Here is a 57,671-nt window from a genome sequence, read left to right as displayed (position 1 = left end):
GCTGAAGAGTTTGGTGTCAGTCGTCAGGCAGTTTATGATAATATCAAGCGTACGGAAAAGATTCTTGAAGATTATGAGATGAAGCTACACATGTACTCTGATTACATTGTGCGAAGCCAGATATTTGATGAAATCACCGCAAATTATCCTGAGGATACTTTCCTTCAGGATAAAATTACTGTTCTATCTAGTATTGATAACAGAGATTAGAAAAGAAATTGACTAAAGATATTGAATACAGAATGATAAGCTGTATTCAACTTTTATAACAACGAAAAGAAAATGTCCAGCCCTAATGGGTTTAGCCTTTTCTACACTACAGAGAGGAATTGAATACGGGCCACAAGCTCAATAGATTCCGTAATAACACTTGAAAGGAAATGAACAAGTTCGTGAGGTTTGAACACGAACTAAATGCTCGAAATTTAGATTGATTGTCTTAGATGCGCAACATCTTACGCCAATCTCCTGAAATTTATTCGCATTTTACGTTCTTTGTATCATACATTATGGCATTTGAAAGTTTAACGGAGCGTCTACAGGGCGTTTTTAAAAATCTACGTCGAAAAGGAAAGTTTTCTGAGAAGGAAGTTCAGGAAGTAACCAAGGAAATCCGCATGGCTCTTCTTGAAGCCGATGTGGCACTTCCTGTTGTCAAAACATTTATTAAACGCGTGCATGAGCGTGCAGTTGGGCATGAAATCATTGATACGCTAGATGCATCACAACAAATTATCAAGATTGTGAATGAAGAATTAACAGAAATTCTTGGTTCAGAAACTGCAAAGATTGAAACATCACCAAAAATTCCAACTATTATCATGATGGTTGGTCTGCAAGGTGCTGGTAAAACAACTTTTGCTGGGAAATTGGCCAATAAGCTGATCAAGGAAGAGCAGGCTCGCCCGATGACAATGTGCCTGTCTTTGATTTGGGGACAGAAGTAGCGGCAGTTGAGATTGTGCGTCAAGGTTTAGAAAAAGCTCGCGCGGATCATCATGATTATGTGCTGATTGATACGGCTGGACGTTTACAAATTGACGAAAAACTCATGCAAGAATTGCGTGATGTTAAAGCGTTAGCACAACCAAACGAAATCCTACTCGTCGTGGATTCTATGATTGGTCAAGAGGCTGCCAATGTTGCTCGTGAATTTAATGAACAATTGGACATTACAGGGGTTGTCCTAACCAAGATTGACGGTGACACCCGTGGTGGTGCGGCTCTTTCCATACGCGAAATTACTGGCAAACCCATTAAATTTACAGGTACAGGCGAGAAAATTACCGACATTGAAACCTTCCATCCAGACCGTATGTCTTCACGCATCTTGGGTATGGGTGACTTGCTGACACTGATTGAGAAGGCTTCACACGAATATGATGAGAAAAAATCATTGGAACTCGCGGAAAAAATGCGGGAAAATACGTTTGATTTCAATGACTTCATCGACCAGTTAGACCAAGTCCAAAGTATGGGACCAATGGAAGACTTATTGAAAATGCTTCCTGGTATGGCTGGAAATCCCGCTCTGGCAAATCTTAAGGTAGATGAGAAAGAAATCGCTCGTAAACGTGCTATTGTGTCTTCCATGACACCAGCTGAACGTGAGAATCCAGATTTGTTGTCGCCGAGTCGTCGCCGCCGTATTGCGACTGGCTCTGGAAATAGCTTTGTAGATGTCAATAAATTCATCAAGGACTTTAATCAAGCTAAAACTATGATGCAAGGCGTTATGTCTGGCGATATGAACAAAATGATGAAACAAATGGGCATTAACCCAAACAATCTCCCCAAGAATATGCCAAATATGCCCGATATGGGAATGGGGGGGGTGCCTGATCTGTCAGCACTTGAAGGAATGATGGGCGGAGCTGGTATGCCAGATATGAGTCAGATGTTTGGTGGTGGACTCAAAGGTAAAATCGGAGAGTTTGCTATGAAATCAGCTATGAAACGCCAAGCCAACAAAATCAAAAAAGCCAAAAAGAAACGCAAATAAAGAATAAATATTCGTTCTGAAAACACTAATTTACTTATATTTTATAAAAAGTTTGCGTAATCATATTTACGCAAACTTTTTATATCTTTATGGAACCATTGATGTCACCAATACAATACCATTCTTTGCAACATCTTTCCGAAAAACTATAATTTTCTTGAAAAATAGGTAAGGGTGTGTTATACTTCTACTATAAAGAACGATGAGGAAAATGTGATGAGACGTGAATTATTACTAGAAAAAATTGAGGAATTAAAAGTCCTCATGCCTTGGTATGTCCTGGATTATTACCAATCTAAATTGTCTGTACCGTACAGTTTTACAACGCTCTATGAATACTTGAAAGAATATCGTCGATTTTTTGAATGGCTTTTGGACGCAGATATTGTTCAGGTGACAAAAATTGCTGATATTGGGCTGGATACCTTAGAAAATTTGACCAAGAAAGATATGGAATCCTTTATTCTCTATCTACGTGAACGACCTCTTTTGAATGCCAATACGACACAAAATGGTGTCTCACAGACCACTATTAACCGCACTTTGTCGGCATTATCCAGTCTCTACAAGTATTTAACCGAGGAGGTTGAAAACGAGCAAGGCGAGCCTTATTTTTATCGAAATGTCATGAAAAAAGTCTAGGTGATGAGACCATGGAGTTTTTAGAATATGTAGATTGTGAATATGAAAACAAATTGTCTAACCGTGCTAAGTCATCTTTCCGAAAAAATAAAGAACGTGATTTAGCAATTTTGGCTCTTCTGTTAGCCTCCGGTGTTCGTTTATCAGAAGCTGTCAATCTAGACTTGCGAGATGTCAATCTGAAGATGATGATCATCGATGTCACACGAAAAGGTGGCAAACGGGATTCTGTCAATGTAGCCAGCTTTGCTAAGCCTTACCTAGAAGCCTATACTGCTATCCGTCAAGTTCGCTATAAGACAGAAAAGACCGATACAGCTTTCTTTTTATCGGAATACCGTGGCATTCCTAATCGAATGGATGCTTCTAGCATTGAAAAGATGGTGGCTAAGTATTCTGCCGACTTCAAAATTCGTGTGACGCCCCATAAACTACGTCACACACTTGCTACCAGACTCTACGATGCCACAAAATCCCAAGTTCTGGTCAGTCACCAGCTTGGACATGCCAATACTCAAGTTACGGATCTATATACTCATATTGTTAATGATGAGCAAAAAAATGCTTTGGACAACCTATAGTTTACATAATATAAATTACGCAACAAAAAGACTCATGTGAGTCTTTTTGTTGCGTAGTGAAGATTTTAAATCAATCCAATCCATTTTTGCAAGAAAATAGTTACGATGGTAATGGCGAGCCAACAGAACATACCCATCAAAATGGGACGACCACCTTTTTTAATCAAACGAATCAGATTAGTATTAAGACCAATAGCAGCCATAGCCATGATGATGAAAAATTTGGATAAATCTTTGAGCGGTACAAATGCTGCTTCATCTACTCCTGCTCCTGTAGCTATAGTTGTTATTAGGCTAGCTAGAATGAAGAAAAGGATGAAAGTTGGGAAAGCGTGCTTAATAGAAACTTTTGTGCCTGTTTCCTTGCGACTTTTCAGAAAAGCAAGTCCAAGTGTAATAGGAATGATGGCCAATGTACGAGTCAACTTAACGATGACTGCCTTGTCCAGAGTCTGTGTTCCCAAGTGGTAGAGGCTATCCCAGGTTGCAGCCGTCGCTGTAACAGATGAGGTATCGTTGACTGCTGTGGGAAAAGCAGAGCAGCAAGCACATTGAAGAAGAAAATAACAGAAATGGCTTGTGCTACTTCTTCGTCCTTAGCATCAATAACAGGTGCTGTTGCAGCAATCGCAGATCCTCCACAGATAGAAGAACCAACACCAATCAAGGTCGAAATAGTAGCAGGTATTTTCCACCACTTATGGAGTGCATAAGCTGTCAATAAGGCGACGGTTATGGTTGAAGTAAAATCACAGCATATTGCAATATTTTTTTGGATGTGTACTTAATGCCGGGTTGAAACTTCTCTCGCGTGCTAAAGTATGGTCCAACTATCATTCCTAGCAAAATAGCAAAAACAGCGCCACCGATGATGGGGAAGGACTTCCCTAAAAGGTGACTAAGAATGCCAATGAGGAAGCAAAGTACCAGTCCCCAGGAACGTTCTTTCCAATAATTCATAAAAACCTCCATGATTCAGTTGTTATTGTATTATAAGCTATTTTTGTGATAAAATAAAATGACAATTTTTGATAGCTCCATAAATATAGGTAATGATAAAGAGGAATATATGTTGGATTTTCGAATTGAGACCTTTTTAAAAGTCTGTGACCATATGAATTTCACAACGGCAGCCGACTGTGTCTCATCATATCAAATTCTTAGAGGATAAATATGGTGTTCCTTTATTCATCCGACAAGCTAGAAATCTGCAACTAACTAGAGCTGGTAACCGCTTATTTGCAGCCTTTCAGACCATTCATAACGATGAAAATCGGATTGCGCAGGAGTTAAAAGAGCTAGCGAAAGAGCAACAACAATTGACATTCGGTCTCACTATGACTATTGGAGAGTTTACATTGGCGTCTACCATGGTTCGCTACATTCAGGCACATCCAGAGACAAATATTGTCATTCATTATAAAAATAACCAGACTCTTGACTCTTCTAGAATAATTTGATGAGCGGGATTACGATGTTCGGCTTTTAAAGACAGAGGATTTTATTGCTGTTGCAGCAATGAATCATAATTTTCAAGTCCAGCCGCCGAGGTTATCTGATTTGGTCGGGGAGCGCCTGATTATGCGAGAAAGTGGCTCTGGGAACATTGGAATTTTTTGTTCAGCTTTTGGCACTGCAAAATCTATCGTTGGATCACTTCCATCGAATAACATTTCACTTAAAAGCTTGCAACCAACACCTTGGCCTTGGTACTTTTCAAAGACATTAAAGTCTACAATTTCAGGAAAATATTTTAAAGCACAAGGTCCATGCTGTGGATGAAACACTAGGGTAATATAACCACGATATTGTCCCTCTTCCACATCAATAAGCACTAGGCGTTCTTTGTTTTGAATTTCTATTAGGTATTGCTGTAAAATGCTTAGAAGCGATTCCCATCCTTGCTCAACAAAGGCTTGGTCGAGATGCTCAACATCTTCTTTTTGCAAGCCTCTAATCATAAGGGACTCTCCTTCATTTTGCTATGATCAAATAGTGAGATAGTCTTCTAAGTCTGCTAATGAGCGTTCAGCAATGGCTTCATAGCGTGCTTTCTTATCACGGATGCGTGGACCTTCTAATTCTTTAATAATACCGAAGTTAACATTCATTGGTTGGAAATGCTTGCTCTCTGCGTGCGTCACGTAGTAAGGGAGGCTTCCGATAGCGGTCGTATGTGGGAAAACGACCGCTTCTTTTTCTTTGAAGAGACGAGCGGCATTGATACCAGCTACAAGGCCTGAAGCGGCAGATTCCACATAACCTTCAACACCTGTCATTTGTCCAGCAAAGAAAAGATTTGGATTGGATTTAGAGCGGAAGGTCTGCGTCAAAAGATTTGGAGAATCCATGTAGGAATTGCGGTGCATGACACCATAACGAACAAAGTCGGCATTTTCAAGACCGGGAATCATTTGGAAGACACGTTTTTGCTCACCCCATTTGAGATGGGTTTGGAACCCAACGATATTATAGAGACTGCCAGCCGCATTGTCTTGGCGAAGCTGAACAACAGCGTAGGGTGTCTTAAACTCGCCATCACGCGGTCCTTGGTAGTCATCCGGGTATTCTAAACCAACCGGTTTCATCGGTCCATAAAGCATGGTTTTAATACCACGTTTTGCCATCACTTCAATAGGCATACAGCCTTCAAAATACTTTTCTTTTTCAAAAGAATTAAGTGGAGCTTCTTCGGCTGTTGTCAAAGCCTCATGGAAATTCATAAACTCTTCTTTTGTCATTGGACAGTTGAGATAGGCAGCTTCGCCTTTATCGTAGCGTGATTTGAGATAAACTTTACTCATATCAATCGTTGACTTGTCAATGATAGGAGCTGCTGCATCATAGAAATAAAATCCATCGCCACCATTCAAGGCATGAATTTTTTCAGCCAGAGCATCTGATGTCAATGGTCCAGTTGCAATAACAGTGATGGCATCAGATGGGATTTCTGTTATCTCTCCGCGAATGACCTCGATTAGAGGATGATTTTCTAGCTCTGCTGTTACAGCTTCCGCGTAACCTTCGCGGTCTACTGCCATAGCGCCACCAGCAGGCACTCGATGAGCTTCGCCGTTACGCAAAATAATGGAATCCAAACGACGCATTTCTTCTTTTAAAAGACCTACTGCATTGGTTAAACTATCCCCACGGAAGGAATTCGAACACACCAATTCCCCAAAATTAGCCGTTTTATGCTGAGGAGTTGGCTTAACACCACGCATTTCATACAATTTGACAGGAATACCACGCTTTGCAATCTGATAAGCTGCTTCGGAACCGGCTAGACCAGCACCAATGACGTTAATATAATTTGCTTTTTCTTGAGACAATCACTAATACCTCTTCGGGAGAAACTCCCACAAATCTTTCTAATAGAATAAAACTAGTATAGCACCAGGCGGCTATTAAGACACTTAAGATACTAAAGAGTGAGCCGATGAGATAATATTCAGCGAAGGCTGGATTTTCAGAAATTTTATTATAGCGGGCGATGGATTTTGCGGTAAATACAAGCCCAATGGACGTAAACTGACCAAAAACAATACAGATTCCAATGATAATTCGCTCCAGAAAACCAATAGCCGCTCCTGCACCTGGAATGGTATCCATTTTGTTGTCTTCTTCAGGCTGATATTTCTGGAAAAATATCCGAAAGGCGATATTAGTCGGCTTGGTAATGAGCACTAGAAAGAGAATGAGATTGAGCCATTTAACTTCTAACCAGATGGGAAGGCCCCATTCTGCAGTAAATTGACTTAGAAAGAGGATCATAGCAAGATGTAGAATCTGATCCAATGCAAAACTTTTCTGGCGGTTGAGGCAGAAAAGTTTTGCTATTTTTCCTTTAAATAAATCTAAGAGCGTGTGACTAAGAAAAATGAGGATAGCTATCCACCAAAGTTGGAATTGTAAGAAAACAAGAAAAATCAATGGCAGAACCACACCTATCAAATGAATCATGAGGAAATGGCGGTCGTGACCTTTTCGGTCTGCCACCTGCTGACTCTGAAGATGGAAATCAGAGAGAAAGTGGGAAATCAACAATAGGACCCAAATAGGGTTTTCTCTTAAACTGCTTGCAAATCCAATCATGCTTGCTCCTCCTTCATACTGTCTAGAATGAGGTCTAAAGTAGCTTGACGAAGCCGCAAATAGACTTTAATACTACTACTTTTGAGGCGTTTTGACAGAGCGCTTGCATTTAATTGCAAGGCATGTCCTAAGGCCTGTTGGTCAAAGCTTTCATCGTAAATGTTCATAGATAACATGGTCGAAAAAACCTCCTGCTGACTCGCGCGCCAGTCTGCTTTAATGGCGTCACCTGCAGCGATGAGAGCATTCAATTGAGATGTTTTTGTGGCATCACCAACCTTGATAGCTATGGATGTATTCCCATAATCATTTTTCTGATGTACAAATTGAATCGCTTCCCGCGCGTGCCAATAAGCTGGCCCGTCTGCACCAATACTCAGTTCTGGATTGATGTCGGTCACAATATCTCCTAAACCAATCCCGAAACGGACTGTATAAGGCGAAAGAATCTGGATAACATCATCGATGATGTGAAATAGCGGAGCGCCAATTTCGAACAACCCTTGGAATTCATCTCCTAAAGTAATGGAAAACTTAGAAACAAGGGCATCTTTGTATTTGTGATTGATATCTTCTAAGCACTTTTCCAGTAGCTTTTGGACATGGTATCGTTCTTTAATGGACTTTGAATCAACAAAATCACCAATAATAGCAAAATAAGCCATACTCTTCTCCTTTTTGAGTCTATTATAACAGACTAATGACACGAAGTCCATTATAATAGACAAAATGGGAAAAGTCCTTTATAACGGAAATAATAGTCAATTTCCATTCTAAAGGACTTTATATTTACGTAATATAATTTATGTCATTTGATAGCTGGATTATTAAAAAATTCTTCTACTTCTACTACTTGTTGTAGGTCATCGATACTTATGGTAATTTAGATTTTATCACCTTTTTTATAAGAAAAAGTCTAATCCTTTAGGATTAGACTTATAAAATTAGTTGACACGTGTGCTAGCTGTCCCAGTTTCTACCACTTCGCGAACAGCATTTAGTCCACCTTCAACTTGGTCCGAGATTTCTTTACCTTCAAAGTTTTTAGGTACATAAGGACGTTCTTCTTCGTAGGTATCAATACCAGCCAATTGACCAGCATCTAAAGCTTCTAACAAATCTTTTGTTTCAACCAAAGAAAGCACCACGCGCCATGTTCATCAAGATAGCATCGTCTTTCATGATGGCAAACATGTCTTTGTTGAATAGATGATGGCTATCAGCAGTTGGTGGCATATGAAGTGAAATCACATCCGTTTGTTTCACTGCCTCTTCTACTGAATCAACATATTCAAAGATTTCTTTAGCAGCATCTGAGCGATAGATATCATAACCGATCACACGACAACCAAATCCTTTGAAGATGCGAGCTGTTGCAAGTCCAATACGACCTGTACCGATAATCGCTACTGTCATATCCCCAAGTACACGTCCACGGATTGGTAAAGTCCATGAGAAATTATGGTTGGCAACATTTGAGCGAATCAATTCAACTTTACGAATCAAGTTTAAGGCAATGGTTACTGTAAATTCAGCGATTGATTCTGGTGAATAACTTGGTACATTTGTAATGATAATATCATTTGCACTAGCCACTTCCATATTGTACATATCTGTACCAGCACTGCGTTGAGCGATTTGCTTGATGCCCATTTCTTTTAATACAGGATAGATAGCATCATCAAGCGGACCAACTTGAGCATTGGCAATTCCATCAAATCCTTCTGCTTCTTTTATTGTGTCAAGCGTCAAGGGTTGATCTGTAAGAGAAACTTCAATACCATTTTTTTGTCCCCAAGCTTCAGCAAGACTAGCTTCTTCACCGCGAACGTTAAATAATTTAATTTTCATTTCTGCTTCCTCCTATAGATTAAATATCCAATTTGTAGTCCATTGGATCAATGATTTTCACTACTTTTGTAAAAAGATAAACAAATGCAAAGTTCAAAGCAATTGGTGCCACAACAAAGACAAGGATGATCAAAATGATATTTCCAACTGACCAGCCACCGTTGGCAAGGTTAAGAGCATTGATAGGGCCAATCAAACCACTGATACCAAAACCAGCACTTGCAGGTGTTCCTTGAATGTTGAAGAGTGCTGCAAGAATACCAAGTACGGCTGCAGAACAAATCATTGGTAACATGATGATCGGTTTTGCAAGGACATTTGCCATAACTCCTTAGATTTTATAAACACCATTATATACCTATCGGGGTATATTGTCAAGGATATTTATTTTTAAAAGTCAGAACTAACTGTAAAAATAGATTGCTAGAGTTGAATAAAAGATTTATTAAACTCTAGAAAGTAAACCGATTTTGATTCTACTTAATAGTACCTTTGTAAAATATCTAACATTCCATATCAGATTTTATTTTCTGGTAGACTGAAACAAAAAATCCTTAGAATTAATTTTCTAAGGATTTTGGGTTCTAAACGAATTTTTATTTCACTTTTTCTTCTTCGTAGTCGCCATTTGGACAGACAACTTGTTTGCCACCGCCACGAACTTTCTTTTCAACTAAATAATGGTCACGTTTTGGACAGTTACGTCCCACTGGTTTGTCCCAAGAGGTAAAATCACATTCTGGGTAGCGATCACAACCATAGAAAATTCGATTGCGTTTGCTCTTACGCTCAATGACTTGTCCTTTGTGACAAACGGGACAGGTTACGCCGATTTCTTTGGTAATCTGTTTGGTATTACGGCAATCTGGGAAATTACTACATGCGTAAAATTTTCCAAAACGTCCCAATTTTATGACCATAGGATGACCACAGACATCACAATCAAATCCAGCTGGTTCATCCTTGATTTGGATTTTTTCCATCTCTTCTTCTGCTTTGGTTAATTCTGTCGTAAATGGTTTGTAGAAGCCATCAATGACCTTTTGCCATTCTTCTTTACCAATTTCAACGTCATCCAGCTTTTGTTCCATTTCTGCCGTAAACTTCACATTTACGATATCGGGGAAGAATTCAACAATTAATTTGTTGACAATTTCACCCAGTTCAGTTGGTTCAAATCGCTTCGCGACTAGTTTAACATAGTAACGTTTTTGAATGGTTTCAATAGTTGGTGCGTAAGTTGACGGACGCCCTACGCCATTTTCTTCCAAGGTTCTAATCAATGTCGCCTCAGAATAACGCGCAGGCGGCTGAGTGAAATGCTGTTCTGGATTGCTAGAGGTACGTACAACCGTATCGCCCTTTTCCATGTCTGGCAGCATTTTATTTTTGTCAGAGTCATTGTAGACTGCCATATAGCCGTCAAATTTCAACTGACTACCGTTAGCTGCAAAGAGGACTCCATTTTGTCCCAAACGCACATTCATAGTATCAAATATTGCAGCTGTCATCTGGCTAGCTACAAAACGATTCCAAATCAGCGTATAGAGGCGTAGTTGATCCTTATCCAAATGCTTAGCAATAGACTCGGGTGTTAAGAAAACATTGGACGGACGAATCGCTTCATGGGCATCTTGTGCACCAGAGTTATTCTTAACGCGGCTACCATGTTTAGAATATTTTTCTCCGAAACGCTCCGTGATAAAATCCGCAGCCTGTCCTTGAGCTACGGGACTGATACGTGTCGAATCCGTACGCATATAGGTAATGAGACCTTGCGTACCACCAGTACCAAGATTAACACCTTCATAAAGCTGTTGTGCTACCATCATGGTTTTACGTGTACGGAAATTGATTTTATTAGCTGCATCCATTTGCATCGTAGATGTTGTATAAGGAAGCGGAGCATTGCGCTTGCGTTCCTTTCTTTCTACCTGCTCAACTAGGAAATTAACACCATCCAAGCGTGCCAAAATGTCTTTTACTTGGCTGTTATTTTCAAGTTTGACCTTCTTGCCATCCAGTCCATAAAATGCAGCTTGGAATTTTTTAGTTCCCTTTTTGAAAATCGCATCAATAGTCCAGTATTCTTCTGGTTTGAAGTGATTGATTTCATTCTCACGATCAATGATGAGTTTTAGAGCGACGGATTGCACTCGGCCAGCGGACAAACCTTTTTTTACTTTTTTCCATAGAATAGGTGAAATAGAATACCCCACAATTCGGTCCAAAACACGACGTGCTTGCTGGGCATCCACCAAATCACGGTCAATAGAACGTGGTTCTTTAAAAGCATTTTTTACTGCGTCCTTAGTGATTTCGTTAAAGACCACACGGTTATCATCTTTTTCATCTAAGTCTAAGATATGTGCTAGATGCCATGCGATAGCTTCCCCTTCACGGTCCGGGTCACTTGCCAGATAAACTTTTTTCGCATTTTTCGCTTCTTTTTTGAGTGAGTTAATGAGCGGTCCCTTACCACGTATATTGATATACTGGGGCTCATAATTATTTTCAAAATCAATGGACATGGTCGATTTTTTTAAATCGCGAATATGACCAACTGAGGCTACAACCTTGTAATTGCGTCCTAGATATTTTTCAATCGTTTTTGCCTTAGCAGGCGACTCGACGATGACGAGATTCTTTTTGGTTGTAGTTTTTTTCTTGCTTGCTGTTTTTGTAGCCATCTTTTTACCTTCAAATAAAATTAACTCCAAAAAGAATAAACTATTTTTTTAGCACTGTCAAGAATTTTCTTTTTCCTATAGGAGAACTTTGTTTAAAGTTGATACTCTGAAAGCACATCCATTCCTGATGTAATACACTTTGCACCTTCTTGAATTAAATGATGACAGCCATCAGATTTTCCATCTAAAATGGAACCTGGCATGACAAAAATCTCTCTTCCCTCTTCTAAGGACTAAGGCACGTTCACAGGTGATGAGACTGCCCGATCGCATTTTCGCTTCTGCCACGACAATTCCTTGAGAGAGACCAGCAATAATCCGGTTGCGCTCAGGAAAATGGAATTTGAGCGGTGCTTGGCCTGCCTCATACTCAGACAATATCAAGTGATGTTTGGCAATATAATGTTGCAATTCTCGATTTTCCTTTGGATAATAAATATCTAAACCACAACCAATTACAGCAATTGTTTGACCACCATTTTTTAGACTAGCAATGTGAGCCGCCGTGTCAATCCCACGTGCCAATCCGCTGACAATCACAAAACGATTTTGAAGCTCCTTGATTACTTTTTTGACTACTTCGGTACCATCCTTACTGGCTTTCCGTGCTCCTACTATTCCCAATTTTGTCTCCGTCAGTAACTCCAAGTTTCCTTAATAAAAGAGGAGAACAGGCAGATTATACATTTGTTTCAGCTCTATAGGGTAAATATTATCTAAAATCGAAAAGGATGGAAATTTGTTAAAGATCTCTCGGCAGTTTTGGAGGTCTAGTTTTTTATAATTTTCTAAGAAGAGAACAGGATTTTTGCATTCAGAAACGACAGCCATATCTCTGATAGACAATTTTCCTTGGACGGTTTCCTGATACTTTAAAATTTTATGGATATTAAGATTATTTAAGCCAGCTTGCCTAAATTTGAAAAGTTCGAAATTGTTCATATTAGATCCTCCATCTATTTTATCCGTAAATGAAAATAAAAAATGAGGAAATTACTTCCTCATCATTGATTTTATGGGCTCAAAACTTTTACGATGAATGGGTATCACACCAAATTTTTCTAATCCTTCCAGATGTGCTTTGGTCCCATAGCCTGCATTTTTTGCAAAATCATAGCCTGGAAATTGCTGATCGTAGTCCACCATAATCTTGTCACGGGTAACTTTAGCCACGATAGAGGCAGCTGCGATGGACAGACTATTGGCATCACCTTTGATAATGGATTCTTGTGGAATAGCCACATCTAACTTCATGGCATCAATCAAGAGCATATCAGGTTTTGGTCTCAACTGACTGAGAGCTTCTAACATGGCTAACTTGGTCGCTTCGTAAATATTGACTTGATCAATAACGTCTTGATTTTTAATCCCAACTCCTACTGCCACAGCTTTTTCCATGACTTGTTGGTAAATTTCCTGATGTTTTTTCTTGGGAATCTTCTTAGAGTCATTGAGGAAAGGAATTTTACAATTGATTGGTAAAATGACCGCTGCAGCGACTACAGGGCCTGCTAAAGGCCCACGTCCTACTTCGTCAATGCCTGCAACCAACTGGCACCCTTTATCATAGGCAATCTTTTCATAGCGCAGCATTTGCTCCAAACGTACGTCTTCATCTAAGAGTGCCTGAATATCTTTCCGTTTCTTTTTGAGAGCTGATTGGACTCCAGTGCGGGAATCTTCCTCAATCTCCGTCAAACGTGGATCTGCTAGATCTAAAATAGCTGCCAATTCCTCTTTGATTTCCTTGATGGTCTTAGTCATTGGCACCGTCCTGATCAGGTCTATCTAGTGTGTAGAGTCCTAGTTTACCATCTCGCATTTCTTTGACAAAAAGATTATAGAAACGGTCATAATCATCACGGAAACCCAATTCGCGGGTCATATCCATAATGATGTCTGGTGACTCAGCTTCCAAATCCATTTGCTTGAAACGCTCCTGAAGACGTTTTGGATAATAGGTCTTGAAATAATTGAGCCCGAAAATGGTGACCTCATCCATTGGTAATAACTGGTCTTTAATAGCACCCGTCAAGGCTAATTTCAGTGCTACTTCTTCATCTTCAAACTTGGGCCAAAGAATACCTGGTGTATCTAAAATTTCCAAATCTTTATTCGATTTGAGCCACTGTTGGCCCTTGGTTACACCTGGTTTGTTACCAACAACAGCAATTTTTTTACCTGCCAAACGGTTCATGAGCGTTGATTTTCCAGCATTAGGAATACCGATAATCATGGTACGCAATGTTTCGATTTGAATGCCTCGCTCTTTCTGACGAGCAATTTTATCTTTCATGAGGGACTTAGCAGCCTCGGTCACTTTTTTGACGGTTGATTGCTCTTTGGAATTGATGCAAAGCGTTCGAATACCTTGTGCTCCATAAAAATTCTGCCATTCCTTTGTTAAAATCGGATCTGCTAAGTCAGCCTTGTTCAAAATCAATAATTTAGGTTTATCCCCCACAATTTTGGTTAACATAGGATTTTGACTGGATAATGGCAAGCGTGCATCCACCAAAATGGTCACAAAATCAACAAATTTAATATTTTCTTGAACCTGACGACGCGCCTTTGACATGTGGCCCGGAAACCATTGAATAGTAGCCATATTTTTCCTTTCACTTTATAAATTGTTTTCTGAAATAACGTATCCTATTATACCATAATTTACATTATAAATCGGCTACACCAATTCATACAAAAAACCCAGAAGCAAAAACTTCTAGGATTTTTCATTTACCCTTGTTTAAAGGCGACAAATTCTTCTGGTGTTAAAAATACTTGGTCATAGCCCAAAGCATGGCAGAGCTGAGTCGTCGTTGGTTGTGATAGATAAGCGTTTTCGAGCGCTTCTTTCTGACCAAACACTTCTTTGACAGTGCCATCTAAAAGCACATGACTTTGGGAAAATACAATAGCGCGTTCAAAAGTCTCTGCTACAAAATCCATATCATGTAAGATAGAAATGACAATTTTTCCTTCTTCTGTCAAAGATTTCATAACTTTACGAATCAATTCTTTACCAGCATCATCTTGAGCGATAGTCGGTTCATCAAAAATCACTACTTGTGTATCCATGGCTACGATGGCTGCAATGGATACCATTTTGCGGTCTGATAAGCCCAAGTCGTAAGGATTGACTTTGTCAAGACCTGTTAGGTTCAACATATCCATGGCTTTATGGGCAGCTTTTTCGGCTTCCGCCTTAGACATCCCCATCTGGAGAGGCCCAAAAATAATTTCATCTAAGACCGTATGCTTAAAAATTTGGTCATCAGGATTTTGAAAATTCAAGCCAATAGACTTAGCAATCTGTGCAACTGTTTGATCTTTTAAATCTTGCTCATTGAAGAAAATTTGACCTTGACTTGGTCGTAAGAGACCTTTCAATAGCTTAACAAAAGTTGTTTTTCCAGCACCATTTTGCCCAATAATGGCCGTTGAACGCTGATCCAAAACCAAATTTATCCCTTTCAAGACTTGCGCTTCCTCAGAATAAGAGAAATGTAAATCCTTTATATCAATGCGGTTCATAGCTTCCTCCTTCCATTGCTAAAAGCTGGCGCGCTTCTTCAAGTGTCACAGGGTAAGTTTGCCCATCTGAAAGCGTCAGACCTAAGGCGCGACAAATTTGCGTAAAGGTAGGGGGCATCACTCCATACTGATCCAAGTCATCACGAGAGAAAATAGTTTGTGGCGTATCAAAGTCAATCAATTTTCCATCATGCATTAGCATGACGCGGTCGCTGTAAGCAGCAATTTTTTCAATTTTGTGCTCAACCATGATAACAGTAATGCCTTGTTGGCTCAATTTCTCAATCGCTTGGAAAACTGCTTCGCTTCCTTGAGGATCCAACTGAGAGGTTGGTTCATCCAGAATGATGACTTCTGGTCGCATAGCGATAATGCTAGCAATCGCTAGCCGTTGCATTTGACCTCCTGACAAATCGAAGGGAGCACGGTCACGGTATTGAGCAATATCCAAAAGCTCTAAGCTCTCTTCAATGCGTTCCTTCATCTCTGTTTCTGATAAACCAAAATTCTCTAAACCAAAGGCAACTTCTTCGTAAACAGTTGCTTTTGAGCCAGTAATCTGGTTAAAAGGCTTTTGAAAAATACTTCCGACTTTCTGGCAAAGTTCATCCACTTCCACGGTACGAACTTCTGTCTCATCAATCCAGACTTTCCCACCATAAGTTCCACGGTAAAAATTTGGAACTAGACCGGTTAGAGCTTGAGAGAGCGTGCTCTTGCCAGCACCGTTTGAACCGACGACTCCGATAAATTCACCTGGCTTAATCTGACAAGTGATACCGTTCAGGGCTAATCTGTCCGTATAAGGATATTTATATTTTAAATTTTCAATGCGAATTTCTGCCATTAGAATACCCTCTCTATAATCGCCAAAACGATACCAATCAAACAGAGCACTTGAATCCAGCTGTCGTATTTAGAACGAACGGGTGGATTGATAAAGGTTTTCTTGTTTTTTGAATTGAAGCCGCGCACTTCAAGTGCGATGGCACGCTCTTTGGTATCGATAAAAGAACTCATAATAACAGGTGACACCAGTGGCAAGAATGCTTTGACACGCGTCATTAGAGATCCTTCAGTTTCCATTCCACGGCTCTTTTGCGCATCCGTAATGGTCGCCATCCGGCTAGTCATCTGCGGAATTAATTGAAAAAGAGAAATAAAAACATAACCAAAGCGTGGTGAAAATCCCTTACGAACCAGATCTTCAATCATATCAGAGGATTTAGTTGTCAAAATCAAGACACAAAATGCCAAAATGATATTGATGACATTGAGTGCGATCTCCAGGGCAAATAGCAATCCCTCTTTATAAAATACAACTGGTCCCAAGGTCAAAACAGGTGTTACATTTCCTTGACGGAATAGCCCTTGAATGAGAACAACCGTAATCAAAACAATGGCAGAAAGACCAAGAATAGGGAAAGTTTTTTTCCAAACTTTAGAATGCGATAAAAGTGTTTGGCTTAACAAGATAGTTCCAACAAATACCCAGAGATTTCCAGTGATAATGGGAATTATAATAATAGAGAGAACGTAAAGCATTTTTGTAATAGGAGACAAGCTATTGAGAAAGGACTGCTTGTCTTCGTATAAACTCATATTTTTCATGCAAACCTCCTTCTAATCTAGACTTTCGATAGCACTGTTGCTTTGGTAGAGCGACAAGAGACTCTTTGGCAGGCTCTTATAGAGACTAAGCACTAAGAGCAAGACCACCAATTTATCTGGAATATCCACGACCACTTCGTCCATGAAGGAAGCTAGCCAAACTGGTGAATCATGTGCTACCATCCAAGCGTAAAGCAAATCGCCCCAGAGATTTCCGGTTGTCCCACCCCAGAAAATTATATTAAGAGGTGTAGAGACAACTACTGCCGCAAATCCTGCAACAAGACCAGTCACAATGGCACCGCTGAGCTTTCTCATCATGCCATAATAGGCCATAATTCCGACAGTGATTCCTAGCGCAGCATTGGTCAAAGCATACACGGTCGCAATAGGATCTACCGTCAACCCATAAATCACATTATTCATGACACCGACGATGGCACCGACAACAGGACCTGCTAAGCAGGCAGCTAGGCAAGTACCGATGGAATCCAGCCAAAGAGGGAGTTTAAGTACACCGGCAAAGAGCTTACCAATGTAGTTAATCCCAACTCCTGCAGGAATTAAGACTAGAGCTGCCGTGTTGAATTTTAAACTCCACGGATTATTATTCTTCCATTTCATGTTTTATCTCCTTTTGACTCTTTTCTAAGAATACAATGGCTTCAAGTGCTGTCAAGACTTCATTTTCCTCGCCTTGGGCAGTAGCTGATGCACGGTCTACATATTGATTGATTTCTTGGTCCAATCTCCCTTCAAAAAGGCCAACTGTATTTAAGATAGAGCCTGTTTTAATACCACGCAATGTCCCAATGGTAAACAGAGCAGCACTTTCCATATCAGAACCTAATACTCCTTTATTGAGAAGAATTAGATCGCCTAGTCCAATATGAGGCTGAAGGGCAGGCACCACAAGACCCTATACGAATCATATACTCGACACCAATACGATGTAATTCTTCCACCGCAATTCCTGTTGAAGGCCCGCCCGTGCCAGTTGATGTGATCATAACTCGAACTCCTTTATAGGTACCCGACACGGATTTATGTTCACGATTAAAGGCAATTAATTTGGGATTTTCTAGAAACTCAGCGACTCGATCGACTCGTCCTGGATCTCCCGGTAAAATAGCAAAGCGTGCAGCATGTTCCTTGCTGCAACGAATGTGAGGTTGTAACATTTCTGACTCCTCTCTCCCAAAACATACTCCTATTGTAAACCATTTCACAGAGAAAAGCTAGAGACAACCAAGGCCCAAACTAGGCATTAAAAATCCGATGTGCTGTTTCCGCAACAGGTAAGCCAATAATGGTATGTATATCGCCACGAATTTCCTTGATGAAACGCGGATCTAGCTCCTGAATACCATAGGCACCTGCCTTGTCTAGTGGCTGTTTTTTCAGTAGATATTCTTCTACTACTGGTTCTAATTCTGGGTAAAAATCTACAAAATCAATTTCGGCCAAACAGTAAAAAACTTCCAACCAATCTTTTGTCCGCAGGCACACTGATGTCGCTACCACATGACTCTTACTAAAATAAGATAAGAACATCTGACGAGCTTCCTCTAAATCCTCAGGCTTGTTATAAATCTTGCCTTCATGAATCACAATGGTATCTGCTGAGATGGCAAGGACACCGTCATCAAGTGGCAAATCAGATTTTGCCTTGGAAATCTCGCAGCAAGTCTTAGCAGCCCGTGTCACAAAATCGTCTGACTGATAAAATTTCATAAAATGTTCTTCAATTGCCCGTTCATCCACGTCTCTTGTTTCAATCACAGGATTTAAAAAAGTCAGTAAATTCCGTCTTCGAGGAGACTGAGACAGGAGCAAGACTTGCTCAATTTTGCCTTTTTTTCCAACATTTTCATAATCAAAAACACGCTTCTCCATAGGAAATCCACTCTTTCTTTTTTTATATTATAACATAGAGCATCCTCTTAAAAAATCAAGGAAATGAGGAAGTTAGAAGTCAACTCAATCTGGATTATTTTACCCTCTCCAAGAAAATAACCATAGCTACTACCAATGATACAATACCTGCAATAAGCAAGTTCATTGTTTCAGTTGAATTGGTTTTTGGAAGGACTTTTTTCTGAGTTGAAGTTGGTTGAGTAGGAACCGTATCCTTAGGAGAATCCTCTGGCTGTTCTTTTGGTTCGTCCTTAGGTTCAGGTATGACAGGTTCTTTGTGGTCTGTCACTACCAAAGTATTATTAACAACCTTTGGCTTCATCAGATTTCGCGGAAAGGATAGCGACTTGCCCTTTTTCGTCAACGGTAAACTCGATATCTGTTACTGCTTTATAACCATCTGGTACTGTCGCTTCATGGAAAGTATATTGACCTGGTTTCAAGTTAACAAATTGAGTGACACCAGTAGATGTCCATTCGTGAACGATTGTTTCACCTTGCTTGAGTTGAATATATGCGCACCTGCTAATTCGGCGCCTCCCAAGTCAACTTTACTGATAGCAATATCAAATTTCACTTCTGGAACAAGAGTTTTTGTATTGGCTACGACCAAAGTATTGTTTGTAACATCTGCCTGACCGTTTTTAATGACAACTGTACGAGGAGTAGCATCCAAATCGTAACCTACTCGTGCTTGGACTTCAGCAATCACATATTCACCATCTGGCAATTCTGATAAGCTAGCTTGACCATTTGCACCTGTTGTCACAGTTCCAAAATCTTTGGTAACCACAGTTGAAGTCAATGTTGGTTTGAGATTTGCTTTTTCGACGAGAAGAGACTAGCTACTTTGTTATTGACAAGGTCTAATTCAGCTTGAACTTCATTTATTAGTGCCTCATCAACTTTTTCAGCTTTCTGTAAGGTTTCTAATTCCGCTTGTAGGGTTGCAGTTTCTTCATTAAAACGAGTCAATTCGCGATCAATTGTACTTGAATCAACTGTAGAATTTGTTTCTGTCACTTTTCCTGTTACAGAGAAGATGGCACCTTCTAGAACAGCATTTGTCACTGCATCCACTTTTTGAATGGTGAACGAACCAGTTGGGGTTTCTACTTGTTTAGCCACCGCTTCATCCACAACCGTCAAGGTATTTTGATCAGATGCAACTTTATTGCCATCACCGTTCAAGATATACACTTGACCGTCCTTACTAATAGCAAAGGTAATCGCTGTAACTTTCACATAACCTGTTGGAGTAGCAATTTCGTGGAATGTATAGACGCCTGGAAGGAGGGAAATGGTTTGAACGGCGCCATTTGAAGTCCATTTATTGACAACTTGGTTGGCAGTATCACGAATTTCAATTTGAGCGCCTGCAATATCTTCACCACCAAGACCTACTTTTGAAATCTCGATATCATGTTTCTTAGCTTGGTCGATGACCGTGAGAATAGAGCCATTGGTCTTCGCTTCTGTGCTGGTAGTAGTCACTTGACCAGTTCCATCTACTGTAAAGGTAAAGGTGGTAACTACATCGTAGCCTGCTGGAGTCGTATTTTCTTCAAAGGTGTACTCACCAGCTGCCAATTGAACTTTGAGGTTCTCTTTTGTCGTTACATAATTTTCAAGTTTGACCCCATTGACATCCGAAACCACTTGACCTGTTTGCTTATCACGAACAGTAACGGTCGCATTGTCTAAGTTATCCCCAGCAATATTTTGCTTGCTGATTTCGATTGGGAACTGGGCAGAGGTATATGTGTTGGTCCAAGTAACTGTGTCATTACCTGTTCCGTAGATTGTTGTATTGTCTAAGACAGAAGTTTGTTTTGAGGAATATCCTTCAGTTTCATATTTCCATTTTAACTTTTAAATCGATTTTAGGAATGTTGTAAACATTGGTAAAAATATAAGATTTTTCAGTAGTTGTCTCAGTTTCTTGAACATCTACACTATAAACTTTTTTAGAAAGTTCTACTTGATCACCAATAGTAGCTGTCTGATTGTTATCGCTAACTTCCACAACTAAATATTGGGTTAATTCATCTTTAGGAACACCCCAAGTAGCTGTTTCTTTATCGGTAATCACCTTATCTTGGGCTGTATCTTGATTATTTTTTAATAGACGTAATGTAACTGTTGATTCAGGACCGTTTGGTGTTGCGCCGATCCATTATTTTTGAGCTGTAATTTTTGCTAGTTCAGCATTTATTTCTTTATTCGTTAAGGTAACTTCTTTAACCTCTTGATTCGGAGTTTCTCTATCAACTGTTACAATTGGATTATCTTTCAGAGAATATCGAGGGTCTCCATCTTCCACGAAAGTATAATTAATTTTACCTCCGTCCTTATCTGTTGTAGGTAAATTGGTAAATTCACCAGACCATTGATTTCCAGATAAATCTTTCGCATCTGCTCCATTTGCTTTCAACTGTAATCGAGCAACTAAGAACGATTTCTCTGCATCAGGAACCGGTTGGTCATTCTTATCAACCCAGTTTTTATTAATTTTTATGGAAATATATGGAGCAGATTTGTCCTTCATTTCAACAACTGAGTTTGGAACTACCACTCCTTGAATGGTTACTTGACCATCTGCAGAAAAATGAAATTCAATCGGATCAGCTTTCAAGCATCCAACCGGAGCTGCATCTTCTTGAAAAATATAATCTCCTTCAGGCAAATGGAACTTTACATTGTTAGTTCCTTCCCAAACACTAGTTTCCCAATAATAAAGTACAGTTCCTGATTTTGTTGTGATTCGAACATTAGCCTCCAGCTAATTCGCTGTTTGTATCCGTTGCAATTTTTTAATGGTTACAGTTGAACTTTTATATTCGTTTGAAACAGGTTTTACAAAATTCGTTGAAAGAAGGTTTGGATACTCACTACCTGTTGTACTTACTCGAGTTGGTCTATACAAGTCAAGTATCATATTTTCATCATAATTATTTAAAGTTAAGCCATTTAAAGGACTTCCTGCAACATTCGTATCTCCTAGTAAGAAACGATAGACATACCATGCTTTTTCATCCATAGTTGCTTCTTTTTCAATAGCATCTACTGCTAAATCCTTTGGATTTGTTGCTTGCTTTTCAGTATTATCCGTATAATACCAAATGGCTTTTTGTGTTGCGGCATATAATTCTGCATCACTGATGGTTTTTAAGTCATCTCTAGTAGATTTTGCAAATGCATCGCGAATTTCTTGGATACGCGTATTGTCACCATTTCGATAACCATTATAAACTACTTGTAAAACAGATTTCATTACATTTGCATCCAGTTTAGCTTTGCTGGCCAAATTAGCAAACAACTGTTCTGTAGCGGCTATCTTTGTGTAGGTAGGGAAAAAGCCGTTCTCTCCAACATTTTCTAATGGAATAGTATCATCAATTCCTATAGAAGGATCAATATCTGGTACGGACAAAGATGCATTAAAACAGTAGGCAATTATTGAGTTTTCTATAATTTCCGGCAGAACGGTTGCCTTGAATATAAATCATTTCATTACCTGTAAGAAGTTTCGGTCCTCTTTCGTACAGATCTTTCTTAACTGAGTACGCTTCGTAACCACCGGCTACGCCATAGTTATTTGTTTCAGCTGCTCTTAGGACACTTGTTGCCCCTAAATAAAAACAGCTAAAGCACCCAGTATCTTGGCGAAAAATGGAATGTTTCATTTTTAGAACTATTTTCAACGCATTTGAGAGGTTTTTTCTGAAAATTGCAACTTTATCATTTGCTACAAAAATATTGCAATAATATTTGACAATGTAGTCAAATTATGAAAAAATGTCTAATAAATAAGTGGGGGTCAACATGCTAGATAGTTATTTAGAAGAAAAAATTCAGTCTCAAGTGATTGTACTAAATGCCCTACTAGAATTTAAAGAACTTTCAATTACAGAATTATTGGAAGTTACCAAGCTAACTGAGAAGACTGCTATAAAAATCCTTTTAACTCTTCAGGACTTATCCATTTACAACCCAATCAAGTTCATATTGACGACACACAGACTGTCAATAAACTTAATTTTTATCATAAAATCTACCAGCAATCGACATTCTTACAGCTACTCGCCTACTTTGCTCGTCCAGAAAAAGAAAGTTTTTCCACTTTTACCTTACAGATGTATATGTCTCGCGCCACCCACTGCTTATCGTTTGAAAGCAAAATGCGAAGCATTTTTACAAGATGTTGGGCTATCTTTACGAAAAAATAGACTAATAGGACCAGAATATCGTATTCGTTGTTTGATTGCTCTGTTAGACTACCGTTACGGTTATCATCTCTATGATTTTAATGACGGTAGCTATGATTTAGTGTTGAATTTGATGGTGGCTTCAAATGACAATCTCTCTCGTGAAATACTAGAGAAAACCCCTGATGAGTATCTATTTTTTGCGACTTTGCTTTCTTTAGGATGGAAATGTGCTGTTGCAAAAGGTTTGATTGCAAAATGTCAGTATTTACTGGGCGAAGATATTGTTAATTCGCGCATTTTTCGTGCAGCTATTGTCTTGATCAGTAAGAACTTCTTATATGATTTACAAGGTCTCCTTCCTGACTACTACTTCTTCACTCTTCAAGATGATTTGGTCAACCCTATGCCCCAAACTATTTTGCTAGAATGGATGGAGGATAATGGCTTTACCAATCCCCTAAATCCCAAACCGCTTTCTCTTTTGACCTTGCAGCTACAAGAAATTATTAAGACAGACCTAAAATCTGTACCTGTCTATATTTGTCATAATGATTTGGCTGATCTCTTATCTATTACTTTCCTGACAAAGTACTGAATATCCGCATTATCAATCCCCATACTGACAGCATCCCTGATTCCATTGATGAAGATAATGCGCTTATTTTATGTGATCAGCAATAAAGTGTCTATCTCCATCATTATCTAAAAAATCCACAACATATCATCATCCATCTTTCAATAAATCTCAAAGATTTCCATAAAAATTTAATTGAGGAAGCCCTACAAACCTTGATTGATCAACGATATGCTGAAAGATTACAAGAAATCCAAACCACATTTAAAACACGATACAAAAACACCTCTGAAAACTAATTTCAAAGGTGTTTCTTTTATTTCTTCACTTTTTTTCAGTGCAAAAGTATTTTGATGCTTTGGGCAATTACTTGGCTTTCTGTCCAGTGCAGATAATGGCTATCGCCAATGAGAACTAGTCGACTCAATGGATGCGAATTGGCACATTCTGATTGGGCATATTCCTGTTCACGAAAAGATTGGCTAAAAACAATCTAGGTACATTTTCCGAAGTTCGTGGTAGAGGTGCTAGTTCTGTTTACTCTAGAGTTGGGTAAAAAACAAAAGCTTCGTCTGAAACAGCTTCCCATTTTGCTACTGACTGATAAAACCCATCCCATAATGCTTGATGTTGAGCCTTGTTCATTCCACGCTTAGAAATTGCTTGAAGATAAGTTTCAAATCCAACTGTTGAAATCATTTCCTCTACTTTTGTGAATTCAGGATAATGAATTTGCTCACTCATAATAGCACGAGTTGATGGCTCGATACCGATAAAACCGTGACAATTTCCTACTGTTTGAATCAGCTCTAATGCCAATAAACCTGAAATGTTATGGACAATCAAAATATAATCTGTAACTTTGTAGAGCTCCAAAATGGAAACAAATGCCTGTCCCCACTCGTCCAAAGTATACTCAGCTTGGTTTGTTAGGCTACTATCGCCAACATTAGGAAAATCAATGGTCAAAACTCCAACTTGAGCGGGCAATTTCTCGATGACCGTCGCAAAATTTTCCTTAGTTGGAAAATTTCCGATACCACTCAAAAAGACAAAGGTAGGATTCCCTGAACGATGAAAAGTGGATAACTGGCCAATTTTGGTTTGAATGAGAGCATTTTTGAACATCAGTATTTTCCTTTTTGATTAATTTAATATGGTTGCTATCAGAAAAGACCAAGAAAATTCTTGGTCTTCATTGCGCAAGAGCTCCTACTTCTTCTCATCTTCATCCATGGATAGGACACTTAAGAAGGCTTCTTGTGGCACTTCAACTGATCCGATGGCTTTCATGCGTTTCTTACCAGCTTTTTGTTTTTCAAGGAGTTTTCGCTTACGAGAGACGTCACCACCATAACATTTAGCAAGGACGTTTTTACGGAGCGCCTTGATATCACTACGAGCCACGATTTTTTGACCGATGGCTGCTTGGATTGGCACTTCAAATTGCTGACGAGGAATGATTTTTTTCAATTTTTCAACAATCAGTTTTCCACGTTCGTAGGCAAAATCTTTATGGACAATAAAGCTGAGCGCATCAACCTTGTCGCCATTTAGGAGAATATCCATTTTAACCAATTTGGATTTGCGGTATTCGGAAATTTCATAATCGAATGATGCATAGCCGCGTGTTGATGATTTGAGTTTATCAAAGAAATCAAACACAATCTCAGCCAGTGGAATTTGGTAGATGACATTGACACGATTTTCGTCAATGTAGTCCATGGTCATAAAATCCCCACGCTTGCGTTGCGCCAATTCCATAACAGCTCCTACGTATTCTTGTGGTACCATGATTTGCGCTTTGACATAAGGTTCTTCGATACTGTCCACACGCGTTGGGTCTGGGAACTCAGACGGGTTAGCCACTTGCAAGACTTCACCATCAGTCGTATTGACATTATAGACTACGGACGGCGCCGTCATGATGAGATCAATATTGAATTCACGCTCCAGACGCTCTTGAATAACATCCATGTGCAAAAGACCCAAGAATCCACAACGGAAGCCGAAACCTAAGACTTGAGACGTTTCTGGTTCAAATTGCAAACTAGCATCGTTAAGCTGAAGTTTTTCCAATGCCTCACGAAGGTCATTGTATTTGTTAGACTCAATAGGGTAAATACCTGCAAAGACCATTGGGTTCATTTGCTTATAACCATGGAGGGGCTCACTAGCAGGATTAGTAGCCAAGGTCACTGTATCACCGACACGAGTATCTGCAACAGTCTTAATAGATGCAGCAATATAACCAACGTCACCTGTGGCAAGGAATTCACGCCCAACGGCCTTTGGTGTAAAAATTCCTACTTCCGTCACATCGAATGTTTTGCCATTGGACATCATTTGAATCTTGTCTCCAGGACGTACAATACCATTAACAATACGAACTTGGAGGATAACCCCACGGTAAGCATCATAAACGGAGTCAAAAATCAGAGCTTGAAGCGGTGCTTCGACGTCCCCTGAAGGTGCTGGAACTTTTTCAACGGTTTGCTCAAGAATTTCTTCAATTCCAATACCTGCTTTAGCAGAAGTCAAAACAGCTTCTGAAGCATCCAATCCAATAACATCTTCGATTTCCTGACGGACACGCTCTGGGTCTGCAGCTGGCAAATCAATCTTGTTGATGATAGGGAGAATTTCCAAATCATTATCCAAAGCCAAGTAAACATTGGCCAGCGTCTGCGCTTCAATCCCTTGAGCTGCGTCGACCACCAAAATAGCTCCCTCACAGGCTGCCAAAGAACGAGAAACTTCATAAGTAAAGTCCACGTGTCCAGGGGTGTCAATCAGATGAAAAGTGTAGGTTTCGCCATCCTGCGCTTTATAATTCAACTGTACAGCATTGAGCTTAATGGTAATGCCGCGCTCACGTTCCAAATCCATGGAATCCAAGAGCTGAGCCTGCATTTCACGGGAAGAAACCGTCTCAGTTTTTTCCAAAATACGGTCTGCCAAAGTTGATTTACCATGGTCAATATGGGCAATAATGGAGAAATTACGAATTTTCTCCTGACGTTTTTTCAAATCTTCTACGTTCATAATTCTTCCTTTTAGGGTATTACCACTCATTATAGCATATTTTCTAGAATGTCGCTATCTGCATTGTAGTAGATTTTCTTACTATAGCCTTGTATATCTGGATAATCATTTCTCATGAAATCATCTTGTAAAAATAGGGATAACTGTCTCATTTTGCTGGTGATTTAACTATAAAAATGCTATACTATATTTATATCACTACATAGTTATTTTTAGCGATGCGAAATTTTTAGAAAGTTGGTGGTCACTATGACTCATACACACGCAATTGACACACACGCCCATCTATGGACAGAAGAATATTTAAAAGCCCTTGGAGGCTTGGGGGCAACTGGTACTGCTATCGCTGCTGGCATCGGTGTTGGGACAACACAGGAAGAATTAGACAAACGCTTGGCCATGATGGACAAGGCGGGAGTTGATTTCCAAGTCCTTTCAGCCACTCCACAAGTCCCTCAATTCGGTACCGCTGAAGAGGTCCTTGCTTTGGCTCAAGATATCAACAATACTTACAAAGATATTATTAAACGCTATCCTGATCGCTTTCGTGCATACGGTGTTGTGCCACTTCCACATATTGAAGAAGCTATTCAAGAAGGTAAACGCATTATAGAAGAACTTGGTTTTTAGGTATCGCTCTCAATACAACCTTGGAGAACGGTATGTCCATTGGTCATCCAGATTTCGAACCTTTTTTTCAAGATTGACTAAAATTCGTGCTACTGTCACGCTAGACATGCGAAAATATTGCTCAATATCCTTTTGAATAACCAACCTCCCTTCAACAGTATAAAGATATTTAATCATTTTAAATTGTGCATGGGTTAGATCATAAGGTTTCAATAGATCATTGGATACTTTTTCAAAGGTCAAATCTGCTTGTTTTAATAAATAATCTGTTAGCAGGTGATCAATTTTCTCTGAAACATCTTGAACTTTTGCCATTTTCGCTACCATTTCCAACTGGTCTTTCATCGTCAAATGTGGCAATAATTGATGATTTTGGAATATAAAGCCAATGGATTCTTTGCGAATCTTGGTCCATTCTTTTTGTTTTTTGTCGCTGATATCTTGCCCATTCAGCTTGATAGTCCCCTCGTCTGCTGACAAAAGACAACCGATAATAGACAAGAGTGTACTTTTCCCTGATCCAGAAGGTCCAAGAATAGCAATAATTTCACCCGGTTGCAAACTGAGGTTAACACCATCTAAAATGACACGCTTCTCTTGACCATCCTGGTAGGCTTTGCGAATATTTTCTAAACGTAACGTTTCAGTCATTAAGCTTCACCTCCATTGATAATTTCGATTGGATCGATTTTGGCAAAACGTCGGATAGATAACAGACTTGCCAAGACCGTAATCACGATAAAGGCTACTGAGATTAAGAGCATGTCCTTCATATCCAAATGGAATGGCATCGCAGCTGGCAATAGACTCGCCATACCGATTGTTAATGCATCTCCAATCAGAACACCAAAAGTTGCTAGGAGCAAGACTTGAGCGATTTGTATGTAAGAATGAGTATCGTTTGTATGTAACATAGAGAGTTTTATAGTATTAGTTAAAAAACCGCCATTGGCGGTGTACTTTTTTCTTAACGAATTTGTTCAAAGCTCAAATGAACGATAATTTTATCCGCGTAGCCATTGCGTTCCAAATCGCGTTGCAAACGGTAAGAGATATAATGTTGAGCGATAGAAATATAGCCAGCATCTAAGAGACGATGTTCCACTTGCGATTGAACCATACTGATGGTTGGACGCTCCGTGTGGGCCTCTTCCAAATCCAAGACAACTTTCTTGGTGACATTGACCAAGTTTTGACGCCAGGTATCGTCAATTACGTAGACTGTCTGGGCTGCTTTTACGATAGCTTGGTAGATTTTCTCTGGATCAAAGTCAACGACTTCACCACTGCGTTTGATAACTTGCATACGTACTCCATTTCTAGGGGTCAGCAACCTCCGACCTCCACTACACTCTCAAAAACAAGAAGAAACTTGGCCGGTAAAGCCTTTTCAAGATACTTCTATTATCTAAGTATTTTGAAAATTTGTCAAGTTTTTTCAATGATTGTGATATAATATTTCTAAGTAACAATCAAGGTTTTCACAGTATTCTGTTATTTCCATTTTCAGAGACTGGGAAATATTTTTAAAAGGAGAAATTAATGACATCAGCCATGCCAAAACGTCAAGATATTGATGTACAAGAAACCTGGGATACGTCCCTCATCTACCCATCTGACCAAGCTTTTCAAACAGCACTTTCAGACTATAAAACACGTGTCAAAGCATTTGAAGCTAACTATAAGGGTAAACTTTCAACCGTTGACTTAATTATCGCCGCTTTAAAGGAGTACGAGGCAATTTTAGCAGTACAGAGCAATCTCTCCCACTATGCCTTCCTCAACTTGGATGTGGACAAGATGAACACAAAATTAGCTACTATTGCTAATCAATTTGAGAATGTACATGCAGAAGTTTACCCATCACTTGCGTTCTTGTCTACCGAACTTGGCCTCCAAGAGTTAAACTTTTAGAAAAAGTACAAGTTGCTCAGCCTCAATGGACATCTTATTTAGAAGACATCATCCGCTTCAAACCACATCAATTTGACCCACTCCAAGAAGAACTCTTGGCAAATTTGGCACCAACCTTCCAGCAAGCATATAGCAACTATGAAACGACTAAGTTCGAGGATATGACCGTTGATAGCTTTGAGGCAAATGGACAGAGCTACGCCAATTCTTATGTTCTCTTTGAAAATGATTACGAAATTAGCCATGATACTGAACTACGTCGTGAATCCGCAAAAAGTTTCTACAAAACGCTTCGCGCTTATAAAAATACCACCGCTGCTAATTACTTAGCCAATGTTAAAAATGAGCAAATTGAAGCAAAATTGCGTGGCTTTGACTCAACCATTGATTATCTTCTCTTCCAGCAAAATGTGTCTCGTGACCTCTTCAACCGTCAGATTGGTGTCATTATGAAAGAATTGGCTCCGCACATGCGTCGTTTTGTCAAACTAATGGCAAAAGCACACGGTCTTGATAAGATTACACACGCAGACTTGAAGATTAGCTTGCCATCTGAATTCAATCAGCGTATCACACCTGAGCAACCCTTTATGACGGACCATCTTATATTCTGCTTTCTTGGACTGGTCTCATGAATGAAGTCCTAGTTTTAGCACATGAACTTGGTCATGCTGGACATTTCCAATTGGCTAAAAAACAAAGCATCCTCAACTATGAACCTTCCCTTTACTTCATCGAGGCACCCACCCTCTACAGCTAATGAAGTCTTGACATGTAACACCCTTCTCAAACAAAATGGTGATAATTCTGGCTTCAAATCCCACTTGATTAGCGAACTCATCAGCCGTACATATTTCCATAACATGGTAACTCACCTGCTGGAAGCTGCTTTCCAACGCGAAGTCTACACACGTATGGACAATGATGAATACATGAATGGTGATATCCTCTGCGAAATCAAACTCAATATCCTCAAAGAATTCTGGGGCGAGGAATTTGAAATCGGTGACGATGCAGGTCTCATCTGGATGCGTCAACCTCATTACTACATGGGACCCTATCCATATACTTACTCGGCAGGTTTGACCATTGGTACAGCCATGGCAAAACAATTGGAAGAAAATCCTGACGAAGTTGTCGAAACCTGGCTTGAAACTCTATCCCTTGGTGCGAGCATGTCAGCGCAAGAATTGGCGAAATTATGAAGACTCATCTTATAGATATTTTCACCATAACAATGCTTGATGTCTTCTGACAATCTGTAGGCTGTAATTTTTTTCTGGACAATCAAACCAATCACATATTCAACTTTTTTATACATAAGAGCTGCATCTGTCTCCATAAAACCTCCTAGTTTATGCATTTTTTATCTTTGAACTTTACATAACCAGTTTAACATAAAAAGACAATTCTCTTCAAAATGTTGTAAATTAGGAACCTTTCACAATTTTTAATAAAAAGTTTGATATACTATACTTTGTTTCCTTAGTAAAAAAGGAGGAATTTAATGGAGAATATAGGAAAAATATTTCAACTTCTTAGAAAATCCAGAAACTTGTCACTAGACGATTTAGCTTGTGATATTATTTCTAAATCACAAATTTCACGTTTTGAAAATTACAATGTTGAAATTTCCTTTATTAAACTGCATTATTTAGTCAGTAAACTACATATGAGTATTGATGAGTTCATCAGTCATTGCAATCAATTTCATAGTAAGAAGAATATTCATTACTTTCAACATCTACACTCGCTTTTTGCTTCAAAAAATTTCGAGGAGATTAGACGTCTATATGATGTGAAAATGAATCAGTTAGATATTCTTAAGACAAAGGCCGAACGGATTACTCATGCTCTCTGCTTGATCCTCTTAAAAACTTTTTTGTACGATAGTAATCCTGAGCTCTATGGCATTAACAATGAAGAAATTCAACTTCTTTCATATTACTTGTTTTCTATTGAATATTGGGGGCAATATGAAATTTACTTCCTGAGTCAGGCCTCTTATTTTGTTCCCTATAATACATTACTACTTCTATCGAAAGAGATCATTAGTACCTCTCATTATTATCGGCATGACTACGATAACCGTCAAGCAGTTGGAAGATTGGCAATTAATAGTCTTACAACTACTCTGGAGCATGAAGATACTTCACAAGCCCTCTATTTTATAAAAAAGGCTGAACTGATTATTCCTCATCATGATTACTTAGCCCAAACTGTCTTGATATTCTGCCAAGGTTGGCTATCTTATCTGCAAGGTGATTTTGAAAAAGGGAAAGAACGAATGCAGAAAAGCCTCCATATTTTCCGTCAACTGGATAAAGATGGTTACTATCAGCACTTTTTGAAAGACTATGAGGAGATTATTAGTCGCGAAGCTGAGCCTATTTAGCCTATAAAATATAAAAAACCCTCTACCTTTTGGTAGAGGGTTTGAGGCATGCTTCCTTGTGGAGCATGTGATAAAAAGGTTCACACAATCTATCAAAATCCGCTCCTGCGTTACAATTGAATGTAGATTTCCTCAGCGCAATATTATGGTCCGAAGACCAAATCGACTCATCGCATGGACTTAATATAACACAGATTCTAGCATTTGTAAATAAATTGACTTCAAAAATAAAGGATTTTCACTTCTTATCTGTTTCATTTGGCTGTTTTAGGGTATCTCTTACCCCATGTTTGACTGCCAATCGAATCACAAAGTAGAGCAAAATGAACAAAATAGCATAGGCCATGATAGGAATTAAGACTGTAAATAGAGTACTCATATTTTTCTCCCTTTTAACCAGTTAAAATAAACCAATGGCATTACCGGCTTCATCAACGTCCATGTTGAGAGCCGCAGGTAATTTTGGTAGACCAGGCATAGTCATGACGTCTCCTGTCAATGCCACAATAAATCCTGCACCCAATTTTGGCACCAATTCCCGAATAGTGATATCAAATCCAGTTGGTGCTCCAAGCAAGGTTGGAGCATCAGAGAAGCTATACTGTGTTTTCGCCATACAGATAGGCAAATGATCCCAGCCATTTTTGACAATTTGAGCAATCTGCATTTTGGCTTTCTTTTCGAAGACAACCTTGTCTGCACGATAGATTTCACGCGCCACAGCGGTAATTTTTTCTTCAATAGAATCCGCATCGTTATATAATCGTTTGCAGTTGCTAGGGGTATTTTCAATGGTAGAAATAAGAGTCCCTGCCAACGTCACACCTCCATCTGCTCCGTTTGCCCAAACAGAGGCTAATTCAACAGATACGTCAATTTCTTGACATTTGGCTCGCAGGAATGCCATATTTACGCATATTTTCTACGTGACGGGCCAAGTTAGCAAAACCTGCTTCTACAGCAGGAACATTTTCCTGAGCAAGTTTATCCTTAGCTGCTCCACCGTTCATTTTGAGAGCGCGAATGGTAGCAACAATCACTATAGCATCTGGACTTGTCGGCAGATTTGGCATCTTGATATCCAAAAATTTTTCGGCACCTAAGTCTGCACCAAATCCCGCTTCTGTTACGACGTAATCTGCTAATCGCAGAGCGGTTGAAGTTGCAAGAACAGAGTTACAGCCATGAGCGATATTGGCGAAAGGACCACCATGGACAAAGGCTGGCGTACCATAAACGGTTTGAACAAGGTTAGGCTTCAGGGCATCTTTCAAAATTAAGGTCAGAGCACCTTCCACTTTGAGGTCACGGACATAAACTGGTGTACGATCGAAACGATAGCCAATCACAATATTTGCCAAACGCGACTTCAAATCTCTAATATCTGTATGGTCACCTGACGAAGGGCACGGTCATTGAGATCCACCACACGCTTCCAGATAATCCGACGTTGGTCAATCCCAAGTTCATTTCCTTGATGCAGATGGTTGTCAATCAAAGCTGATAAGGCATTATGAGCTGTTGTGATAGCATGCATATCGCCTGTAAAATGGAGATTAATATCTTCCATCGGAAGCACTTGAGCATAGCCACCTCCGGCAGCGCCACCTTTGATTCCCATAACAGGCCCCAGGGGGTCATAGTTGATTTACCTTCACCAGCAGGCGTTGGATTGATGGCCGTCACTAAAATCAACTTGCCAACAGGATTTTCTTTGACAGCTTCAATTTTATCGAAGGTCAATTTTGCCTTGTATTTTCCGTATAGTTCTATATCATCAAAGCTGATGCCCAAAGGCTCCACTACATCTGTAATTGGTCTTAATGTCGCTTCCTGTGCAATCTGAATATCTGTCTTCATGGCTACCTCACCTTATTTTTATAAACATAGTGTATCAAATTATCTGTAATTCTGCATATTTGCAGGATATATTTCATAAAATGTTCGCATTTACTATTTTTTATCTAAATATTCATAATACCGTTCTTGGTCTAAACTAGTAACTTCATAATTTTTCAGGCGTGCTCCTAATTGAGATAGAGTTTCTTTTAAATCTTGAACAACTTGATTTACACTCAGCTCCTTCCCTAATAATTCAGACAAGGTCGCCATACAGGTCGGATCTACATCAGGATACTGAAAATTGGTTTCTTCTCTCCGAGATAGATGGAAATTGCAAGTGCTCTTCCAATACGTCTTTGAGCTAATCCTGCGAATTTTTTACCAGAGATACTAAGGTCAAAATTTCCAGGACAATAAGACTGTGGTACTTCACCTACTTCCACCTTGCAGCCGTAGTTTATCAATATCTTGCTGACTAAATCAGCCATGAGCTGATAAACTTCCTTAATCTCAAATTTAACAGAATCTTGCGGAAATAATAGCGTAAAATTAAGAATTCCCTGATCAGCTACCACTGCTCCAAATGTGGTACTAACTTATCCATTTTTCCTAAAATGACGGTCTCTTTCATAGGCCAAATATGCAAAACAATCTGTTTTGGATGATCATTAATTGCCTGTAAAAAACGTCTGTCCACACAAAAGGAGCTTGACCAGCTAGTGGCCTGTCAAATACTGAGATGGGATAGGTGTTCAGATAATGTAAATTGATGGTCATAAAGTCTTCCTTTTCCTCTCCGTTATACCAAATTTCAGACTAGTCAGCTTTGCTGTCAGAAACTTTACGAAAGAAAGATTTTCCTGTACAATAAAATCATGAAAATTTTGATAACATCAGGTGGTACTAGCGAAGCCATTGACCGCGTTCGAGCTATTACTAACCAATCCACTGGAACACTTGGAAAAATCATGGCAGAAACCTTTTTGAAAGCTGGTTTTGAGGTTACGTTGGTCACGACCAAGGCTGCTGTTAAGCCTGAGGCTCAAGCAAATTTAACCATTCATGAAATCACCAATGTAGCTAATCTCAAGAACACTCTAGAACCCTTGATAAAGACTCATGATGTCTTCATTCATAGCATGGCAGTTTCCGACTACACCCCTATTTACATGACGGGTATTGAGGAGGTCGCTGATGGCAAAGACGTGCATGAATTTCTCCAAAAAGAAAATAAGGAAACAAAAATCTCGTCTAAAGATGACTATCAGGTGCTTTTTCTCAAAAAAACACCCAAAATCATTTCTCACGTCAAGGAATGGAATCCTGCTATTGCACTGATTGGCTTCAAGCTTCTAGTTGATGTTTCCGTAGAAGAATTACGGAGCGTTGCAGAAAAAAGCCTCGCAAGTAATCACGCAGATATGATTGTTGCAAATGATTTAACAGACATTAAAGCAAATCAACACAAGGCCTATCTGGTCCAAAAAGAAGGCTATATGATTGCTTTTACCAAGGAAGAAATTGCAAAAAAAGTCCTAGCCTTTGTAACAAAAAACTAAACACGGCTACGATAATGAGCAAATTTTGCTGTGTGCTGCCTAATGCTGTTGCTTCTCGCTAAAAGGAGGACTAATATGTCAAGAATCACGCTTGCTGTCACAGGCTCTATCTCAGCCTATAAGGCTGCAGACGTTACCAATCAGTTAACCAAAGCTGGTCATCAAGTGACGGTCCTTATGACCCGATCAGCAACTAAATTTATCACACCATTGACTCTGCAGTCCTTGTCACACCGCTTGGTCCACACCGATGTCATGGTAGAGGAAGATCCTGCTTCTATTAAGCATATTGATATTGCTAAGGAGACGGATATCTTTCTAGTCGCTCCCCTTTCTGCAAATACCTTAGCGAAACTGGCAAATGGGCTCGCAGACGATATGGTATCTACAGTGGCTCTGGCACTTCCTGCTGGAACCACTAAGCTAATCGCTCCAGCTATGAATACACAAATGTACCTCAACCCAGCTACTCAAGCTAATCTCAAGCGCTTAAAAGAATATGGTTTCGAGGAAATCAAACCTCGTGAAGACCTGCTAGCTTGTGGTGACTTTGGAACAGGCGCTCTAGCAGATATTACAACCATTTTACAAGAGGTTGAAGCGCGATGTCAAAAATAAGAAGAAAGGCTGAGACTACAGCCATGGAAGTGGTTGTCTGGGCAGGTGAATTGCTCATGGAAAGCGGTGCGGAAATTTATCGCATCGAAGATACCATGAAAATCATCGCTAAACGCTTGGGCATTCAAAACTTTGAAACCTATGTAGTCAATCAAGGGATCATAACTTCTGGACTAGACGCTGACGATAACCATCTGGGAAAGACCTACACAACGAAAGATGTCTCCATTCACATGGGGAAATTAGAAGCAGTCAATGCTCTATCGCGCCAAATTGTCAATGGGGATGTGACAGATCTACGAGAAATTTCTCAGCGCCTGCAAGAAATCGAAAATTATCCTAAACAATCTGTGTCACTCACCCTTTTTGCCTATTTCTTTGGCGCTGGTGGATTTTCAATGGCGCTCGGTAGTAGTTGGGCAGATGCTCTTGCTTCTGCTTTAACAGGATTGATTTTGGGATATGTTTTCCATCTTATTTCACACCGTGTGCACGCTGGATTTATTCACACCATTATTGGTAGTGCGGTCATTACGTTCTCTGCTAGTCTCCTGCTTCGTTTTGGTTTTGGACAAAATCTTGGCCCCATCGTTTTGGGAGCCTTGATGATCTTAATTCCTGGAGCCTTTTTTGTTAATTCCATCCGAGAATTTTCCCAAAACAACTACTCTACCGGATTAACCTTGCTGATGTCAGCTTTGCTATCTTGTATTTCACTTTCCGTAGGAGTTGTGTCTATCCTAGAAATCCTACCATTCGTAGAGCAGATGGGTAGCGCTTTTACCAGCACTCTTAATTCTCCCCTAGAGCTCATCATTCGAACAGCGACTGCTGCCATTGGTACCATGGCTTTCGCTATTTTATATCAAGTTCCTAGAAAATACCTACTACATATTGGAATTTTAGGAGGGCTTTCATGGCTGATTTACCTACTGATTGTTGAAGGGTTTCAACTAGATGCTGTGGCAGTTTTTGTCTCCAGTCTCATTGTCGCTTTTTGTTCGCGTTTGCTAGCTGTTCACAAAAAATGCCCCATGACCATATTCTTGTCCACCAGTATTTTTCCATTGATTCCAGGACTGAGCTTTTATCGTGCGGTCTATTTTATCCTTGTAGGATCCAATGAAATCGCTCTAGAGCATATGCGAACGAGCTTTGTAACCGCCTTCACCATTGCGATTGCGATTGGACTCATCCAACTACTATCCGTCCATATTTTTCGTTTTCGCAGACAGAAAACAAGCTAATTAAGAAACAATTTGTCTTGACAAATCATCCCCCAACTGCTATAGTTTGGGTAATCATTTTTCAAAGGAGTATTTTGTGAAACAGACTGTTCTTTCGTTTTTAATATTTTACCAGTTCCAATCAAGCCGACTATTGTTCACATTTCGGTTATTATCGCTTCTATCATTTATGGTCCGCGAATCGGCGCTATTTTAGGTGCTTTGATGGGAGTTATCAGTATCGTAACCAATACAATCGTACTGTTGCCAACTAGCTATCTTTTCTCTCCTCTCGTGGAAAATGGGAATTTTGCATCTCTGATCATTGCTATGGTGCCACGAATTTTGATTGGGATTACTCCTTACTTTGTCTATCGTCTTATGAAAAATAAGACCGGTCTCATTTTAGCTGGTGCTGTTGGTTCCATGACGAATACCATCTTCGTTCTTGGAGGAATCTTCGTTCTCTTCTCACACGTCTATAGTGGTGATATTCAAGCTATGTTAGCAGCCGTTTTAGGAACCAATTCCATCGCAGAAGCTATCATTTCGGCAATACTCACAGTAGCCATCGTTCCAGCACTTGAAAAATTAAAAAAATAATCTGTTTAAATCACGTGAAAGCGTGATTTTTTTCTTTGAAAATGATATAATGAAAGCGTTTAATAGACTTTTCAATTCTGTTAATAACAAGTTTTAACAAAAGGAGTTTTAAATGACTTATCAAGAAAATGTTGAAAAATGGCTTCATTCTACTGATCTTCCAGACTATCTTCGCCAAGAATTAGAAGCTATGGATAAAAAAACAAAAGAAGATGCCTTTTATACCAATCTTGAATTTGGAACAGCTGGTATGCGTGGTTATATCGGTGCTGGTACCAATCGTATCAATATCTATGTCGTTCGCCAAGCAACTGAAGGCTTAGCTAAATTGGTTGAATCAAAAGGTGAGGAAGCTAAAAAACGTGGTGTTGCTATTGCCTACGATTCACGTCACTTCTCTCCAGAATTTGCCTTTGAATCTGCCCAAGTCTTAGCTGCTCATGGTATCAAATCCTATGTTTTTGAGAGCTTACGTCCAACACCTGAATTGTCATTTACTGTTCGCCATTATGGTGCCATTGCAGGTATTATGGTCACGGCTAGCCATAACCCCAAAGAATTCAATGGCTACAAAGTATACGGGGAAGATGGTGGACAAATGCCACCTGCGGATGCGGATGCTTTGACAGGCTATATTCGTGCTATCGAAGATCCATTTGCCGTTCAGTTAGCTGATTTGGGAGAAAGTAAGGCATCTGGGCTCATCACTATTCTAGGTGAAGAAACAGATGCTCTCTATTTAGAAGAATTAAAAGATATCAATATTAACCCTGAATTGATTAAAGAATTTGGTCGTGACATGAAGATTGTTTACACACCACTTCATGGTACAGGTGAGATGTTGGCTCGTCGCGCTCTAGCACAAGCAGGGTTTGAATCTGTACAAATCGTAGAATCACAAGCTGTTGCCGATCCAAATTTCTCAACTGTTGCTTCTCCAAACCCAGAAAGTCAAGCAGCTTTTGCGCTTGCTGAGGAGTTGGGGCGCCAAGTTGATGCGGATGTTCTTCTTGCTACTGACCCTGATGCTGACCGTGTTGGCGTTGAAGTTCGTCAAGCAGATGGCTCTTATTGGAATCTTTCTGGTAACCAAATCGGTGCTCTCATTGCCCTATCGTATCTACCGAGTTGGTAACGAAAATTGCGGAAAGCTACGGCGCAACCATGTTCAATGTCTTGACAGGTTTCAAATTTATCGCTGAAAAAATTCAGGAATTTGAAGAAACAGGTAACTACATATACATGTTTGGTTTTGAAGAAAGTTTCGGATACCTCATTAAACCATTCGTACGTGATAAAGATGCCATCCAAGCTGTTCTTTTGGTTGCCGAAATTGCTGCCTACTACCGTTCACGTGGTTTGACTCTGGCTGATGGTATCGACGAAATCTTCAAAGAATATGGCTATTTTGCTGAGAAAACTATTTCCGTAATCCTTTCAGGTATGGATGGCGCTGCCGAAATTAAGAAAATCATGGATAAATTCCGCGACAATGCTCCTAGCCAATTTAACAGTACCGCTATTGCTCTCACAGAAGATTTCCAAGAACTCACTGCAACAGATGGTCAAGGTCATGTTGAAAAACTTACTACCCCACCAAGTAATGTTCTCAAATATACTCTTGCTGATGATAGCTGGTTTGCCGTTCGTCCTTCCGGAACAGAGCCAAAAATCAAATTCTACATCGCAACCGTTGGAGAGACGTTATCTGAAGCTGAAGAAAAAATTGCCAATATTGAAGCTGAAATTAACGCCTTCGTTGGCCAATAATCCTCAAGGAAAAATCAAAAGCAGACTTCAGCAAGATAATTTGAAGTCAGCAATCTAGTATTTTGGTTTTAATAAAGCCTAGTTGTCTCCCAACCACCAGCTTTTATACTGGTGGTTTTTTCAACGTGCAACTAAAAAAGGAGGCCTTACTCGGCCTCCTCACTTGCAATGGGAAAAGTCTATCTACTCTACCATTTTTAATCATTTGATTTATTATTTAGCTACCCAAGGTACAAATTTCATACATATTTACAACGTTAACAATTGGATGACTGCAAAATTGCAGTCCAACTACTTTAACAATTTTGAAAGTTGCGATAAGCTAGGGATAGCTTACATGGGCACATTAGCCTAAGTTCATATTTAGATGGGGAGCAAGGCTAATTGACTTTAACAATAGACAATTTAGTATTCACACGCATAAGCGATAGACTTTTCCGAGCTAAGCACTGCTTTTGTTTGGGTTCACACATTTATGATCTAAATGCCCTCCCTTTATCATCTTCACTCATCTGTTAAACAGATGTTAACTCTTGTTCTCTTTGTACATTTTCATTTTTATTCGAATATAGAAATAGAACCGACGAAGAAAATACAGCACCACCAACAAATAAATAGCAATCCCAGTTAGGCTGATAAGGTCATAATCACCTTATAGGCTACTGAAACATAGTTTTCTAGGAGATAGAGTATTTCTAGATATCCTAGAAAGAGCCAAGTGAAATGTTTCTGATACCATTTCATTCTATCATCCCTTTTTACCTTGTATTATACTCTTTTTTAAAAGCGCTTTCAAGTGTTTGTATTCAAAAAACCAAACTTTTTTATTTGGTTTATGGTTTCCCTTTTAAATATGCTTCCCACATTTTCTGTTGGGGTTTGGCAAAAGGATACAGATGAAAATCTTCTACTGCGACCCAGCGCAGTTCCTTTTCCTCAGGCAACGAATCATCCGAAAGCACACCTTCTATTAGCTCAATCTGCCATTTACGATGGCTAAAAATATGCTGAACGGACTGGAATTTTTCTTCTTGCCAATCAGGATTTATTCTATATTCTTTTTGGAAAAGAATCTTGGGATTAGAAATAATTGCTTCTTCTACCACTTCTAATAAGTTAATTTCTTGCAGCATTGGTGCGTCAGCTTGGACCAAAGGAAAAGACCAAAATCCAGACAAAAGCCCAGCTTCTTGATTTTTTTCTAAAAGAAACTGATTTTGCTGATTTCGGATAACAAAGCCTCGATAGTATATTGGGATTGGCTTTTTCTTGGGTGCTTTGATAGGATATTTATCCATGGTCCCATGCAAATAGGCTGCACTAAAATCTCGGACGGGGCTTTCCTCTGGACGAGGATTGACAGGCGATTCAAAGCTAGAACCCAAATCCATTAGGGCTTGATTGAAATCCCCAGGTCGATCAGGATCAATCAATTCTTCCATGATAGCTTGGAAAATTTTGCGATTGGCCGGTACACCGATATCGTAATCTACCTCAAAAAGACGCGCCATAACGCGCATGACATTGCCATCTACTGCTGGTTCAGCAAGACCGAATGCAATGCTGGAAATAGCTCCCGCAGTATAGGGACCAATTCCTTTCAAGCTCGCAATTTCTTCATAAGTTTCAGGAAATTTTCCTCCAAAATCCTCCACCATCTGCTGGGCTGCTTTTTGCATATTGCGCACTCGTGAATAATATCCCAATCCCTCCCAAACCTTGAGTAAGGTCTCTTCATCAGCCTCCGCCAAAGCTTTAATATCTGGCAAACGATAAAGAAAACTCTCATAGTAAGGAATAACGGTATCCACTCGTGTCTGCTGTAGCATAATTTCAGATACCCAGATAGCATAAGGATCAGCTGTCCTACGCCATGGCAAATCACGTTTATTGGCATCGTACCAGTCCAAAAGCGCCTTTCGAAAACGCACAATTTTGTCTTTGGACCACATGTCAACGCCATATTCTTTCAAATTTAACATGGTTCTAGTATAGCAAAAAGAGCTGGAAACTCCAACTCTCTCATTTTTTAATTGAATGAATTCTGACTAACCTGCATCTTATAATAAAACCCTTTAGCTTTCATAAGATGTTCATGATTTCCCTGTTCGACAATTTTTCCATCTACCATGACCAAAATAATATCAGCAGATTGGATGGTAGATAGACGGTGAGCAATGATAAAACTGGTTCGTCCATGCATCAGTTTTTCAAACGCCTCTTGAATGAGCGCTTCTGTCCGCGTATCAATAGACGACGTTGCTTCATCCAATATAAGGATTTTAGGAACTTTTATAAAGACACGAGCAATGGCTAATAGCTGGCGCTGTCCTTGAGACAAGGAATCACCCACGTCTAATAAAAATGTATCGTAGCCTTTTGGTAACTGACGAATAAAGAAATCTGCATTGGCTACTTGTGCCGCTTCTACCACTAATTCGGTTGAATAGGTACACCATCCAATAAAATTTGTCCCTGATCCACTTCGTAAAAACGCATCAGTAAGTTAATCAAAGTTGATTTTCCTGCCCCAGTCGGTCCCACGATAGCTACCTTACTACCCGCTGGAATATGCAATGTTAAATCATCAATCAAGGTTTTGGGCTTGTCATAGGAAAAAGTAACATCTTGAAAGTCAAAAGCACCCTCAACATTATCAGATTTTAATTGGAATACATTTTCTTCTGTAATGGGAGCCTCTTCTAACAAGTCAAACAAACGCTTAGCACAAGCTAGAGCGCTCTGCAATTCCGACAATACCGATGAGATATCATTGAAAGGCTTGGTGTATTGACTAGCATAATTCAAAAAGGTCGTCAAAGCTCCTACAGTAAAATCTGCTTGCATGATTCGAAAAGCACCCAATCCCGCAAGCAAAGCGTAGATCAAAGCATTGACAAAACGTGTCATGGGGTTGATGGTTGAGGAGGTAAAAATAGCCTTTTCGGAAATAGCTGCGTAGCTTGCATTGGTTTCAAAAAACGCTTGACGAAATTGTTGTTGAGCGTTGAAAGGCTGAATGAGATTGCTCTTCCGTTTGTTTACGATAATAGAGGTATGACTTCTTAGCAATAAACCGTGCCACAAATAAGGAAACAGGTGTTAAAATGACAACCACTGTCATCATGAAGAAGTCGAGCCTTGCCATGGTAAAGATGGTCAAGACAATGGTTAAAACACCTATAAAAAATTGGTTAAAAATCATCAACAAACCATTGCTTAGCTGCTCACTATCTGTGGAAACTCGTGCCATCAGATCCCCAGTACTTTGCTGATCAAGATAGGACAAAGGTAAATGGTGCAGGTGCACAAAGGCCTCTTGGCGCAAGTCACTAATGACACCATAAATTAATTTATTGGATAGATAGGGTACCCACCATTGTAGCACTGTATTACACCCGATGACCAAAACCATCTGCAAGAGAATCAATTTGAGCTCTGCAAGCCCTTGGACTTCTAAGACAACGTCAATGGCTTGGCCAATTAAAATCGGCAGATAGACTGTCAAAAGGACCTGACCTAAGCTTCCTAATATCATCATGCCCAAAGGGATAGGCCGAGCCCAAAAACGGTTCAAAAGCTGACGTAAGGTAGATTGTTTTTGCTGCTTAAGCATTTTTTCCACCTCCCTAGCATGTTGAGATTGGTCAATTTCTCGATAAATAGCAGGGCTTTCCAGCAAGTCGGCATGACATCCAAGACCAACCTGCTTGCCCTTGTCCAGTACCAAGATCTGATCAGCAGCCTTCAAACTACTGGTTCGTTGCGAAACCATGATGAGAGTTTGCTGAGGAAGTTGCTCAGCAATCGCCCTCAGAAGATGACTTTCTGTCATATAATCTAAGGCAGATGTTGCGTCATCCAAGAGCAAAATTGGCGCCGCGTGCCCATGTGAACAATGCCCATAAATCGACCAGATGCTAAGCTAAAATTAATTCCTTCTAACGCTGGTTCCACTGCATTAGGATAGATAAATGTTAGTTGGTCTACAGTTACTATTTCTTGTTTTTCTTTTGGTCTTACTTGTTCAAGCGGAGCGAAAATATTTTCTGATTCCTGATTAAAAATGTCCTGAACACACCTTGCACTCACATAAGTTTGATTGAGCGTATTGACCACCATCACTAGCTTGACTAATTCAACCAGAATTTGCAAAAGATAATTAATCAAGGCAACCAACATTCCTTGTTTCAAAAACGAATCTGCAACGGCTAATTTCCCTTGCAACATTAAGAAAACCAAGGTCATATTGACCACTAAGTAGGTTGCAGGCGTCAGCAATACAGACCAGAAACCTGCGCGTATTTGCCCCTCTTCGTAGCTCTCATTGGCTATCGTAAACTGCTGAATTTCTCGTTCTCTCTGTCCAAAAGCACGAATTACCCGCATTCCCGTACTATTTTCCTTGACTAGTGATACCAAGTGGTCCAAGGATTTACGCAAGGATTGATAGAGCTGGGTAGTGATACGCGAGATCACTACTACGCTTACGAACAAAATCGGAATCATTCCTAAAAATAACAGCGATAATCGTGGACTAATGGTTACCGCCACGAGGAGCGCTCCAAATACCACGATGGGCGCGCGCAAAAAGAGACGAAGAAAAATATTGATTCCCGTCTGAATCTGCAAAGTATCACTTGATAAGCGTGTTAAGAGACTAGAACTCGTCAATTGGTCCTGACTGGTTTTTGGGAGGAATAAAACTTTTTCGTATAAGGCTTCCGTCAATTCCTTTGTAAAACCAATCGCCGCCTTAGCTGAAAAAATACTGAGCTGTGATAGAAAACCCAACTCCCGTAAGAGCTAAAATAGCCAATAATAAAATCATAGCAACCAAGTTTCCTTGATTGCTAGATGGGATAATAGTGTCAACGATTTTTGCGATGACAAGAGGAACACATAATTCAAGACAGGCTTCAATCAGTTTGAACAGTGGAGCCAAAATAGTCTCTTTTTTGTAGTTCCTAAAATACCTTAATAAATCAGACATAAACCTTCTTAAAGTTCATCTACTGCTTGTGCAGCAGTAATGATAGATAGTTTGTAAACGTCCTCAGAGCTACAACCACGTGACAAGTCATTTACTGGTTTGTTAAGTCCTTGAAGAACTGGACCGACAGCATCGTAACCGCCAAGACGCTCAGCAATTTTGTAAGCGATGTTTCCTGCTTCGATAGCTGGGAAGATAAAGACGTTAGCTTGACCTGCAACCGGGCTATTTGGAGCTTTCAATTTCGCTGTGCCTGACACGAGCGCTGCATCCATTTGCAATTCACCATCAATCAATAAGTCCGGACGCAATTCTTGTACGATACGAGTTGCTTCAACTACTTTATCAACCTGTGGACCTGAACCTGAACCTTTTGTTGAGTAAGAAATCATCGCTACTTTAGGGTCGATACCAAAAGTTTTTGCAGTTTCAGCTGAGTTAATCGCAATATCTGCCAATGCTTCTGCATCTGGATCAATATTGATAGCACAGTCACCAAAGATGTATTGTTTTTCTTCTTTCATCATCAAGAAGACACCTGAAGTACGTTTTACACCTGGTTTTGTCTTAATGATTTGAAGTGCTGGACGAACTGTATCGGCAGTTGAGTGAATAGCACCTGATACCATACCTTCAGCTAAGCCCATTTGTACCAACATAACCCCAAAATAGTTTACATCACACAAAATTTCATCCGCTTGGCTCTCATCCACTTTCCCTTTACGAAGAGCTAAAAATTCACTCTTCATTGTTTCAAAGTTAGCGTAATTATTTGGATCTAATACAGTAATACCTGGGTCTGAAAAACCAAATTCAATCAACAAGTTATGAACTTCTGTTGGATTCCCAATAATGATTGGCTCCATCAAACCTTCAAATTTCAAACGAGCCGCTGCACGAACAACACGCCCATCTGTTCCCTCTGGTAAGACAATACGAATTTTTTTACCAACGATTTTGCGTTTTAAGTCGCCAAATAAGCCACGAATTTCCATGAAATCTACATCTCCTAATAATATATTGTTTATTTCCTAAAGCCATGATAACGCTTTGAAAGTCATTTGTCAAATCACTTTCAAAAACCATCTCCTCTTTTGTAAATGGATTAACAAATTCTAAACGATGACAGTGAAGTGCCTGACGGTCAATTCCAAATTCCAAACTACCTCCGTAAAGATCATCTCCTAGAAGCGGGAATCCGATATGTGAAAAATGCACACGAATCTGATGAGTCCGTCCCGTATGAAGCTCAATATCCACCAAATGAACATTGTCCCAACTAGAAACACTTCTGTAAGAAGTATGAGCGTATTTGCCCAACGGAGTTACACATCGTGTAATAATGCTGTCCTCTGGACGACCAATGGGAGCAATGATTTCCCCAGCCATATCCAAATGCTCTTCACCTTGAACCAAAGCATAATAACGCTTTTGAATCAATTTGGACTGTAACTGCTTGTCCAATCTAGCATGGGCATATCCGTGCTTAGCAAACAACATAAGTCCCGAGGTATCCTTATCCAAGCGCGTCACAATATGAATCTGCTTATTTTCATACCCCTGTTTCAAGTAATAAGCCTTAACAAAGTTTGCCATGGTATTGGAATGAAGGATACTGGGGATAGAAGCAACACCATAAGGCTTGTTAATCACTAAAAAATGCTCATCTTCGTAAACAATATCTAAAGGATGGTCAAGAGCCTTGAGACTACCTGTTACATCCTCTTCACACGGAATATCAATGGTCACAATATCTCCAGCTTCCAAGAGAAAAATAGCATTCTGCTCTTGGTAATTGACCTGAATTTTTCCACCTTCAAATTTAATCTTTGCAAGAAGAGCCTTTGAAATGTCATGCTTTTTCAAAAATGTCTTGACCTTCATACGCTGGTCTGCCACAAATTCAAAACGCATTATTCCACCTCTCCAATAAAGGCATCTTTGACGCGATTCCAAAAACTAGTATGTCTTGGTGTCGCTACGAAGTTGATTTTGTTATGGTCAATCTGGTATTCAATCCGCTCAATATTGTCATAGACAAAGGTTCGGTTGTCTATGGCGATAGAGTATCGGTCATCATGTTTAGGTTCAATAACAATTTTATCCTTTTTAGGAACAACTATGGAAGATCCCAGTGTTCGATAAACACGATTATTGAGACTGGCTACTTCTGCAATTTGCAGCGCTTCAATGGTTGGGTGTAGTACCGCTCCACCAAGCGATTTATTGTAGGCAGTTGAACCTGTCGGCGTTGAAACAGCGATACCATCCCCTCGGAAACGTTCAAAGGGCACGCCATTGATATAAACATCCGCCACCATAGTTTTTGACAAGCGCTTGATGGTCGCTTCATTCAAAGCGCGAGCTGTGATGATTCTTCCGTCCAACATATGAATTTTAACACCCAAAATTGGGTAAGCGACCTTGGCACCTGTGTCCAATTTGAGATTTTCTATGAGCTCATCTACCTCAAAATCACGATAATCCGTGTAAAAGCCAAGATGTCCTGTATGAATCCCCACAAAACGTACACGATCTAAAATAGATTCATATTTGTGAAATGCCGACAAGAGCATTCCATCTCCCCCAATTGAAATCACAATATCTGGATTTTTAGGGGTCATAATAAAATTAGCTTCTTTGAGCTTGGTCCAAAGTTCCTTTGAAACAGCTTCACTCTTAGGATTTCGACTGCTGAGCAGAGCGATTTTTTTTCTATCTGTATTCTTCATCTGTATCATCGCTATTTCCGACACCGTCATTCAATTTACGATGGGCAGGATCAAATAGTGCCTGCGCTTCTTGAATGTCGTCACGGATTTTTCGCATCTCCTCATCTAACTGGTAAGCAATCTTAGCGGTTACTTCCAAACGTTTTTTAATCTCTTCGGGGAAATCGCCCTTGTATTTGTAATTGAGTGAATGCTCAATTGTTGCCCAAAAGTTCATGGATAATGTTCGAATTTGGATTTCCGCCAGAACCGTTTCATTTCCATTGATGGTATCAACTGGATATTCAACCACCACATGGTAGGAACGATAGCCAGAAGACTTCATATTGGTGATATAGTCTCGCTCGTGCACAATCCGCATATCCTTACGCTTACGAATAATTTCCAGAACTTCTTCTACGTCATCGACAAATTGGACCATGACCCTCACACCAGCAATGTCCTGCATATCCTGGGCAATATTTTCCATCTTAATATGTCGTAGAGCCATCTTTTCCTTGATAGACTCGATAGGCTTGACACGTCCTGTCACAAATTCAATTGGCGAATGTCGATTAGCCTTACGATACTGCTTGCGAATACCCCGCAACTTGATTTTTAACTCACCAACTGTTTGGATATAGGGGTCCAAAAGATCTTCCCAATTAAATTCCATAAGGTCTCCCTTCTTGTCAAAATGCCGATTTTCGTATAGAATAGCACAAAGACTATTATACCACACGAAAGGTTATTCCTCTAGCAAAAATGAACCACTTAGAAATTGAATACAAGACTCTTCTAACAGAAAAAGAATATCAAATACTACTAGCAGACTTTGCTGATGTCACACCGGTTGAACAAACCAATTACTATATCGATACTCCAGACGAGCAAATCAAAAAATCTCGTTCCTCTCTTCGTATCCGTATCTTGGAAAATAGGGCAGAGTTGACCTTAAAAGTTCCTCAAGAAATTGGAAATTTAGAGTACAATCAGGAGTTATCAATAGAAACAGCGCAACATCTGGTCCAGCATTTCATTCTTCCTGATGGTTCAATCAAAGAATTACTAGTTGAAAAAAACATTGATCTAGACAAATTGATTGTTTGGGGACATTTAACCACTAAGCGTCTTGAAAAAGAAAGTGAGATTGGTTTAATGGCACTGGATGCTAACCGTTGCTCCCACCATAAAGATTTTGAATTGGAAGTCGAAGTTTCTGACGCTCCAGCAGGAAAAATAGCATTTGACGATTACCTAAAAAGCAAAGGGATATCTTTCAAATATGCCAGCAGCAAGGTTGCACGTGCAGCATCACTCCTCAAAACAGCTAAATAAGCTGTTTTTTCTACTTATCTACTGGAAAAATAGCATTTTTTTGGTAAAATAGTAACGTCTATAGAAAAATTAGCTTTCTCTAGTCCAACTTCCAATAGTCCACTGGACTATTGGAACCCTCTTATCTTATAAAGGAGTTATTCTATCATGGTTCAACCTTATGGTGATAAACAAATTAAATTGTTTGCTTTAAATGGAAATCCAGAAATTGCACAAAAGATTTCTGAGGCTTCTGGCATCCCTTTGGGAAAGATGTCTTCTCGTCAGTTCTCTGATGGGGAGATTCAAATTAACATTGAAGAAAGTGTACGTGGAGTTGATGTCTACATTATCCAATCCACTAGCTATCCTGTTAACAATCACCTGTGGGAACTTCTTATCATGATTGACGCATGTAACCGTGCGAGCGCTAACTCTGTAACAGTTGTCATGCCATACTTCGGATATGCACGCCAAGACCGCACCGCTGCGCCTCGTGAACCAATCACAGCTAAACTCGTAGCCAATATGCTGGTCAAAGCTGGTGTTAGCCGTGTGGTAACACTTGATTTACACGCTGTGCAGGTCCAAGGTTTCTTTGATATCCCAGTCGACAATCTCTTTACCGTTCCACTCTTTGCTTCTCACTACATTGAAAAAGGACTAACTGGTTCAGATGTCGTCGTAGTAAGTCCGAAGAACTCTGGAATCAAACGTGCTCGTAGTCTTGCTGAATATTTAGATGCTCCTATCGCTATCATTGATTATTCCCAAGGTGATGCAGAACGTGAAGAAGGCTATATTATCGGTGATGTTGCCGGTAAAAAAGCCATCTTGATTGATGATATCTTAAACACTGGTCGTACCTTCTCAGAAGCTGCTAAAATTTTGGAACGCGATGGCGCAACTGATATTTACGCCGTTGCTAGCCATGGACTTTTTGCAGGAAATGCTGTTGAATTACTGGACCAAGCGCCAATTCAAGAAATTTTGGTAACCGATTCTGTTGCCAAAAAAGAGAAAATGCCAAAAGCTATTTCATTCTTAACAGCTAGCAATCTACTTGCCGAGTCTATCTTGCGCATTCATGAACGCCGTCCAGTCAGCCCACTCTTTAATTACGTACCCGATAATACAAAATGATCTATTTAGATAACGCTGCAACTACATCTCTATCGCAAGCTGCTCTTGCCACTTTGATGGAAGTTTCTCAAGATATTTTTGGAAATCCATCAAGCATTCATCACTTTGGTCGAAAGGCCAATCAAATTTTTCGCCAAGCAAGACAGACTATCGCAGAGGCACTGCACACCCATCCCAACCATATTATTTTTACCTCAGGTGGGTCCGAAGCAGATAATCTGGCTATTAAAGGTTATGCCTTAGCTAATCAAGTCAAAGGAAAACACTTAATTACAACTGCCATCGAGCACCATGCCGTTCTGCACACCATGGAATATCTAGAACAGCAATTTGGTTTTGAAGTTACTTACTTGGAACCAATTAACCATGTTATTACTGCTCAGCAAGTCCAGGAAGCTCTTCGTCCGGATACCATTTTAGTAAGCGTTATGTACGCCAATAATGAAACAGGGCAAATCCTTCCTATCAAGGAAATTGGACGAGTCCTGACTCAACATCAGGCTGTTTTCCATGTAGATGCCGTACAAGTCGTGGGAAAACTTCCACTTCACCCAGAAGATCTAAATATTGATCTACTCGCTGCATCGGCTCATAAGTTCCATGGTCCAAAAGGTGTTGGCTTCCTATATAGTCGACTGCCAAACCTTGCTTCTCTCATCCATGGAGGAAAACAAGAAAGTCAACACCGTGCAGGAACTGAAAACGTCGCAGGAATTGCAGCCATGGCTACTGCTTTAGAAGAACAGCTAAGACATGCTAAAGAAAACTGGCAAACTGTCACTACCTTAAAAAATGCAGTAATTGAGGAGCTAAAAGGTAGTTCAATATACGTCAATGAGGACTTTGAGACAATCCCCTACGTTTTAAACTTGGGTTTGCAAGATCAACTCAATGAACAAATTCTTATGCGACTTGATTTAGCCGGTATTGCAGTCTCTAGCGGCTCTGCTTGTACAGCAGGAGTCATCCAAAAAAGCCATGTTCTTTCTGCCCTATATGGCGCTGACTCCCCCCGCTTGACCGAATCTATCCGGGTCTCTTTCTCGGAAACCAATACTATTGAAGAGATTCTAACCTTTACTTCTACTTTAAAAAATATGATAACAAAATAGGAGGCCGCTATGGCATTTGAAAAATCTGTTGCATTAAAAGATTGCGACTACATTTATGAGATTAGTTCTGCTATCAAAAAATACACTCTTCGCGATAACACTTTTGAGCAAACTCATGTCGGCAATTACCAATTGACTCGAATTCTTGAAGAAGTCCCAAATTCAAACGAAGGTTTTTTACTAAAAATCATTATCAATAAAGATTTAACAGGTTTTAAAATCAATATCACCGATAAATCTGGCCTTCATATTGTAAATATTTTCAAAAATGATAGTAACAAAGTCATCCAAGAAAAATTCTATTTCCTTATGGATAGTTTAGTTGACCGAGATATCTTCACAAAGAAAGTAAAATAGTTATGATTACACTGACTTACCAAGATGCTTACCAACAAGAGCGTTCACAAACTTATGCCAACTTGGACGAAATTCTACTCGCTTTTTCTAGCTGTATTACTCTACCTGATTATTTAAAAGTAGTCTCTTTGACAGAAGATGGAAATGACCTAGGATAATAAATACAGCGGTAGCATAGGTGATCTCTATCGATTTCTCCAACAATTACAAGCAAATAGAGTTTAAAAACAAGAACTTGTTCTTGTTTTTTTATTTGATTTTCAGTTCAAATCTGTTGCAATATTCACAAACTTGTTTTACAATAGAGTAATGAAATAAACGATCAGAATGGAGAAAAAAGATTGTGAAACACGATAAAGATACAAAAATTCCACGCGCCACTGCCAAACGACTCTCTCTTTATTACCGAATTTTTAAACGATTCCACAGGGAAAATATTCAAAAAGCTAGCTCAAAAGAGATTGCTGAAGCTATCGGAATTGATTCTGCAACTGTTCGTCGTGATTTTTCCTACTTTGGTGAATTAGGACGCCGAGGTTTTGGCTACGATGTAAAAAAATTGATGGATTTCTTCGCAGATATCCTCAATGACAACTCTATCACTAACGTAATGCTGATTGGTGTCGGAAATATGGGACGTGCCCTTCTCCACTACCGCTTCCATGAGCGTAACAAAATGAAAATTGTAATGGCTTTTGAAACAGACAACTATCCTGCTGTGGGGACCATCGATGCAAATGTTCCCATTTATGGCATTTCTGATTTGCAAGAAAAAGTCAGTGAAGTCAATGTTCAAACTGCTATTTTAACTGTACCAAGCAGTAGCGCACAAGTTGTGGCGGATGAATTGATTAAGGCTGGCATTAAAGGCATTTTGAGTTTCTCACCAATTAATTTGACAGTTCCAAAAGACGTGGTTGTCCAATATGTAGACTTGACCAGCGAATTGCAAACCCTCCTCTACTTCATGAGAAAGAACTAAGAGTATGCTATGATGAAACAACCAATCATCGGAATTACAGGCAATGAGTTTAACAACAAAGCGGATGACACTGGACCGCTCCTGTCCTACGTCGTGACAAATTTCGTTCATGCTATCAAGCGTTCGGGCGGGCTTCCACTGATCATTCCTATGGGGAGCACTGAAACTGCTAAATCCTATATTGCCATGATTGATAAGTTAGTCATGACAGGTGGGCAACGTGTTCTGCCACAATTTTACGGTGATAAAAAAAGTATTGTTAGTAATGACTACAAGTTAGAACGCGATTGTTTTGAATTAGAACTCATCAAAGAAGCTCGCGTCCAGAATAAACCAATTTTTGCTGTTTGTCGTGGTATGCAACTTTTTAATGTAGCTATGGGTGGCACTCTTCATCAGGATATTCCTAATCACTGGCAAAAAATTCCTGCAGATACTGGCTTCCACCAAATTGAAATTGAAAAAAACAGTCCCCTAGCCACTATATATGGCCAGAAGACAACTGTCAATTCGTTTCACCATCAAGCAATTAAAGATTTAGCTAGTCATTTGCAAGTTATCGCTCAAGCACCAGATCAAACCATTGAAGCTATCACAACGACTGATGGCAGTCGATTTTTAGGCGTTCAATGGCATCCTGAGCTTTTGATCTACAAGAACAGCTCCGATCAATCTCTTTTTGATTTTGTCGTGCAAAAACTTTAAAATAGTTCACTTTCTTCACGGAAACTATAATAAATGTCTCTGTAAAGTTAAAATCATTTCGACTTGGTTCAACGGAACCTGATGGATGGTTATGGACAATAATGATTGACGTTGCCATACATTTATTTGATGGCATAATGCAAAATCTCACGTGGTTCCGCAATACTACGATTGACACTACCAATAAAAATAGTACGTTTTTCCCAACTCAATCATCGCCTTCATTTCAATAGCTTTTACACGACCAATTCCAGAGAGTTTTTGCAATTCTTCTATTGATAAATCTTTGAGTGCGGATAAATGAGGTAACTTGGTCAAGAGATTGGTAGAGATAGCTGAAACAGGCTGATTTTTCGTTCCAGTACGAATAAAAATTGCCAATAATTCTTGATTGCTGAGCCGCTCTGCTCCTACTTCTAGCAAACGTTCTCGGGGTAATAATGATTCTTCTTTAAACTGAATATCGTACATAAAAGTCCCTCCACTTTATTATTCGAAAAAAGACTAGAAATCTAAGATTTCTAGTCTTTTTTTATAATTGAACTTGATTGTATGACTGACTAAAATGTTTGAGAATCTCTTTAGAAGCCTTATCGTAGTCTCCTGAAGATTCTAATTCACCTTTGACAATCGTCCGCATAGTTGCTTCAGCATCTTCACATGTTACCAACGTAATTTCATTCTTTCCTTCTACATCGTCGATGATATAGATGCTTTCTGGAGTGACAGACTCAACACTTGTTACCACATAAGTATAAACTTTTGTTTTATCTGTTATATAGATTTTCATACCGTTTTTGGCATTTTCCAAAGGTGAGAACAGAGTTTCACTAGCTCCTGCAATTCCAAAGATATGGTGACTGGCCAAGCTATAGTTTCCCTGTCCCATGACCTGATTTTCTTTCATGGTTCCTGCACCATACATGAGAGCCGTATTTGATAATCCTTTGAAAATGGGAAGATTTACTTTCAAATCTGGTATAGCAATACCCCCTATAACAGGAAGTTGTTGAGCATCCCACTGCGCTTTTAGAACTGCTTCTGTAGAAATAGACTCCACTTGTTCAAAATCAAAGGTAGTATCTGCTCCCTTATTTTTCTCAATTTCTTCTTTGGAAACTTGTGTTACTTGATATTTATTTGACTTCTGAGCAATCAGCATGTTGCGAATTGAGGTATTAAAGATCAATGTAAATGAAATCAAGAATAAGATAAATAACAAGAAGTTTTTGAGCCAACCAAATTTTCTCTTTTTTGAAGATATTTTTAATCGTCTACCCATTATTCTTCAGTTCCTTCCTCTTTTTCTTCTTCGGCATCGACCAAAGCAAAAGTCATAATTTTTGCATCGTTATCCAACCTCATCACTTTAACCCCCATGGTTGCACGACTTGTTTGGGAGATATTGCTAATATTGGTCCGAATAATGACACCAGTATCTGTAATGACCATGATATCCTCATCCCCAGAAACAGTAGTCAAGCCGGCAAGTGGACCATTCTTTTCAGCAACATTAAGGGTCTTAATTCCTTTACCACCACGACCTTTTGTCGGATATTCACTAGCTGGGGTTCTTTTACCATAACCTTTTTCAGTGATCACCAAGACTTCTTGCTCATCTGAAACCGTTGTAGCACCAACTAAAACATCACCCTCACGAAGGTTGACACCACGAACACCCGTTGCAGTACGTCCCATATTCCGCACAACTGATTCATTAAAACGAACAGAGTAGCCAAACTTGGTTCCCATAATAACATCTGCTTGACCATCTGTTAAGAAAACATTAATCAATTCGTCATCGTCTTTCAAGTTTAACGCCTTGAGACCATTTTGTCGGATATTGCCAAATTCTGATACATTGGTCCGTTTGACAACACCTTGACGTGTCGCAAAGAAGAGATAGTGGTTTTCTTCTTGATCACCTGTCACATTTATGATGGTCTGAATAGATTCATTTTCATCCAATTTCAACAAGTTGACAACTGGCAACCCCTTTGCTGTACGACCATACTCAGGAATCTCATAGCCTTTGAGTCGATATACGCGTCCTTTATTGGTAAAGAAGAGGAGCTTGTCATGAGTGCTTGTAGAAACTAACTCACGAACAAAATCGTCGTCCTTCACTCCAGTTCCTTGGACACCACGACCTCCACGTTTTTGAGCATGGAATTCATCCTGAGCTAAGCGTTTGATATACCCCTTATTCGAAAGAGTGATTAAAACATCTGTCTCTTCAATCAAGTCTTCGTCTTCAAGTGACAAGACTTCACCGACCATTAATTCTGTCCGACGTGCGTCTGCGTACTTACGTTTCACCTCATTGAGTTCTTCTTTTACGATAGCAATGACGCGTTCTGGCTTCGCTAAAATATCCGTCAAATCAGCAATCAAGGCTAACAGATCATCATATTCAGATTGAATCTTATCACGTTCCAAACCAGTCAAGCGACGAAGACGCATATCGAGGATTGCTTGACTTTGACGTTCTGACAGACCAAACTTAGACATCAATTCAGATTGTGCTTGTGCATCTGTTTCACTAGCGCGGATAATTCGAATCACTTCTTCAATATGATCAAGCGCAATAAGAAGCCCTTCTAAGATGTGAGCACGACTTTCCGCCTTATCCTTATCGAATTGAGTTCGGCGAGTCACCACTTCTTTTTGATGCTCAATATAAGCAGTCAAAATTTCTTTTACTGAAAGTATCTTTGGCACGCCACCTTGAATGGCTAGCATATTGAAACTAAAGTTAGTCTGAAGTTGGGTTAATTTAAAGAGATTATTTAAGATAACATTGGCTGATGCATCACGACGAACTTCAATAACAAAACGAACACCTTCTCGGTTAGACTCATCACGAACCGCAGTAATTCCTTCAATCCGCTTTTCTTGGGCCAAGCGCACAATATGATCATGCACTTTAGATTTATTGACCATATAAGGAAATTCTGTTACGACGATCCGTTCACGGCCATTCCCGAACTCTTCAATTTCAGTTTTCGAACGAAGAACAATAGAACCTTTACCAGTCTCATAAGCACGGTGAATACCCGATTTTCCCATGACCAAGGCTCCCGTTGGAAAGTCTGGACCAGACAAGACTTCCATAATGTCACGAGTAGTCGCCTCAGGATTGTCCATAATCAAGTTTACAGCGTCAATAGTTTCGCCCAAATTATGTGGCGGAATATTGGTCGCCATACCAACAGCAATCCCTGTCGTACCATTGACCAACAGATTTGGAAAACGCGCAGGTAGGACCTCTGGCTCACGCTCACTTGAATCATAGTTGTCCACAAAATTAACCGTATTTTTATTGATATCACGGAGCATTTCTAGCGCAATCTTACTCATACGAGCTTCGGTATAACGTTGGGCGGCTGCACCGTCTCCGTCCATAGAACCAAAGTTTCCGTGTCCATCAACTAACATGTGACGGTAACTCCACCATTGAGCCATACGAACCATAGCTTCATAAATCGCACTGTCTCCATGAGGATGGTATTTACCCATAACATCACCGGTAATACGGGCAGATTTTTTATGCGGTTTATCCGGAGTAATCCCCAACTCATTCATTCCATATAAAATACGACGATGTACGGGTTTTAAGCCATCCCTGACATCTGGGAGCGCCCGTGCTACAATAACACTCATGGCGTAGTCAATGAAGGAAGTCTTCATTTCACTCGTCAGATTTACATCTACTAAATTTTTATCTTGCATTGAAAAAATGCCTCATTTCCACTAGAAAGTATCTACTTCATTATACCATATTTTAAGGCATTTTTCCCTGCTTGGAACTACAATGTAAACATTTTCAAAACTCCTTTCATAACTGACAAAGATCATAAAAAATGCTAGAATAAGAGGTGTTGGGAATGATTTCCCAAATAAAACAAAGGAGATGTTTAAAACATGACTGCAACTAAACAACATAAAAAAGTAATCCTTGTCGGCGATGGTGCCGTGGGTTCAGCATATGCTTACGCTCTTGTTAACCAAGGTATTGGTCAGGAACTTGGTATTGTAGATATCAACAAAGATCGTACTCAAGGGGATGCAGAAGATTTGAGCCACGCTCTTGCTTTTACTTCACCTAAGAAGATTTACTCAGCAGAATATTCTGATGCCCATGATGCAGACCTCGTTGTGTTGACAGCTGGCTTGCCACAAAAACCAGGTGAAACTCGTCTTCAATTGATCGAGAAAAACTTGCGTATCAACCAACAAATCGTTAGCGAAATCGTTGCTTCAGGCTTCAATGGCATCTTCCTTGTTGCAGCTAACCCTGTGGACATCTTGACTTACTCTACTTGGAAATTCTCAGGCTTCCCTAAAGAACGTGTCATCGGTTCTGGTACTTCTCTTGACTCAGCTCGCTTCCGTCAAGCCTTGGCTGATAAGATTGGTATCGACGCTCGCTCTGTTCACGCCTACATCATGGGTGAACACGGTGACTCAGAATTCGCTGTTTGGTCACATGCCAATGTTGCGGGTGTTAAATTGGAACAATGGTTGCAAGACAACCGTGATATTGATGAGCGAGGACTTGTTGATCTCTTTGTATCAGTTCGTGACGCGGCTTACTCTATCATCAATAAAAAAGGTGCAACATACTATGGTATTGGTGTCGCTCTTGCGCGTATTACACAAGCTATCTTTAACGATGAAAATGCAGTACTTCCTCTTTCAGTATACCAAGAAGGTCAATACGAAGGTGTTGAAGATGTCTTCATCGGACAACCTGCTATCGTTGGTGCCAATGGTATCGTTCGAAATGTGAAAATTCCGTTGAATGATGCAGAACTACAAAAATTCCAAGCATCTGCTGCTCAATTAAAAGAAATCATGGATGATGCATTTTCTAACCCAGAAATTGCTGCAGCAGTTAAAAATTAATCCAAATGAAAAGACGTGGAATTCACGTCTTTTTTATGATGATTGAAAGCCATTATAAAAATCCCAACCAAGGTTGAGATTTTTATTTTTTATTTAGTCTTGATGTAGTTGACACCATCTGCTTTTGGTGCCA

At 39.7% G+C, this 57,671-nt stretch carries 52 protein-coding genes and 14 pseudogenes (2 of these 66 running past the window's edge); 21 read left to right on the top strand and 45 right to left on the bottom strand.

The genetic code is table 11. The annotated features are described in order from the left end of the window. The 3 genes and pseudogenes from AEX56_RS02920 to xerS form a co-directional block, all read left to right on the top strand. Nucleotides 1-210, top strand: the 3' portion of a protein-coding gene (locus AEX56_RS02920; protein WP_049617828.1) for a putative DNA-binding protein. The gene continues 123 nt to the left of window position 1, outside the view; only the last 210 of its 333 coding nucleotides appear in the window; its start codon lies beyond the left edge, outside the window; it ends in the stop codon at nt 208-210. A gap of 299 nt (nt 211-509) precedes the next feature. Continuing rightward, nucleotides 510-2,002, top strand: a pseudogene (locus tag AEX56_RS02915) (signal recognition particle protein). 216 nt (nt 2,003-2,218) lie between these two features. Continuing rightward, a pseudogene (xerS, locus tag AEX56_RS02910) lies at nt 2,219-3,225 on the top strand (tyrosine recombinase XerS). A gap of 65 nt (nt 3,226-3,290) precedes the next feature. Here the strand turns inward: xerS and AEX56_RS02905 are convergent. Further along, a pseudogene (locus AEX56_RS02905) lies at nt 3,291-4,185 on the bottom strand (YeiH family protein). A gap of 179 nt (nt 4,186-4,364) precedes the next feature. On the opposite strand from AEX56_RS02905, the gene AEX56_RS02900 reads away from it, so the two are divergent. Then, entirely contained in the window at nt 4,365-4,685 is a 321-nt protein-coding gene (locus tag AEX56_RS02900; RefSeq protein WP_049617827.1) for a LysR family transcriptional regulator, read from the top strand. 72 nt (nt 4,686-4,757) lie between these two features. Here the strand turns inward: AEX56_RS02900 and AEX56_RS02895 are convergent, their stop codons facing one another. The 24 genes and pseudogenes from AEX56_RS02895 to AEX56_RS02790 all read right to left on the bottom strand — a co-directional run bounded on the left by AEX56_RS02895 (nt 4,758) and on the right by AEX56_RS02790 (nt 22,380). After that, nucleotides 4,758-5,186 carry a GNAT family N-acetyltransferase gene (locus AEX56_RS02895; protein ID WP_049617826.1) on the bottom strand — a complete coding sequence of 143 codons (429 nt, stop codon included), beginning with the start codon at nt 5,184-5,186 and terminating at the stop codon, nt 4,758-4,760. Nucleotides 5,187-5,213: 27 nt separating this feature from the next. Further along, nucleotides 5,214-6,557: a methylenetetrahydrofolate--tRNA-(uracil(54)-C(5))-methyltransferase (FADH(2)-oxidizing) TrmFO gene (trmFO, locus tag AEX56_RS02890; protein WP_049617825.1), complete on the bottom strand. Its 1,344-nt coding sequence runs from the start codon at nt 6,555-6,557 to the stop codon at nt 5,214-5,216. Continuing rightward, on the bottom strand, nt 6,529-7,320 hold the full coding sequence (locus AEX56_RS02885) for a DUF3307 domain-containing protein (protein ID WP_082326155.1): 792 nt from the start codon (nt 7,318-7,320) through the stop codon (nt 6,529-6,531). The genes trmFO and AEX56_RS02885 overlap by 29 nt, the downstream gene beginning before the upstream one ends. After that, nucleotides 7,317-7,985, bottom strand: coding sequence for a SatD family protein (locus AEX56_RS02880; RefSeq protein ID WP_049617824.1), 669 nt, complete (start codon nt 7,983-7,985; stop codon nt 7,317-7,319). The genes AEX56_RS02885 and AEX56_RS02880 overlap by 4 nt, the downstream gene beginning before the upstream one ends. Nucleotides 7,986-8,264: 279 nt before the next feature. Further along, nucleotides 8,265-9,171 (bottom strand): annotated as a pseudogene (locus AEX56_RS02875) (D-lactate dehydrogenase). 19 nt (nt 9,172-9,190) lie between these two features. Next, nucleotides 9,191-9,496: pseudogene (locus AEX56_RS02870) on the bottom strand (PTS sugar transporter subunit IIC); the annotation flags it as partial. Between the two features lie 271 nt (nt 9,497-9,767). Next, a complete protein-coding gene (gene topA / locus AEX56_RS02865; protein ID WP_049617822.1) occupies nt 9,768-11,861 on the bottom strand; it encodes a type I DNA topoisomerase in 2,094 nt (697 codons plus the stop codon). Nucleotides 11,862-11,953: 92 nt separating this feature from the next. Next, nucleotides 11,954-12,803, bottom strand: a pseudogene (gene dprA, locus AEX56_RS02860) (DNA-processing protein DprA). A gap of 51 nt (nt 12,804-12,854) precedes the next feature. After that, nucleotides 12,855-13,625, bottom strand: coding sequence for a ribonuclease HII (locus AEX56_RS02855; RefSeq protein ID WP_049617821.1), 771 nt, complete (start codon nt 13,623-13,625; stop codon nt 12,855-12,857). Next, nucleotides 13,618-14,469 (bottom strand): ribosome biogenesis GTPase YlqF, encoded by an 852-nt coding sequence (gene ylqF / locus AEX56_RS02850; RefSeq protein ID WP_049617820.1) that lies wholly within the window; start codon nt 14,467-14,469, stop codon nt 13,618-13,620. Before ylqF ends, AEX56_RS02855 begins: the two co-directional genes overlap by 8 nt. 128 nt (nt 14,470-14,597) lie before the next feature. Then, nucleotides 14,598-15,395 carry an energy-coupling factor ABC transporter ATP-binding protein gene (locus AEX56_RS02845; protein ID WP_049617819.1) on the bottom strand — a complete coding sequence of 266 codons (798 nt, stop codon included), beginning with the start codon at nt 15,393-15,395 and terminating at the stop codon, nt 14,598-14,600. Then, on the bottom strand, nt 15,382-16,242 hold the full coding sequence (locus AEX56_RS02840) for an energy-coupling factor ABC transporter ATP-binding protein (protein WP_049617818.1): 861 nt from the start codon (nt 16,240-16,242) through the stop codon (nt 15,382-15,384). The genes AEX56_RS02845 and AEX56_RS02840 overlap by 14 nt, the downstream gene beginning before the upstream one ends. Further along, entirely contained in the window at nt 16,242-17,006 is a 765-nt protein-coding gene (locus AEX56_RS02835; protein ID WP_049617817.1) for an energy-coupling factor transporter transmembrane component T family protein, read from the bottom strand. Before AEX56_RS02835 ends, AEX56_RS02840 begins: the two co-directional genes overlap by 1 nt. Before the next feature lie 12 nt (nt 17,007-17,018). Then, nucleotides 17,019-17,630, bottom strand: a complete 612-nt coding sequence (locus tag AEX56_RS02830; protein WP_049617816.1) for an ECF transporter S component — start codon at nt 17,628-17,630, stop codon at nt 17,019-17,021. After that, nucleotides 17,614-17,844: a hypothetical protein gene (locus tag AEX56_RS08905; RefSeq protein ID WP_236682956.1), complete on the bottom strand. Its 231-nt coding sequence runs from the start codon at nt 17,842-17,844 to the stop codon at nt 17,614-17,616. Before AEX56_RS08905 ends, AEX56_RS02830 begins: the two co-directional genes overlap by 17 nt. Nucleotides 17,845-17,863: 19 nt before the next feature. Next, nucleotides 17,864-18,187 (bottom strand): phosphorylase family protein, encoded by a 324-nt coding sequence (locus tag AEX56_RS08900; protein ID WP_236682955.1) that lies wholly within the window; start codon nt 18,185-18,187, stop codon nt 17,864-17,866. A 79-nt stretch (nt 18,188-18,266) separates the two neighbouring features. After that, a complete protein-coding gene (locus AEX56_RS02820) occupies nt 18,267-18,902 on the bottom strand; it encodes a Maf family protein (RefSeq protein ID WP_049617815.1) in 636 nt (211 codons plus the stop codon). Nucleotides 18,903-18,996: 94 nt separating this feature from the next. Beyond that, entirely contained in the window at nt 18,997-19,245 is a 249-nt protein-coding gene (locus AEX56_RS02815) for an LPXTG cell wall anchor domain-containing protein (protein ID WP_049617814.1), read from the bottom strand. Further along, nucleotides 19,226-19,366 (bottom strand): SpaA isopeptide-forming pilin-related protein, encoded by a 141-nt coding sequence (locus tag AEX56_RS08550; RefSeq protein ID WP_160315166.1) that lies wholly within the window; start codon nt 19,364-19,366, stop codon nt 19,226-19,228. The genes AEX56_RS02815 and AEX56_RS08550 overlap by 20 nt, the downstream gene beginning before the upstream one ends. Next, complete coding sequence (locus AEX56_RS02810) at nt 19,363-19,728, bottom strand: prealbumin-like fold domain-containing protein (protein WP_049617813.1); 366 nt, start codon at nt 19,726-19,728, stop codon at nt 19,363-19,365. Before AEX56_RS02810 ends, AEX56_RS08550 begins: the two co-directional genes overlap by 4 nt. Continuing rightward, nucleotides 19,725-20,657 carry an MSCRAMM family protein gene (locus AEX56_RS02805; RefSeq protein WP_443031014.1) on the bottom strand — a complete coding sequence of 311 codons (933 nt, stop codon included), beginning with the start codon at nt 20,655-20,657 and terminating at the stop codon, nt 19,725-19,727. Before AEX56_RS02805 ends, AEX56_RS02810 begins: the two co-directional genes overlap by 4 nt. A gap of 118 nt (nt 20,658-20,775) precedes the next feature. Next, nucleotides 20,776-21,015 carry a hypothetical protein gene (locus AEX56_RS02800; RefSeq protein WP_049617811.1) on the bottom strand — a complete coding sequence of 80 codons (240 nt, stop codon included), beginning with the start codon at nt 21,013-21,015 and terminating at the stop codon, nt 20,776-20,778. Nucleotides 21,016-21,099: 84 nt separating this feature from the next. After that, complete coding sequence (locus AEX56_RS02795; RefSeq protein ID WP_049617810.1) at nt 21,100-21,609, bottom strand: Cna B-type domain-containing protein; 510 nt, start codon at nt 21,607-21,609, stop codon at nt 21,100-21,102. Nucleotides 21,610-21,705: 96 nt separating this feature from the next. Then, nucleotides 21,706-22,380 carry a Cys-Gln thioester bond-forming surface protein gene (locus AEX56_RS02790; protein ID WP_269082025.1) on the bottom strand — a complete coding sequence of 225 codons (675 nt, stop codon included), beginning with the start codon at nt 22,378-22,380 and terminating at the stop codon, nt 21,706-21,708. A gap of 368 nt (nt 22,381-22,748) precedes the next feature. Here AEX56_RS02790 and AEX56_RS02785 point away from each other — a divergent pair, with 368 nt between their 5' ends. After that, a complete protein-coding gene (locus tag AEX56_RS02785) occupies nt 22,749-23,729 on the top strand; it encodes a helix-turn-helix domain-containing protein (protein ID WP_049617808.1) in 981 nt (326 codons plus the stop codon). Nucleotides 23,730-24,245: 516 nt separating this feature from the next. Here AEX56_RS02785 and AEX56_RS02780 read toward each other — a convergent pair. Beyond that, nucleotides 24,246-24,836: an alpha/beta fold hydrolase gene (locus tag AEX56_RS02780; RefSeq protein ID WP_049617807.1), complete on the bottom strand. Its 591-nt coding sequence runs from the start codon at nt 24,834-24,836 to the stop codon at nt 24,246-24,248. Nucleotides 24,837-24,920: 84 nt separating this feature from the next. Beyond that, nucleotides 24,921-26,753: a translation elongation factor 4 gene (gene lepA, locus AEX56_RS02775; RefSeq protein WP_049617806.1), complete on the bottom strand. Its 1,833-nt coding sequence runs from the start codon at nt 26,751-26,753 to the stop codon at nt 24,921-24,923. Between the two features lie 249 nt (nt 26,754-27,002). Between lepA and AEX56_RS02770 the strand changes: the two genes are divergently transcribed. Beyond that, complete coding sequence (locus AEX56_RS02770) at nt 27,003-27,383, top strand: amidohydrolase family protein (RefSeq protein WP_053093903.1); 381 nt, start codon at nt 27,003-27,005, stop codon at nt 27,381-27,383. 9 nt (nt 27,384-27,392) lie between these two features. Here the strand turns inward: AEX56_RS02770 and AEX56_RS08895 are convergent, their stop codons facing one another. The 3 genes from AEX56_RS08895 to AEX56_RS02755 are packed head-to-tail and all read right to left on the bottom strand — an operon-like array spanning nt 27,393 to nt 28,689. Continuing rightward, nucleotides 27,393-28,034: an ATP-binding cassette domain-containing protein gene (locus tag AEX56_RS08895; protein ID WP_053093902.1), complete on the bottom strand. Its 642-nt coding sequence runs from the start codon at nt 28,032-28,034 to the stop codon at nt 27,393-27,395. Beyond that, nucleotides 28,034-28,297, bottom strand: coding sequence for an FtsX-like permease family protein (locus tag AEX56_RS02760; RefSeq protein ID WP_049617805.1), 264 nt, complete (start codon nt 28,295-28,297; stop codon nt 28,034-28,036). The genes AEX56_RS08895 and AEX56_RS02760 overlap by 1 nt, the downstream gene beginning before the upstream one ends. A 53-nt stretch (nt 28,298-28,350) precedes the next feature. Further along, on the bottom strand, nt 28,351-28,689 hold the full coding sequence (locus AEX56_RS02755; protein WP_049617804.1) for an ATP cone domain-containing protein: 339 nt from the start codon (nt 28,687-28,689) through the stop codon (nt 28,351-28,353). A 236-nt stretch (nt 28,690-28,925) separates the two neighbouring features. Between AEX56_RS02755 and AEX56_RS02750 the strand changes: the two are divergent. After that, nucleotides 28,926-30,496 (top strand): annotated as a pseudogene (locus tag AEX56_RS02750) (M3 family metallopeptidase); the annotation flags it as partial. A gap of 308 nt (nt 30,497-30,804) precedes the next feature. Then, nucleotides 30,805-31,692: an Rgg/GadR/MutR family transcriptional regulator gene (locus AEX56_RS02745; RefSeq protein WP_049617803.1), complete on the top strand. Its 888-nt coding sequence runs from the start codon at nt 30,805-30,807 to the stop codon at nt 31,690-31,692. 238 nt (nt 31,693-31,930) lie between these two features. On the opposite strand, the gene AEX56_RS08545 is transcribed toward AEX56_RS02745, so the two are convergent. The 4 genes and pseudogenes from AEX56_RS08545 to AEX56_RS02735 all read right to left on the bottom strand — a co-directional run bounded on the left by AEX56_RS08545 (nt 31,931) and on the right by AEX56_RS02735 (nt 34,109). Continuing rightward, entirely contained in the window at nt 31,931-32,071 is a 141-nt protein-coding gene (locus AEX56_RS08545) for a hypothetical protein (RefSeq protein ID WP_160315165.1), read from the bottom strand. A gap of 21 nt (nt 32,072-32,092) precedes the next feature. After that, nucleotides 32,093-33,552, bottom strand: a pseudogene (locus AEX56_RS02740) (formate--tetrahydrofolate ligase). A 93-nt stretch (nt 33,553-33,645) separates the two neighbouring features. Further along, complete coding sequence (locus tag AEX56_RS08540; protein ID WP_160315164.1) at nt 33,646-33,804, bottom strand: hypothetical protein; 159 nt, start codon at nt 33,802-33,804, stop codon at nt 33,646-33,648. 11 nt (nt 33,805-33,815) lie between these two features. Next, the gene (locus AEX56_RS02735; RefSeq protein WP_049617802.1) at nt 33,816-34,109 is read right to left on the bottom strand and encodes a lipoyl protein ligase domain-containing protein; all 294 of its coding nucleotides are present in this window, start codon (nt 34,107-34,109) and stop codon (nt 33,816-33,818) included. A gap of 300 nt (nt 34,110-34,409) precedes the next feature. Between AEX56_RS02735 and AEX56_RS02730 the strand changes: the two genes are divergently transcribed. From AEX56_RS02730 to AEX56_RS02710, 5 genes and pseudogenes are all read left to right on the top strand, one after another. Continuing rightward, nucleotides 34,410-35,093, top strand: a complete 684-nt coding sequence (locus AEX56_RS02730) for a phosphopantothenate--cysteine ligase (RefSeq protein WP_049617801.1) — start codon at nt 34,410-34,412, stop codon at nt 35,091-35,093. Between the two features lie 75 nt (nt 35,094-35,168). After that, a complete protein-coding gene (coaC, locus tag AEX56_RS02725; protein WP_049617800.1) occupies nt 35,169-35,711 on the top strand; it encodes a phosphopantothenoylcysteine decarboxylase in 543 nt (180 codons plus the stop codon). Next, nucleotides 35,699-36,958, top strand: a complete 1,260-nt coding sequence (locus tag AEX56_RS02720; protein WP_236682954.1) for a threonine/serine ThrE exporter family protein — start codon at nt 35,699-35,701, stop codon at nt 36,956-36,958. Before coaC ends, AEX56_RS02720 begins: the two co-directional genes overlap by 13 nt. A gap of 90 nt (nt 36,959-37,048) precedes the next feature. Beyond that, nucleotides 37,049-37,540: pseudogene (locus tag AEX56_RS02715) on the top strand (ECF transporter S component); the annotation flags it as partial. Nucleotides 37,541-37,652: 112 nt separating this feature from the next. Then, a pseudogene (locus AEX56_RS02710) lies at nt 37,653-39,310 on the top strand (phospho-sugar mutase). 833 nt (nt 39,311-40,143) lie between these two features. On the opposite strand, the gene mutY reads toward AEX56_RS02710, so the two are convergent. The 7 genes and pseudogenes from mutY to AEX56_RS02670 form a co-directional block, all read right to left on the bottom strand. Then, nucleotides 40,144-41,292 carry an A/G-specific adenine glycosylase gene (gene mutY, locus AEX56_RS02700; protein ID WP_049617797.1) on the bottom strand — a complete coding sequence of 383 codons (1,149 nt, stop codon included), beginning with the start codon at nt 41,290-41,292 and terminating at the stop codon, nt 40,144-40,146. Between the two features lie 47 nt (nt 41,293-41,339). Beyond that, nucleotides 41,340-42,926: pseudogene (locus tag AEX56_RS02695) on the bottom strand (ABC transporter ATP-binding protein). A 6-nt stretch (nt 42,927-42,932) separates the two neighbouring features. Next, nucleotides 42,933-44,303 (bottom strand): annotated as a pseudogene (locus AEX56_RS08175) (ABC transporter transmembrane domain-containing protein); the annotation flags it as partial. A gap of 8 nt (nt 44,304-44,311) precedes the next feature. Further along, a complete protein-coding gene (gene pta, locus AEX56_RS02685) occupies nt 44,312-45,298 on the bottom strand; it encodes a phosphate acetyltransferase (RefSeq protein WP_049617796.1) in 987 nt (328 codons plus the stop codon). A 31-nt stretch (nt 45,299-45,329) separates the two neighbouring features. Next, a pseudogene (locus AEX56_RS02680) lies at nt 45,330-46,217 on the bottom strand (RluA family pseudouridine synthase); the annotation flags it as partial. Further along, nucleotides 46,217-47,035 carry an NAD kinase gene (locus tag AEX56_RS02675; RefSeq protein ID WP_131542076.1) on the bottom strand — a complete coding sequence of 273 codons (819 nt, stop codon included), beginning with the start codon at nt 47,033-47,035 and terminating at the stop codon, nt 46,217-46,219. The pseudogene AEX56_RS02680 and the gene AEX56_RS02675, both read right to left, overlap by 1 nt. Beyond that, nucleotides 47,019-47,690 carry a GTP pyrophosphokinase gene (locus AEX56_RS02670; protein ID WP_049617794.1) on the bottom strand — a complete coding sequence of 224 codons (672 nt, stop codon included), beginning with the start codon at nt 47,688-47,690 and terminating at the stop codon, nt 47,019-47,021. Before AEX56_RS02670 ends, AEX56_RS02675 begins: the two co-directional genes overlap by 17 nt. A gap of 89 nt (nt 47,691-47,779) precedes the next feature. On the opposite strand from AEX56_RS02670, the gene AEX56_RS02665 reads away from it, so the two are divergent. The 7 genes from AEX56_RS02665 (at nt 47,780) to AEX56_RS02640 (ending at nt 52,630) form a co-directional block, all read left to right on the top strand. Continuing rightward, nucleotides 47,780-48,352 (top strand): CYTH domain-containing protein, encoded by a 573-nt coding sequence (locus AEX56_RS02665; RefSeq protein WP_049617793.1) that lies wholly within the window; start codon nt 47,780-47,782, stop codon nt 48,350-48,352. A 147-nt stretch (nt 48,353-48,499) separates the two neighbouring features. Continuing rightward, nucleotides 48,500-49,474: a ribose-phosphate diphosphokinase gene (locus AEX56_RS02660; protein ID WP_049617792.1), complete on the top strand. Its 975-nt coding sequence runs from the start codon at nt 48,500-48,502 to the stop codon at nt 49,472-49,474. Then, entirely contained in the window at nt 49,471-50,586 is a 1,116-nt protein-coding gene (locus AEX56_RS02655; protein ID WP_049617791.1) for a cysteine desulfurase family protein, read from the top strand. The genes AEX56_RS02660 and AEX56_RS02655 overlap by 4 nt, the downstream gene beginning before the upstream one ends. A gap of 9 nt (nt 50,587-50,595) precedes the next feature. Further along, on the top strand, nt 50,596-50,943 hold the full coding sequence (locus AEX56_RS02650) for a DUF1831 domain-containing protein (protein WP_049617790.1): 348 nt from the start codon (nt 50,596-50,598) through the stop codon (nt 50,941-50,943). Nucleotides 50,944-50,945: 2 nt separating this feature from the next. Further along, nucleotides 50,946-51,101, top strand: a complete 156-nt coding sequence (locus AEX56_RS08170) for a DUF4649 family protein (RefSeq protein WP_082326151.1) — start codon at nt 50,946-50,948, stop codon at nt 51,099-51,101. A 185-nt stretch (nt 51,102-51,286) separates the two neighbouring features. Continuing rightward, entirely contained in the window at nt 51,287-51,925 is a 639-nt protein-coding gene (locus tag AEX56_RS02645; RefSeq protein ID WP_049617789.1) for a redox-sensing transcriptional repressor Rex, read from the top strand. A 12-nt stretch (nt 51,926-51,937) separates the two neighbouring features. Beyond that, nucleotides 51,938-52,630: a gamma-glutamyl-gamma-aminobutyrate hydrolase family protein gene (locus tag AEX56_RS02640; RefSeq protein ID WP_049618237.1), complete on the top strand. Its 693-nt coding sequence runs from the start codon at nt 51,938-51,940 to the stop codon at nt 52,628-52,630. A gap of 37 nt (nt 52,631-52,667) precedes the next feature. Here the strand turns inward: AEX56_RS02640 and AEX56_RS08165 are convergent. From AEX56_RS08165 to gyrA, 3 genes and pseudogenes are all read right to left on the bottom strand, one after another. Continuing rightward, nucleotides 52,668-53,101: pseudogene (locus AEX56_RS08165) on the bottom strand (UPF0758 domain-containing protein); the annotation flags it as partial. Nucleotides 53,102-53,162: 61 nt separating this feature from the next. Further along, nucleotides 53,163-53,912, bottom strand: a complete 750-nt coding sequence (locus AEX56_RS02630; RefSeq protein WP_049617788.1) for a class A sortase — start codon at nt 53,910-53,912, stop codon at nt 53,163-53,165. Next, complete coding sequence (gene gyrA / locus AEX56_RS02625) at nt 53,912-56,362, bottom strand: DNA gyrase subunit A (protein WP_049617787.1); 2,451 nt, start codon at nt 56,360-56,362, stop codon at nt 53,912-53,914. The genes AEX56_RS02630 and gyrA overlap by 1 nt, the downstream gene beginning before the upstream one ends. A 192-nt stretch (nt 56,363-56,554) precedes the next feature. Between gyrA and AEX56_RS02620 the strand changes: the two genes are divergently transcribed. After that, nucleotides 56,555-57,538, top strand: coding sequence for an L-lactate dehydrogenase (locus AEX56_RS02620; protein WP_049617786.1), 984 nt, complete (start codon nt 56,555-56,557; stop codon nt 57,536-57,538). Nucleotides 57,539-57,627: 89 nt separating this feature from the next. On the opposite strand, the gene AEX56_RS02615 is transcribed toward AEX56_RS02620, so the two are convergent. After that, nucleotides 57,628-57,671: the end of an ABC transporter permease gene (locus tag AEX56_RS02615; protein ID WP_049617785.1), read on the bottom strand. It continues 913 nt past the right edge of the window; the window shows 44 of its 957 coding nt (coding positions 914-957); its start codon lies beyond the right edge, outside the window; the stop codon is at nt 57,628-57,630.

Source organism: Streptococcus sp. X13SY08, assembly GCF_001182825.2.
Lineage (GTDB): Bacteria > Bacillota > Bacilli > Lactobacillales > Streptococcaceae > Streptococcus.
This window is presented reverse-complemented; position numbering and strand designations above follow the sequence as displayed.

Excerpts from the sequence above, each read along its gene's own strand:
- mutY (WP_049617797.1), bottom strand. The coding sequence starts at position 41,292 with ATGTTAAATTTGAAAGAATATGGCGTTGACATGTGGTCCAAAGACAAA.
- AEX56_RS02820 (WP_049617815.1), bottom strand. The coding sequence starts at position 18,902 with ATGGAGAAGCGTGTTTTTGATTATGAAAATGTTGGAAAAAAAGGCAAA.
- AEX56_RS02660 (WP_049617792.1), top strand. The coding sequence starts at position 48,500 with ATGGTTCAACCTTATGGTGATAAACAAATTAAATTGTTTGCTTTAAAT.
- AEX56_RS02675 (WP_131542076.1), bottom strand. The coding sequence starts at position 47,035 with ATGAAGAATACAGATAGAAAAAAAATCGCTCTGCTCAGCAGTCGAAAT.
- AEX56_RS08540 (WP_160315164.1), bottom strand. The coding sequence starts at position 33,804 with ATGGCGACCTTGTCTGAATTATTAGGGAAGGAGCTGAGTGTAAATCAA.
- coaC (WP_049617800.1), top strand. The coding sequence starts at position 35,169 with ATGTCAAGAATCACGCTTGCTGTCACAGGCTCTATCTCAGCCTATAAG.
- AEX56_RS02880 (WP_049617824.1), bottom strand. The coding sequence starts at position 7,985 with ATGGCTTATTTTGCTATTATTGGTGATTTTGTTGATTCAAAGTCCATT.
- AEX56_RS02745 (WP_049617803.1), top strand. The coding sequence starts at position 30,805 with ATGGAGAATATAGGAAAAATATTTCAACTTCTTAGAAAATCCAGAAAC.
- AEX56_RS02670 (WP_049617794.1), bottom strand. The coding sequence starts at position 47,690 with ATGGAATTTAATTGGGAAGATCTTTTGGACCCCTATATCCAAACAGTT.
- AEX56_RS02760 (WP_049617805.1), bottom strand. The coding sequence starts at position 28,297 with ATGTTACATACAAACGATACTCATTCTTACATACAAATCGCTCAAGTC.
- AEX56_RS02730 (WP_049617801.1), top strand. The coding sequence starts at position 34,410 with ATGAAAATTTTGATAACATCAGGTGGTACTAGCGAAGCCATTGACCGC.
- AEX56_RS02620 (WP_049617786.1), top strand. The coding sequence starts at position 56,555 with ATGACTGCAACTAAACAACATAAAAAAGTAATCCTTGTCGGCGATGGT.
- gyrA (WP_049617787.1), bottom strand. The coding sequence starts at position 56,362 with ATGCAAGATAAAAATTTAGTAGATGTAAATCTGACGAGTGAAATGAAG.
- pta (WP_049617796.1), bottom strand. The coding sequence starts at position 45,298 with ATGGAAATTCGTGGCTTATTTGGCGACTTAAAACGCAAAATCGTTGGT.
- AEX56_RS02630 (WP_049617788.1), bottom strand. The coding sequence starts at position 53,912 with ATGGGTAGACGATTAAAAATATCTTCAAAAAAGAGAAAATTTGGTTGG.
- ylqF (WP_049617820.1), bottom strand. The coding sequence starts at position 14,469 with ATGGCTACTATTCAATGGTTTCCGGGCCACATGTCAAAGGCGCGTCGT.
- AEX56_RS02835 (WP_049617817.1), bottom strand. The coding sequence starts at position 17,006 with ATGAAAAATATGAGTTTATACGAAGACAAGCAGTCCTTTCTCAATAGC.
- AEX56_RS02895 (WP_049617826.1), bottom strand. The coding sequence starts at position 5,186 with ATGATTAGAGGCTTGCAAAAAGAAGATGTTGAGCATCTCGACCAAGCC.
- AEX56_RS02640 (WP_049618237.1), top strand. The coding sequence starts at position 51,938 with ATGAAACAACCAATCATCGGAATTACAGGCAATGAGTTTAACAACAAA.
- AEX56_RS02665 (WP_049617793.1), top strand. The coding sequence starts at position 47,780 with ATGAACCACTTAGAAATTGAATACAAGACTCTTCTAACAGAAAAAGAA.
- AEX56_RS02655 (WP_049617791.1), top strand. The coding sequence starts at position 49,471 with ATGATCTATTTAGATAACGCTGCAACTACATCTCTATCGCAAGCTGCT.
- AEX56_RS02770 (WP_053093903.1), top strand. The coding sequence starts at position 27,003 with ATGACTCATACACACGCAATTGACACACACGCCCATCTATGGACAGAA.
- AEX56_RS02840 (WP_049617818.1), bottom strand. The coding sequence starts at position 16,242 with ATGGCAGAAATTCGCATTGAAAATTTAAAATATAAATATCCTTATACG.
- AEX56_RS02755 (WP_049617804.1), bottom strand. The coding sequence starts at position 28,689 with ATGCAAGTTATCAAACGCAGTGGTGAAGTCGTTGACTTTGATCCAGAG.
- AEX56_RS08545 (WP_160315165.1), bottom strand. The coding sequence starts at position 32,071 with ATGAGTACTCTATTTACAGTCTTAATTCCTATCATGGCCTATGCTATT.
- AEX56_RS02780 (WP_049617807.1), bottom strand. The coding sequence starts at position 24,836 with ATGTTCAAAAATGCTCTCATTCAAACCAAAATTGGCCAGTTATCCACT.
- AEX56_RS08895 (WP_053093902.1), bottom strand. The coding sequence starts at position 28,034 with ATGACTGAAACGTTACGTTTAGAAAATATTCGCAAAGCCTACCAGGAT.
- AEX56_RS02830 (WP_049617816.1), bottom strand. The coding sequence starts at position 17,630 with ATGAAATGGAAGAATAATAATCCGTGGAGTTTAAAATTCAACACGGCA.
- AEX56_RS08170 (WP_082326151.1), top strand. The coding sequence starts at position 50,946 with ATGATTACACTGACTTACCAAGATGCTTACCAACAAGAGCGTTCACAA.
- lepA (WP_049617806.1), bottom strand. The coding sequence starts at position 26,753 with ATGAACGTAGAAGATTTGAAAAAACGTCAGGAGAAAATTCGTAATTTC.
- AEX56_RS02785 (WP_049617808.1), top strand. The coding sequence starts at position 22,749 with ATGCTAGATAGTTATTTAGAAGAAAAAATTCAGTCTCAAGTGATTGTA.
- AEX56_RS02885 (WP_082326155.1), bottom strand. The coding sequence starts at position 7,320 with ATGATTGGATTTGCAAGCAGTTTAAGAGAAAACCCTATTTGGGTCCTA.
- AEX56_RS02720 (WP_236682954.1), top strand. The coding sequence starts at position 35,699 with ATGTCAAAAATAAGAAGAAAGGCTGAGACTACAGCCATGGAAGTGGTT.
- AEX56_RS02815 (WP_049617814.1), bottom strand. The coding sequence starts at position 19,245 with ATGAAGCCAAAGGTTGTTAATAATACTTTGGTAGTGACAGACCACAAA.
- AEX56_RS08900 (WP_236682955.1), bottom strand. The coding sequence starts at position 18,187 with ATGTTACAACCTCACATTCGTTGCAGCAAGGAACATGCTGCACGCTTT.
- topA (WP_049617822.1), bottom strand. The coding sequence starts at position 11,861 with ATGGCTACAAAAACAGCAAGCAAGAAAAAAACTACAACCAAAAAGAAT.
- AEX56_RS08905 (WP_236682956.1), bottom strand. The coding sequence starts at position 17,844 with ATGGAAAGTGCTGCTCTGTTTACCATTGGGACATTGCGTGGTATTAAA.
- AEX56_RS02650 (WP_049617790.1), top strand. The coding sequence starts at position 50,596 with ATGGCATTTGAAAAATCTGTTGCATTAAAAGATTGCGACTACATTTAT.
- AEX56_RS02855 (WP_049617821.1), bottom strand. The coding sequence starts at position 13,625 with ATGACTAAGACCATCAAGGAAATCAAAGAGGAATTGGCAGCTATTTTA.
- AEX56_RS02845 (WP_049617819.1), bottom strand. The coding sequence starts at position 15,395 with ATGAACCGCATTGATATAAAGGATTTACATTTCTCTTATTCTGAGGAA.